Genomic DNA, 41,834 nt, shown 5'->3' on the forward strand with positions numbered 1-41,834 from the left:
GACTTAACAAGACACCTCTACTTTAGCATAAAGAAAAAGTAGTGAGTACTCTCTCCCGTCGGAGATTTCCTCACTACTAATCTTAGTATGTTTTTGTATGTTTTATACCCATTTTCTTTCTCTGATATTTTTCAACGATATTTAAAAATCGAATTGGATTATTTTGAAATATAATGATGTAAGCTAGTGCAGGAACAATTCCTAGTAAGCTAAGCATAATTATTTCACTTTTGATTGCTTTACCAATCATTGTTTTTTGGATAATAAAAATTAATGCTACAGTCGTGAATGAAGAAAATATAAGTACTATCTGTAATAGCAGCATAGCTATCTTTTTAGAAAAAGTAACTCGTTTATCTGAAAAATTGTTCCAAAAGAGATTGCTATAAGCTGCTTGTCTAAATTGATCTTTTGTTCCTGGAACCGCATATTTTACATTTTGATACAGAGCTCTTTCTAATAAGGAAACTATTACAATAAATTCAATAATCCAAGCAAATATCAACAAATAACAAGTTAGTTGACTATACTTACCAATGATAAAATTGACTCCAACTCCAGTTCCTAAAGCTATTAATATACAAATCAGTAATGGAATATATCTATTATGAGCCTGAGATTTTTCTGTATCTAAAAACCGACATTTTGGAGATATTAATATAAGGTTGTCTTTGGTATCAAAATACACTGCACTATTATCAACCTCTCCAATATATATTTTTTTCCTCAACATTATTTCTTTTTACTAGTTTTCCTTATTTTCTTTCAAATTTGAATCTCAGTCCGAGTTGCTTGAATGTAGACTTCACGATCAAAAAGTATTCTAGTTACTTTCCTTATAATACTTCAAGAACTCTTCAATCGAACTAACCGTGTGAGTTTCTCCATCTATTGAGTAGTCAGGTAAAATGGGTAGTTCTTGTAGTTCGTCAGTTAAGTCCACATTATTCCAATACTTTGAACTGATATATGAAACAAAATTATCAGAAATTCTATAATCGGATGAAAGATTTTCCATTGCCTGAACTCCTATATCAAATTCTTTCAATTCTTCTAAACTCATATCTTCAAAATGTAGCTGACTATTCTTTCCTAACAGATAGTTTTTTATGGATTGACTAATATCCACTGCCTCTATTGCATTCTCAAAATCTTCTACACTAAATTCACCATTAATGTCACTTGAGTTAATATAACCCGTTACTCCTTGTGTGTCTAGCTCATACTCTCTTAATAAAACCCTATAATCATCAGCAGCATAATATTGAACAGCTATCTCAACAGGGTCATATTGACGTGAATAACCTAAGTACACTGACTTGATTTTTGCAACCTGCTGAATCTGAGCCTCTTTGACCTCTTCTTGTTTCTTTACGTAATTTATAACACTAAAGCACGCAATGATAATTACGCTAATCACTAGTACAATTATTATCTTTCTTTTTTTCATAATTCACTCCTCAGAGTTATGCTATTCATGCCACTTGGAAATTGACTTGTAGACCTTTTTCTATGAAAAATTAACTAGGCTTCATACCTTTTAAATTTTTTCCCATACCATTCTTCTTCTGTCTTTCCTTCAAAGTTTCGATAATCCTCAGAATATTTGAATTTGTAAAAAAGTAGCAACAAATAAGGCAATAAACAATAAACTATTGCTAAAATACTAAATAAATTGACAATCTCTAACATCCCAACCATATAGATTAATCCCATAATGTCCACCTGAGGATTAGAAATCTCAGGGAATAAGCGTTTTACAAAAATCCAAATTAAGATAAAGATAAAGAAATATTTTATAAGCTTCATTAAACTCGCTTCAAACTTACTTGGTGTCGACTTATCATTAAATAGATTTTGCAATAATGCTTTGTATTTATTGCTAATTGTCAAAAAAATAACTAATAAATTAAGTAAATTCAAGCAGATAAAAGTGAGGATTCCCGCTTCATTAGCAAAGAACATTGCAAAAAATAGATTTATAAAGAGTAACATCCCAAAAATATAAAGTGTCACAGTAAGAATGGAAAACTCTACTTCTAAAGCTGTGTATCTTTTAAATAATGACCAAATCACAATCACAATCCAAATGATAGCGCAACTATAAAATAACCATTGAGGAAGTAAGTTAATATGGAGGGGATTGACAGCCATTTTTCCTCCTTCTCCCATACTCACTTTATTGGTTAAAAATGCTAAACCATATAAAAATAAAATTCCCATGATTGAAAAAAATAATTTTACAAAACGATTTTTATAAGCTTTTCTAGGCGATAAATCATCAACCATGTATTTTATAAACGTATCATCTAACAAATTCAAACTTTCCTCAAAGTTTGCTTGAAATAGTCGCTTCATCATGTCCTCCTGAGTTCTGGATAGTTTGTAAAGATTAGTGTGCTATTCTGAAGTTGACTTTGTTAAATTAAAAAACACTCTTCTTCCCATACCATTCTTCTTTTGTCTTTCCTTCAAAGTTTCGATAATCCTCAGAATATTTGAATTTGTAATATGCTAATAAAAAGTAGGGTAGCATTAAATAAAATTGAACAAAAACTACTAGACAGTTAAAGAATCCCCACATTCCGATAATAAATATCAATTCAATTAAATTCCCATTTTGACCATGTATAAAGGAAAAAATAGAATTCAAGATAATAACAAATGGCATGAGGATAGTAAGTATTTTTGTCAATATCTTCAATTTCTTATCAAAATTTGATTCGCTATCATTAGTTGAGTAAAGTACTTTCAAAAATCTTTCTTTACTTCTACGATAAGCTATTATAGTCACTAATATAATAAAACAAGTAAAAATTACTAATAAAATCGGACCCAATAATTTTCCAAATAAAAAAGTAAAAAATAAATTTACTGTAAGTATTAAACATATTAAATAGTTATTAGTAGTAATCGAACCAAATTCTATTTGAAGAATCCTGATCCGCTTGAATTTTGTCCATACCCAAATTATGATGATGATGCTAATACTCAGGTAGAAAAGCCACATTGGTAAAATATTAATAGCCAAGGGTTGAACAGACATCTCATTAGTTCCATTGGTAAAAGTTGAATTCGTTAAATAATACATTACAAATATTAATAGAACACCAATAATAAATAGGATATACGACAAAATAGTCTTGAAGGGTGTCATTGTTCCTGCTTTATCCTTCTGAATATACTGTAAAAATTCATCATCTAACAAATTCAAACTTTCTTCAAAGTCTGCTTGAAATAGTCGTTTCATCCCTCTCTCCCCATTTCCTATTTGTAGTAACATGACCTTATATAATTATCTTTTTTCCCTATTCACTTGTCTGCGTGTTCTTCCAAGCAATATAATCCGAGTAACTCTTAATAGAAACACTACTGTCGCCCGTCAAAGTTGTGCTATCCGTACTACTTGGAAATTGCCTTGTATGCCTTGTTTTCTTTGATTTGCAAAAGATTTTACCTTTTCTTATCAGTTTTTTCAATGATTTCAAATTGATTGGCTGACTCCTCTGGTCTCACATATAATCCCATAAAGATAAACCACCAAAAAAGACATCCAGCAAGTGCAAATAACCTTAATTCTACAAAGATGGAAAGAATAAATATAGGACTTAGTACCCAAAAAACCATAAAATAATAAGTCAATTTTTTCATTTTACCAGTACTGCCTTCCATTTGGTGCTATACGATAAGGTGTTAGAGGTCTTATCTTGCCAACATAGACTAAATTGAAACCTTTCTGAGACAAGAATCTTTTCATATGAAAAAATCTCAGGAAAGCTGTTAATGCTAAAAATAATGCAATAACTATCGCTACTATGCTGATATTACGAAGCGCAGTAAAGAAATCAACTGGAATATTTCCTTTTCCAAAAATAAATGAATTCATTCCTAGACTTCTAATTATCGGTCCACTCACTACTGCTATTAGTATGGCTAGTTTGCGCGCTCCCTTACTTTGTTTCTGATACTGCTTATCTAAAATGCGACATTCACTCAGTGATAAATCGGTCTGATATATGCTCCTGTGAAAACGGGAAGATAGTGACAGATTTCGAAACATTAAATACTCACTACCATCTTCTGCAACAATCAAATTCCAACCTCTAACCCTTGATTTTTGATTCAAGGTCAAATTGTAAATATCACCAAAAACTTCTCGCTTTGCCATTTATATTTCCTTATTCTACTTATGTTAAAATTTCAAAGGTTTTGATTCTGTCTTCAGGATTAATGGTTTGACCCAGAAAACATAACCCCCAAACTGCTAATAAAACTATCAAAGACATCAGTCTATATTCCACGAATATTGCAGGTACTATTACTAGAGCAAGTAGTATGAAACTCGTCAAATAAAAAGGGAAAACTCCCAAAAATGATGCTCTTTTCCCATGAGGAGTATAGGCTAATTTTCCAGTCATCTTGATTAATCCAATTGATTTAAGCTCTGCATTTTTCTGATTTAAGAGACTTAACAATCGTCTTTTTCTATAATAAGAAATGCTAACTAGAAATACGAATACAAGAAGTAACAATAAAAGGATATTTCGGCTAGCTATCAAAGGATTAACTGGGAGGTTGCTGTCACCAAGAAAAAAAGTAAATGGAATAAGGTCACGAATAAAACTTCCAAAAATAATAGCAATAAAAATTCCGAAACTTAAGGATCCATTCTTTCGAATGGCTTCCTCATACATTTTGTCTGTATAGCTTAATGATGATAATGAAGCCTGCACTTGAAAACACTGACATGCCTTTCTAGGCAAAAAGGTCCAGTTGTTTTTAAAAACATATTCCTGCCCATCTTCCGATACAAACAGATACCATCCCCTCAAAATACGCTGACCATCTCGAGTTAAATTATACAAATTTCCAGTCATTTTATCTTTCTTATTCACAAAACCTCCTCTAAGAAACTATTTCTTTTTATCAAAAAACTCAAAGGGTATCAAACCTTCATTTGGCTTAATATAAATACCTTGAAAAGTGATAAGCCACCACAGCAATCCGTCATAAATAGCTCATCAAAGTATCACATTTATCGGATGTCTATCTAACGCCAACCATAATATCTGTATAGACTGTTTCATCATTAACGGTAAGCTGATAAAATGCTGGCGTGACTTCTTTAAAGCGATTCTTTCTGATATATTTAGCTAAGTTTCCAACTCCGGTATTTATTTCTCTTTCTGTGACACCCGTAACACGTGTAGCTACCAAATTAAGAACTTGAAAATAGGAATGGTATAAAAATTCTTCAGGTAAGTTTCCTTGATTCTCTTCATCAACTGGTAGAAAACACTCAATTATAATGGTACCGTCGGCTCTCAAATCTGAATTTATAGAATAAAATAACTGACCTGACTGTGTATAGTTCAATGAGTTAAGCTGAGTTAAAAATTCAACTAAAATGTTATCAATATCCTGTAAGCTTGCAACATAGTATTTTGAAATGACTCTCTCTAAATGTATCTGTTGATTTTCAGAAATTGTTGACTCAAACATGACTTTACTCTCCTTCAAACGGAAGCATAATATCTACAAAATAGTCCTTATAAACAGGAAACATAACCAGATAAATTTTATCACCTTTTTGTTTTAAACCATCTTCCTCTAAGGCTTCTGATAAATGATTAAGAGAATCTCGGAAATTTTCATCAAATGGTACCCTATTAGCATAGATATTGTTCAAAACTAAATGTTTGACGTAAGTAAAATCTTCATTAGCATCTACTTGGGCATTTACTGGAACATAAAACTTATAATCATACGTTCCTTGTTGACCAAATGTAGATAAATTAGTTTCAATTACTGTTGGTCCATTTTTATACAAACCATCTTCAAAAACCTGTCGCTCGATTGACAGTAATGTTTTAAAAAACTCTTTTGTATCTATTCGAGTTTCTGCACACGCTAAGTTATGAAATTCAACATTAATTGCCTTCATTTTCTTCCTCTTTTTCTTTATTTTCTTTTAATAAACTGATGACTTCGTCATAACGTTTTATATCATTTTTACTTGACCCTCCCAGGTCTTTCCGTAAAGCACCAATATACCCCTGATAAAGCAATTCCCAATAAGAAACAATTAGCACAACGACTCCGTACACATAAAGGTCTCCATTTATATATCTATCTAAGAATGCTAATATAAAAACTAGAGCATACATAAACCCATCAAGAAAATAGAGTCTATTCAAAACAGTCTTTCTACTCTTTCCCATACTGATTCTAGTGATTACTAATCTATACCCTGTATTAATGAGATAAAATGTCGGCATAATCATCCATACTATATATATTTTTGATTTATCTATTAGGAATTGAATAACGAACTCCAAAAATTCTACTTGAGAAACGAACAATATTACAAGTGCAAAAAGTTTTGTAAAAGTATTTTTCATTCCATTTCTAAACCAAAGCCATACAATAAGCGTAATGAGAATAGTGACAATCATTACTATAATAAAGAAGTCGAAGAAATCATCTTTAAATGGACCAACTAGCAATTTACCAATTAAAGCAAAAACTAGCAACATTACTTCAACAAACATTGGAATAAAATAATGCCTATCACTTATTACAATTATAGGTGGTGAAACATAGTCACCTAAAGCTTTAAATGCTTCCTTTATTTTTTTCAAATTTATCTATCCTTTCACGAAATCAGTCCACAAATTTTTAAGTAGATAACAATTCAGAAAACGCTAACATCCAATATTGGAATTTCTAAAAGTTACTTCTATTACTCAATTCTCATTTACTTATACTGTTCCTTCAACTCTGGATGTTTGATAAGATCAATGATACAAAACAGCGCTCCAACAGTGCCTCCTGGCATCAAGCCTGCACCTAAAATAGCACCGATGATTCCTGCGATATTTTCAGATAAGGCAGAGCTAGTATGCCGACCTAGAATTGTGGCGCAAGCAATAATCCCTAGACTAAGCGGATATGATAGCGCTTTGCCCTTATTCAGTTTCAAAACAACCATCTTTTGATGATAAACTGTAAATGAAATAAGACTAATGATAAATAATCCTACTACTGGAGTTACATAAGTCCAAACTCTATTTGGGGTAAAATCATTTGTACTAACAACTCCATCAGATAAGTAAAGCCACATCCCACTGAATGTCATCCACAAAGTAGAAACCATTGTACACAATAAAACGAGAAAATAAGTCAATATTTGATATTTCTTCATGATCCCTTTAAAAAATGAGACAACTAAACTTAATATAGTAATGATTAAGGCAACTAGAAATGGAAAACTAATAATAAAGTCTGCTTGACTTCTTAAAACAATGTACATAACCAGTACGAAAAAAATATTTAACCAAGCTAGTAGGCTTAAATGTTCTGGATGGATTCCATATTTTATAGATGGATAAAGTTTGTCTGGGTCGATAGTTAATTCTTTTTTATGTTTTTTTGTCATATGATAATTTTAAATTTATGCCTTTGTATTCGGGATGTTTCTTAGGTGGCATTGTCCAATGTATATAAGTATTTTGGCAAAGTAACTATTCCGTTGATTACTAAGAGCGGTTCTTCTGACCCATTTATCGAAAACTTGATGAGGTCAGATTGTATTCTTTATCCCCTAACACCTATGTAAATATCTGTAAAAGTCAAATCGTCTTCAGTTACATACACCTTATAAAAAGTTGGAGTTTTTATTGTTAAGTCTTGTTCAATAATTTCACTTATTAATTCTTCTATAGCTTTAGAAAATTCATACTCACTGTCACCTTTAGCTCTGATACACAAAAGATCTGTTAATTGAAAATAAGTTCTAAATGTAAATCTATCATCTAAGAAACTAGTATCCTCTTCGACCGAGATAAATAGTTCGACAATCATATTTGTCTTTTGCCTTAAATCACTATTGATAGAATAAAATAATTGACCTGCAAATGTATGTCCAGAGTTAGTAATCTCCTCGATAAAATCTACTATCGCTTCGTTCAAATTATCCAAATCAACTTGATAGAGACATGATATAACATTTTTTTCATGAATTTCTTGGTTATAACCAATCATACATCAAGTCCCCCATCTACTGGAATCAAAATACCCACCCAGTATTCTCCATATACATTTATAAAAGCAAGTAGTAACTTATTGCTGTGCTTAAGCTCATTTTCTTTCATATACTCATTAAGTCGTTCTAATACTATAGAAACATCGTTAAAAAATGGAACTCGCTTTCTCAAAACTTCCTTAAAAGATAGATGATCTACCCAAGTATACTTATCACCATCTTGAACTTGACTATTCACTGGTAGGTAAACAACAACCTCTTGTTTTTCAGCTTGCAATTGATTTAATGGAAGTTCTACAATAGTTGGCCCATTTTTATATAATCCATCTTCAAAAATTTGATTTTCGTAAAGCTCAACAACCTCACCAATTTCTTCAAAAGATAGACTACCTTGTGTTTTTACTAAACTACTACATTGTAGTGTGATAATATCCATATTATTTAACTCCTTTTTTCTTATGATTTGTTTGTTTTACTTTCTTCAAAGCTTCTAAAGAACCGTCGTAACGTGATTTTTCTCGAATTGGTTGCCAGTAGGTAGATGTTCCTGTAAATCCAAACGAAACAGCTGTAGTACATAAACTCATTGATGTTCCTGCTGCATAGCCAAAAAAGGCTACTCCCTTTATTTGCATCATATCAGTTAAAATAAATAGCGCAATAAATAAAATAGTGGGGATTGCAATTACATAAACGAGAACTACTCTTAGTGGATCCTTTTTAGGAGACCTATCTTTATATTTTTCAAAGAAAATATAGCGAAAAAGTAATAGAAAAATTGGTACAACAATAGGATAGTATATTAGAAAATTTCTTGCTTCATCAGGAAGTGGAAATAAATTTCCAATATTCAGAATGAAATATCCCCAAATTGTTAGTACTGTGAAGATAGAAGTAATATAGGGAACATAGAGCCAATTAAATCTTGTTTTAGTATCTAGTTTGTATTGTCCGATATGATTCAGTAAACTAAATAATAGACAACCTAGCACTGAGATAATACCAAATATTAATTTTAGATCACGATTTTCTTCATATGGTTCTAAATATAACAAGCCAATAAGTATCAAATCTAAGAACAAAAGATATTTCGATGCAAATTGAAAACTTGCTATTGTGTAGAGTGGTCTATTGTAGTACACTCTTGTCATTTCTATAAATCTATTCATCCAAACTTTCTCTCCTCATTTTCTTAATTTTCTTTCATTTTACCATAACCAGAAAAAGCAAACAAGTTGACTTGAATGCTTTGATTTCTTTGATTTGCAAAAGATTTTTACATTTTATTACTAGCTTTCTAAAAATTGCTTAGCTTCACGTACATAAAATAATTCTGAATTTTGCTGAGCAATTTCTTGAAAATAGGTTTTGGCTTGGTCGATATTTCCTTGATTAACTTGATTGAGACCTCGATAATATGTAATTGCAATTTTACTTAATTTGTTTGATTGTGGTATCGTTTCAATCTCGGAATCTGAGTTGCCTTGCAAAATATTCGTTACTGCATTAAATAGTTTTCTAGTTTCACCATCCAAATATGTTAGGTCTTCTGTTGTAACCTCTCTGTTTAGGTAGAGTTTACTCAATTCTGAATAGTAGACCTTATATTGAGTATAAAATCGTCTATGAGATGGCGATATTTTCGTAAAATCAATCTTGTCTAAAACTTCCAAACTTTCACTAAATTTTCCTTGTAAGAAAGAAACTTGAGCATAACCTAGTTTCTGTATTTGGAGGTACTCCTTCTTTGCCCTTCTATTTTTCTCACCGTTATACAATTCATCTAGTGCTGCCAGATACTTGGATAAATCAATCAATTCATTTAAGATATAATCCATTATTGGTTTCTGCACTTTTCTAAAAAAGAATAAAATTAAGAGCGAAGCTATTGCGAGAAACATCATTAACAGCAAAAGAAACTTTGCTAATTCGTTCTCTAAAACTGCATTAATCCACAAAGTAAGAACTAGTATAATAATAGCTGTCAGAACTGCAAAATACTGCCCTCTCCTAAGTGTTTTCACTATTTCTTTTCCATATTTTGAACTTATGTTACTAATAAATTTATTCATTTCATCTAAAACTCCGTTCTTTCTGATTTTGAGAGAGTCTACTCATATTTTTCCTTCAACTCTGGATGTTTGATAAGATCAATGATACAAAACGCTGCACCAACAACACCTCCAGGCATTAATCCCGCTCCAATAATAACGAAAATGATACTGGCAATACTTTGTGATATCGGAGAAGAAATATGTCTTCCCAATACAGTTGCACTAGCGATAACTCCTAGACTGAGTGGATAAGTTAAAGCTTTACCTTTATTAAGCTTTAACACTGTGTTCTTTTGATGATAAATTACAAAAGTAATAATACTAAGGATAAATAATCCCATCACTGGAGTTAAATAAGTCCAAACTTTAGTTGGAATAAAATCATCTGCACCAACAACTCCATCTGATACGTACAGCACCAGTCCCCCAAAGATCATCCACAAAATCGTAGCCATTGTACACAATAAAACAAGAAAATAAGTCAATATTTGGTATTTCCTCATGATTCCTTTGAAACATGAGATGACTAAACTTAATATAGTAATAATCAAGGCAACTAGAAAAGGAAAACTAATAATAAAGTCTGCTTCACTACTTAAAACAATGTACATAACCAGTACGAAAAAAATATTTAACCAAGCTAGTAGACTTAAATGTTCTGGATGAATTCCATATTTTATAGATGGATAAAGTTTGTTCGGATCGATAGTTAATTCTTTTTTACGTTTTTTTGTCATATGATAATTTAAAATTTATGTCTTTGTATTCGAGATGTTTATGTAGAAAAACTGCTGAAAACAATGCACCAAGACTGATTCCTGGAAATGTAAGATTTAAGAGTACTTCTAATTGTAACTGAATCCCAATATCTAATTTATTTCTTCAAATTTCTCAACTACAAGAGCTCCGTTTTTATAAGAAGAACTAATAGGTGACATTGTCCAAGTATATAAGTATAGTGGCAAAGTAATAATTCCGTTGATAACTAAGAGCGCCCCTTCGTATCCATTGTTAAGATATAGAAAGAATAACAAACATATTAAGTTCAAAAGTAAAATGATATAAGCACCTAAGTCTCTTTTACCATTTGTCTTAAATGTCATCATGTACTTCCTACTGTTTCTAGGTAAACGCTCCGCAGCTTTCTGATGAGCTACCCTTAAGGAATTCCAAATGATAAAGTAAGGAATAATCATCGAAATCACAAATAGAAATAATTTCAACATAACTTGCTGACTAACATCATAATTGATAAAAAATCTTTTTAACATATCATAACCAATTTTTACAAACGGTTGGACGATTATCGCAACGACTGACGTACTCATTCCCACTGACGAAGTAATGGAAAATTGGTTATTATTTTCCGCAAGTTCAATCATTTCTACTGTAACAGTTTCAGCCACTTTACCTCGATAATAAGATTTTGGAGTCACAGTACTTGTATCCATAAGATATCTCTTGCCGTCATCCCCGACTTCTACTATTTGATAACATCCTATATTGGAATTCCTAAAAGTTAATTCCATTATTTAACTCCTCATTTTCTGTTTTTTTTGTAATTTCTTCAATGTTTCCAAAGCATTATCATAACGTAATTTATCTTTAGTAGGTTGCCAGTAGGTCGACGTACCTGTAAATCCAAACGGAACAGCTGTAGTACATAAACTTAACATCGTTCCTGCTGCATACCCAAAAAAGGCTACTCCCTTTATTTGTAACATATCAGTTAAAATGAATAGCGCGATAAGTGAAACAGCTGGGATTCCAATTACATAAGCGGGAACTACTCTTAGTGGATCCTTTTTGGGAGACCTATCTTTATATTTTTCAAAGAAAACATAGCGAAAGAGTAATAGAAGAATTGGAAAAATAATAGGATAGTATATAAGAAAATTTCTAGCTTCCCGAGGAAGTGGAAATAATTCTCCAATATTTAGAATAAAACATCCCCAAATTGTTAGCAATGAAAAGATAGACGTAATATAGGGAACATAGAGCCAATTAAACCGTGCATTAGTGTCTAGTTTGTATTGTCCGATATAATTCAGTAAACTAAATAATAGACAACCTATCACTGAGATAATACCAAATACCAACTTTAGATCTCGATTTTCCTCAAATGGTTCTGAATATAAACCGCAAAAAAATAAAAAAACTAACAACAAAAGAGACTTCGATGCAAATTGAAAACTATCTTTTGTATAGAGTGGTCTACTGTAGTACACTCTTGTCATTTCTATAAATCTATTCATCCAAACTTTCTCTCCTCATTTTCTTAATATTCTTTCATTTTACCATAACCAAAAAAAGCAAACAAGTTGACTTGTCTGCTTTATATCTTATGCTAACAACCCTAATTTTTCAAAGGCATTGTAGAGTCCATCTTTTTCGACATCGTCTGTTATCATATCTGCCATGGCTAGAATTTCTGGGCCACCATTTCCCATAGAAACGCCAACTTGACAGTAGTCTAACATAGGGATATCAATCTTGGCATCACCAAATGCAATGGTTTGGCTACGATCAATTTTGAGGTGGTCAAGGAGGACATCGATAGCGTGAGCCTTATTGATATCTTTGACACCGAGATCGCCAAAGAGTGCTGTTTCCCCACGACCACCCCAAGTATGAGCCTCTAGATTTGGAAACTCTTGGATAGAATCCAAATGATCCTGGTAGGATGACAGGATAAAGCTGACCTTGTTAAGGTCGTCACGATAGAGTTCTCCATCAAAAACCATACCGTGCATGAGGTCTTCGACATCCAAGTTTTCCACTACTTCATCGCTCATTCCTTTTTGGCGAGCGTATTGTCTCAAAACTGGTCGAGCTTTTTCTCTGAAGTTTTCTGAGGCAAATAGCCCATTATTTGACTCCAGATAAAATTCCAAGCCACGCGCGTGGCACCAGTCCACAATATGTTTGGTATCTTCTTTCGAAATCAACTGGTGCATGAGAACTTGCTCTTGATACTCAACATAAGAGCCATTACCTCCAATCATGCCATCAATACCAATCTCCCAAATCTCTGATTGCATCTCTGCACGACTACGACCAGTACAAACAAAGACCAGATGACCATTTTCTCTGGCTTTGCGGATAGCAGTCACCGCAGATTCAGGAATGCGATTATGGTAGTCTACCAAGGTTCCGTCCACATCTAAAAAAATTACTTGTTTTGTCATAAAATCACCTTTTTCTCAAGATTTCTTAGCTCTAGTTTAAGCTATTTAGACCCAAACAGATACTACTTTACTAGGGATTTCTGATACTATCCCACGAAAGTTCAGGAGCTTTGCTATTTCCCCACAAAAAGGATATGATAGAAAGATGAAAAACTTGATGAACCACCTACCCTATAAAATCGCTTATTACGATGCTCAAGGTCATGCTCTTTTTGACAATGGCGGAGCTGATGGCAGCTTTCTGCGTGATGATGTCAAGCAGGATTTGCCCTCTTGGATCCGTGAGGAGCTGCTGCTCTCAGACAGCAAGAGTTTGCAGATGCAGATTCCAACTGACGCATTTGATAAGATTCTCTTCGCTCACTATCAAGCATCACTTGATGACCAAGGTCAGCTTTTAGGCTTTTCCGAAACCGTCTATGATTTTCGTCAAGCTCTGACCAGCTACCTCAATGAAACGGGACAAGCTATCGTCGGCTGGTCTGACGTCACATCTGGTCCTTCTATCAAGAACGATCTCTATGATGACCTAGAGAATTAAATAGCACAGTTGTCAAATTAAATAGATACTTTAGAGGCTAAAAAAATTTTTGCCTCTTTTCTAGTCTCTAAAAACGGGCTGTGGTCCAAATGTTTGTGATACAGGCATAATCTCAATACGATTGATGTTGAGATGTTCTGGCTGACTGGCAATCCATGATACTGTATTAGCAATATCTACCGCTTGAATGGCATGAGCGCCAGCATAGGTTTGGGCAACTCTTTCTTCATCACCTTTAAAACGGACTGTCGAAAATTCTGTTCCCTCACAAAGACCAGGCTCAATATTGGTCACACGGATCTTAGTTCCAGCCAAATCAGCACGCAGATTGAGTGAAAATTGCTTCACAAAGGCTTTTGTTGAACCGTAAACATTTGCTCCTGGGTAAGGAACAGTACCTGCGGTTGATCCCATATTGATAATGAGACCTGAGTTTCTCTCTACCATACTAGGCAAAAGCTGACGCGTTAGATAAGTCAGACCGATAATATTAGTTTCAATCATGGTCAGCCAGTCCCTAAAATCAGCCTGATTAGCCTTATCAAGTCCAAGTGCAAGACCAGCATTATTAACCAGTAGATCAATCTGATTCTCTCTACCTTCAAGGCTAGCCAGTGCTTGGTCAATTGATTGAGTTGACCTCATATCCATCTGAACTGGGATGAAATTATCTCCCAGTTCTTTTTGTAAGCTCTGCAATTTTTCCAAACGGCGAGCTGCACCGATAACTTGGTAACCATCAGCAAGCAGCTGGCGACAGATTGCCTCTCCAAATCCTGCGGAAGCTCCTGTTACAAGGGCACGTTTTATCATTATTTTTCTCCTCTATCGAAAAAAGGTTGGGTAGACTCCAACCTTTTAAATATTTTATTTATTATCTAGTGCTTGCGCTGCTGTAATGATAGCGAGTTTGTAAACATCATCTGCAGAACAGCCACGTGACAAGTCGTTAACTGGCATGTTAAGACCTTGAAGAACTGGTCCGATAGCATCAAACATACCAAGACGTTGAGCAATCTTGTAACCGATGTTACCTGATTGAAGGTCTGGGAAGATGAATGTGTTTGCTTGACCAGCTACAGAGCTTCCTGGTGCCTTGATAGCTGCAGTTGATTCTACAAAGGCAGCGTCAAATTGAAGTTCACCGTCAAGTGCCAACTCAGGTGCCATTTCTTGAGCCAACTTAGTTGCTTCTTGAACTTTTTCAACCTGAGGAGCTTTAGCAGAACCTTTTGTTGAGAAGCTGAGCATAGCAATTTTTGGATCAATGTCAAAGATTTTAGCTGTATCAGCTGTGTTTACAGCAATTTCAGCCAATTCTTGTGCGTTTGGATCAATATTGATGGCACAGTCAGCAAACAAGAGACGTTCGCCAGTATTTTCACGGTTCATAAGGAAGACACCTGATGTACGTGAGATACCTGGTTTTGTCTTGATGATTTGGAGGGCTGGACGAACAGTATCAGCTGTTGAGTGGCTAGCACCTGAAACCATACCATCTGCCAAACCTTGTTTAACCAACATAACACCAAAATAGTTAACATCACGCAAAAGTTTGTCAGCATCTTCGAGGGTTGCTTTACCCTTACGAAGTTCAACAAATTCTGCCTTCATGTTTTCAAAATCAGCGTAGTCGTTTGGATCAATAATTGTCAAATCAGGGTTTGAGAAACCAAATTGTTCCAAAAGAGCTTTGACTTCTTCTGGATTCCCAAGAATAACTGGTTCCAAAAGACCTTCAAATTTCAAACGAGCAGCTGCACGAACAACACGCTCATCATCACCTTCTGGGAAAACGATTTTCACGTTTTGCCCAACAATTTTTTCTCTCAAACTACCGAATAAAGAACGAACTCCCATTATGTAACCTTCTATCTATTTTTTTGTAAATCTATGATAACGCTCTCAAAGTCATCTGTCAAGCCATTTTCAAAAATCATCTCATTTTTCGTGTAAGGATTTGTAAAATGTAAGTAATGGCAATGCAAAGCCTGTCGCTCAATACCGCAATCCATACGCCCTCCATAGAGGTCGTCACCGAGTAGAGGGAAACCAATATGAGAAAAATGGACACGAATCTGATGAGTACGTCCAGTATGCAGGCGAATATCAACCAAATGGACATCTCCGAATGACTCAACAATCTCATAGCTAGTATGAGCATACTTGCCAGACTTGTGAACACGGCGTGTAATCATGCTGTCTTCATCACGAGCAATCGGTGCAATAATCTCACCTTTGGGCTCAAGATGACCCGTACCAGAAACAAGAGCGAAATACCGCTTCTCGATAGCTTTAGCCTGCAACTGCTTATCCAGTCTAGCATGGGCATAGCCGTGCTTAGCAAAGAGCATGAGTCCACTGGTATCTCTGTCCAATCTGGTTACGATATGAACCTGCTTATTGGGATAATTATTAGCAAGATAGTAATGCTTGACAAAATTGGCAATGGTATTGGAATGAAGGACACTCGGAATACTTGCAAAACCAAAAGGTTTATTGATGACCATGAAATTATCATCTTCATAGACAATATCCAAATCCTGAGCAACTGGTTGTAGCGTTTCATGCGATTCTTCATCTGGAATATCAATGGAAACGACATCACCAACATCTAGCAGATAGATGGCATTCTGTTCAACACCATTGACCCAGATATTACCACCTTTGAACTTGACCTTGGCAAGGAGAGCCTTAGACACATCGTGTCCCTTAAGGAAGGTCTTGACTTTACATCTTCTATCGACAACAAACTCAAATCTCATGAATCAAACTCCCCGATAAAAGCGTCCTTAACTCGCTCCCAAAAGCTTGTATGGAAAGGCGTTGCAACAAAGCTGATTTTCTTACTGTCCAGACTGTATTCAACCTTGGCAACATTCTTATGTGAAAAGGTCTTATTATCCACCGAAAGTGTATAGGTTCCAAGACGTTTAGGGACAATCTCAATATGCTCATGCTTAGGAATAATCACCGAAGAACCCAGAGTGCGATAGACACGATTATTAAGGCTTGAGATTTCGGTCAATTGCAGAGCTTCAATGGTTGGATGCAGAATGGCTCCGCCCAAAGATTTATTATAGGCTGTCGAACCTGTCGGCGTTGACACAGAGATACCATCTCCGCGGAAACGTTCAAATTTAACACCGTTAATCAAGACATCTGCTACCATGGTTTTTTCGATACGTTTGATCGTTGCTTCGTTCAGAGCTCTGCTCTCAATAATACGACCATCTTGAAGAGTCAGTTTGACATGCAAGACAGGATAGGAGATCTTCTCTCCCTTATCCTTACGCAGATCCTCCAAGAGCTTATCAACCTCAAAATCACGATAGTCTGTGTAAAAACCCAAATGTCCTGTGTGAATACCAACAAAACGCACACGATCCAAGTCCTTTTCATACATGTGAAAGGCTGACAAGAGCATGCCATCACCACCGATTGAAATCACGATATCTGGATTATGCTTGCTTAAATAAAAGTCTTTATCGTCTCGTAATGCCGCAAAAAGCTTTGAGACAACGCGTTTGCTCTGGTATTTACCATTTGCAATAATGGCGACGCGCTGCACCTTACCTGAATAATTCGTCTGTGTCATCACTATTTCCTACACCATCGTTTAATGTTCTGCTTACAGGGTCAAATAAAAGCTGAGCTTCCTGTATGTCTTCCTTGATTTTACGCATTTCTTCATCCAGTTCAAGGGCAATCTTTGCTGTCGTCTCAAGGCGTTTCTTAATCTCGTCTGGGAACTCACCCTTATACTTGTAATTTAAGGAGTGTTCAATGGTTGCCCAGAAATTCATAGCCAATGTCCTAATCTGAATCTCAGCTAGAACTGTTTTTTGTCCGTCAATGGTATCCACAGGATACTCGATAACAACATGATAAGAGCGGTAGCCGCTAGCTTTCATATTGCGAATGTAGTCACGTTCATAGACGATTTTCATGTCGTGACGGTGGCGCAGCAATTCTAAGACATCATCGACGTCATCCACGAACTGCACCATGATGCGCAAGCCTGCGATATCTTGTAAATCCTGGGCGATATTTTCTTCCTTGATACCTCTAAGGGCCATCTTTTCAAGAATACTCTCCGAAGATTTGACTCTACCAGTCACAAATTCAATGGGAGAGTGGCGATTTTGCTTACGAAATTGTTTTCGAATGCCTCGCAACTTTATCTTCAACTCGCCAACGGTTTGAATATAGGGATCTAAAAATTCTTCCCAATCTATTGCCACAAGGACTCCTTTTCTATTTGCTCTGCTATTTTGCATAGGACTAGGGCTAACCCTTGTCAAATAGTAGAGTTTTTTATAAAATTAACTTTAAAAATAATTATATCATATTCGAGACCACAAAGGAAAATAAATATGAACCACTTAGAAATTGAGTATAAAACCATGCTGACCAAGGCTGAGTTTAACCATCTTCAGTCTTTGCTCATGCATGTGCCAGCTATTACTCAAACCAACTACTACTTCGATACAGAAACCAACGAAATGCGAAATAAGCGCCTTTCACTGCGTATCCGTACTTTCGACAAGGCTGCAGAGATGACCTTGAAAATTCCTAAAACGGTAGGTACGCTTGAACATAATCTACCACTCAGCCGTGAGGAGGCACGTCAAATCATTGAAACGGGAAACTTCCCTGATAATGCTATCACGCAACTAATCCATCAGCACGGTGTTGACCTAACTGCTCTCAAAACACTGGGACATCTGACAACTGTCCGCCGTGAATGTCAAACTGCTATCGGTCTCATGGCACTTGACCGCAACCAGTACGCTGGACGCATCGACTATGAATTAGAACTGGAAGTTCAAGACGCTGAACAAGGTAAAGAAGACTTTGCCAAATACCTTGAAGACAACAACGTCAGCTTTAAGTATGCTAAAAGTAAGGTTGCTCGCTTCTGCTCAACCTTAAAAAGAGAAGATTAATAAGTAAAAGAGCTTGGATATGTCCGAGCTCTTTGACTTTTCTGAGACTAGTTGTAGCATTCAATTTCTGTCTACAGGTTGGTATTTTCTGGATTCTTTTCATATTTTCAGAGAAAGTCTCATCAAATGCTGAATTATTCTCATTTTTTTGGTAAAATAGGAATAACTTAGAAAAAAGGAGCCATCATTTAAAAATGGTAAATCATTCTGCAAACCCACAACTTAAACTGTTTTCATTGACATCAAACACTGCTATTGCTGAAAAAATCGCTAAAGCAGCTGGTGTGCCACTCGGAAAATTGTCATCACGTCAATTCTCAGATGGTGAAATCATGATCAACATTGAAGAGAGTGTTCGTGGGGACGATATTTACATTGTTCAATCAACAAGCAACCCTGTTAATGACCACCTTTGGGAACTTCTTATCATGGTTGATGCCTGCAAACGTGCTAGCGCCAACTCAGTAAACGTTGTCATCCCTTACTTTGGTTACTCTCGTCAGGACCGTATCGCTGCGTCACGTGAGCCAATCACTGCTAAACTTGTAGCCAACATGCTTGTTAAGGCTGGTGTTGACCGTGTGCTTGTTCTCGACTTGCACGCTGTTCAAGTACAAGGCTTCTTTGATATTCCAGTTGATAACCTCTTCACAATGCCACTCTTTGCCAAACACTATATTGACAAAGGTTTGACTGGTTCAGATGTTGTTGTTGTCAGCCCTAAAAACTCAGGCGTTAAACGTGCTCGTAGTCTTGCTGAGTACCTTGATGCACCTATCGCTATCATCGACTATTCAGAAGATGACTCCCACCGTGAGGAAGGCTACATCATCGGTGATGTCAAAGGCAAAAAAGCAATCCTTGTTGATGATATCCTTAACACTGGTAAAACTTTTGCTGAAGCTGCTAAGATTGTTGAACGTGATGGCGCTACTGAAATTTATGCCGTTGCAAGTCACGGTCTCTTTGCTGGTGGTGCTGCTGAAGTCCTCAAAATGGCTCCAATCAAGGAAATCTTGGTTACAGACTCTGTTTGCACAGACGAACCAAAACCTGAAAACGTTGAGTACCTTACTGCAAGCGAGTTGATTGCGGAAGCTATTGTTCGTATCTACGAACGTCAACCACTTAGCCCACTCTTTACTTACACAGAAGACGAGGATTAATGCTGTGATCTATCTCGATAACGCAGCAACAAGTCCTTTGACCCAAAAGGCAATGGACGCCATGACACAAGTCATGACGTCCAATTTGGCTAATCCCTCAAGTATTCATGCTTATGGGCGAAAAGCTAGTCAAGCGCTGCGTTTGGATCGCCAACTTGTTGCTAACTATTTTCAAACCAATCCAAGAAATATTGTCTTTACATCTGGTGGCAGCGAGAGTAATAACACTGCTATCAAGGGCTATGCTCTTCGTAATCAAGATAAGGGTAAACACCTCATCACCAGTCAAATCGAGCACCATGCTGTTCTTCATGTAATGGAATACTTGGAAAATCGCTTTGGCTTTGAAGTGACTTATCTTGAACCTATCAATGGTTCTATCACACCAGATCAAGTTAAGGATGCCCTACGTGAAGATACGATTCTGGTATCTCTTATGTATGCCAATAATGAGACTGGAGCACTTCTCCCAATTGCAGAAATTGGACAGAATTTGGCGCAACATCAGGCTGTTTTTCATGTCGATGCTGTGCAGGCAGTTGGTAAATTGGCTATTCATCCTGAAGAATTGGGCATTGACCTTCTTTCTGCCTCTGCCCACAAGTTCCACGGTCCAAAGGGAGTTGGAATTCTCTATCAGGCACCACACATTCTATTGGATAATCTGCTTCATGGTGGCGAACAAGAGGAAAAACGCAGAGCTAGCACAGAAAACTTGATTGGTATTGCTGGAATGGCTGCCGCTCTGGATGAAGCTAGTCAGCACTTGCAAGCCAATTATGACTATATTAGTCAGTTGAGAGAGCATTTTCTCAAGGAGCTAGAGGGGCTTGACTACTATCTCAACAGTCCTGAAGATTCTCTGCCTCATGTTATTAATCTTGGTTTTCCTGCTGCCAATAATGGTGCCCTACTAACAAGACTGGATCTTCTTGGCATTGCAGTCTCAACTGGTTCTGCTTGTACAGCTGGGACAGTTGATCCAAGTCATGTACTAGCTGCTATGTATGGTAAGACTTCTGCTCGTTTACAAGAATCAATTCGTGTCAGTCTGTCTGAACTCAATACTAAAGAAGAACTCAGCCAGCTGGCACAAGCATTACATCAGATTTTAGGAGATTAAAATGGCTTTTGAAAAAATTGTTTCCCTTACAGATTGTGATTTTAGCTATGCTATTAGCCCAAAAATCAAAAAATACACCCTCAGAGATAATACTTTCTTCCAAACCAAGGTTGGTAACTATGAGTTGACTCGCCTTTTGGAATGGGTACCAAATTCAGGTGATGGTTTTAGTCTTAAAATCGTCATCAACAAAGATCTGACTGGTTTTAAACTCAATATCACTGATAAATCTGGTCTTCGTCTGGTTAATATCTTCAAGTCAGAAGATAATAAAATCCTTCAAGACAAGTTCTACTTCCTTATGGATAGTCTTGTTGAACGTGATATTTTTGAAAAAATTGCAAAATAAGCCCGAGAAGTTTGTTATAGAAAATATCTATCTCTTGATAGGTATTTTTTATCAGGTCTTTTGGCACTTTTGTTGCAAAATTCACAAAGTTTATTTACAATAATACTATGAAAATTTTTAAGGAGACGGTATATGACTATCGATAAATCCATTCCAAATGCGACAGCCAAACGACTGTCATTATACTATCGTATCTTCAAACGATTTAATGCAGATAATATTGAAAAAGCGAGTTCTAAGCAAATCGCTGACGCTATTGGAGTTGATTCCGCTACTGTTCGCCGTGACTTTTCTTACTTTGGTGAGTTGGGACGTCGCGGCTTTGGTTATGATGTTAAAAAATTGATGAATTTCTTTGCGGATATTCTCAATGACCATTCTATTACGAATGTTTTGCTTGTTGGTGCGGGGAATTTGGGGCGTGCCCTTCTCAACTATCGCTTCCACGATCGTAACAAGATGCAGCTTGCCATGGCATTTGATACAGATGATAATGAATTGGTTGGTACGAAAACTGCTGACGGTATTCCTATCTACGCTATTTCTAGTATCAAGGAACGCTTGAAGGATACCGATATTGAAACAGCTATTCTAACTGTACCAAGTACCAAGGCACAAGAGGTTGCGGATATCTTGGTTGGGGCTGGAATTAAGGGAATTTTGTCCTTCTCTCCTGTTCATCTGACAGTACCAAAGGGTGTTGTTGTTCAGTATGTTGACTTGACGAGTGAGCTTCAAACTCTTCTTTACTTTATGAATCAAGAATAAGGAGCCTATATGTCCAAACCAATTATTGGTATCACAGCAAATCAACGACCGAATCCAACCATTGATGACATTATGTGGTCTTATGCTCCTACTGGTTTCATTGACGGCGTTAAGCATGCAGGTGGTATTCCACTACTGCTACCTATCGGTGATGCTGAAGATGCAAAAACCTACGTTTCGATGGTAGACAAGGTCATTCTCATCGGTGGTCAAAATGTTGATCCTCAATATTACGGTGAGGAAAATCAAGCTAGTGAGGATGATTTCTTCAAGGAACGTGATGTCTATGAGCTAGCTATTATCGCAGAGGCTGTTAAGCAGAAAAAACCTATTTTTTCAGTCTGTCGTGGTACCCAACTCATGAATGTTGCCCTTGGTGGTAGTCTTCATCAGGATATCGAGAATCACTGGCAAGACCATCCATCTGATTATCTGGCTCATGAAATGGTAGTTGATCCTGATAGTAGCCTCGCTAACATTTATGGAACACGAACAGCGGTTAACTCTTTCCACCACCAGAGTATCAATCACTTGGCTAGTGATTTAAAAATCATTGCCCGTGATCCCGAAGATGGCACTGTTGAAGCCGTAGAATCAACAAATCCAAATATGCGCTTCCTAGGTGTCCAATGGCACCCTGAGCTCCTACACGAGTCTCGCAAGGAAGACCTTGACCTCTTCAAATATGTTGTAAACGATTTATAAAAGATTGGTTTCCTCACGGAAGCTGTAATAATCTTTTTTACCAACGATGATGTGATCAAGGCAGACAATGCCGATGTCTTCACATGATCGTTTTATTTTTTGAGTAAATTGAAGATCATTCTCACTAGGGCTGACACTGCCTGATGGATGATTATGGACAATAATCAAGGAAGTTGCCATATTGCGACAGGCAAAGTGCAAAATCTCTCTAGGCTCTGCTATTGACCGCCTAACCGTGCCAATAAAAATGGTCCGCTGTTCAATAATGCGGTTCTGAGTATCAAGATAGATCGCTACTAGGTGCTCCTGCTGCTTATCCCCAAGTTCGAACATCATCTTTCTAGCAATACGTTCGCTGGATAGGATCCGTTCAGAATTAAGGTAGTCCGACTCACTGATTCGCCTTGCAAACTCCAACATGGCCTTGATTTCAATCGACTTGACCTTCCCAATGCCCGAGATAGTCTGTAATTCTTGCAGAGAAAGTTTTCTAAAATCGGCAAGGCTATCTAAATCATTGAGAATCTTGGTCGATAGATTGAGAACTGAGTCTTGTCTAGTTCCTGTTCTGAGGAGAATGGCAAGGAGCTCTTGGTTACTGAGCTGCTCTGCACCCTTGTCCATCAAACGCTCTCGAGGTCTCAGAGCCTCTTCTTTAAATTCAATCGTGTACATTCACTTACCTCCATACTTATTATTCGAATAAAATGATAGAAAGGAACTCTAATGCCTACTGGAATTATCATTAACACACTTGCTATTGCTATCGGTGGCGTTTTAGGAACGCTCTTTGGTAGTAAACTTTCTGAGGAATTTAAGGCCCAGCTTAATATGATTTTTGGCTTGGCCTCCATGGGAATGGGGATTTCATCCATGATTGACATGGCTTATATGCCAGCAGTCATCTTCTCAGTCGTTATCGGGACTGCTATCGGCCTTGCTACCAACTTTGGTAAATTTATCGAGCGTGGTGCTGGGACCATGTCAAAAGTCTTTCAAAATCAGTTAAGTAGTCTTTCTGAAAAGGAATTTATGGTTGCCCTTATCACAGTCATTGTTCTCTTCTGTGCTAGCGGGACGGGTATCTACGGAAGTTTGGTAAACGGGATGACCGGTGATAGCTCTATTTTGATTTCAAAATCGATTTTGGACCTCTTTACTGCTGCCATCTTTGCTTGTAGCCTTGGTTTTGTAGTCTCTGCAATTGCCATTCCACAGTTTATCATCTTCATGGCCCTCTTCCTACTGGCTAAAATCATCATGCCTTACACAACACCTGATATGATTAATGATTTTCGTGCCTGCGGTGGGCTCCTCATGATTGCAACTGGTTTCCGTATTCTCGGTGTGAAAATGTTTCCTACGGCTGATATGATTCCTGCTATGATTATTGTCATGCCAATCAGCTGGATTTGGGCTAATCTTATCCTGCCCTTACTTTAATGATTTGATAAATCAAAATGAGTCCGATTTTCATCGAACTCATTTTTTATTCTTCTATTGATAATTGCTGACGCTTCTTAATATTATCTTTGATGATTTGGTAGATGGTTGCTGAGAGGGGAACTGCAACTAGCATACCTAGAATTCCATAGAGGGCTCCACCGACAGTGATGGCAAGAAGAACCCACATACCAGGAAGTCCAATTGAGCCTCCGACAACACGAGGATAGATTAAGTTTCCTTCAAATTGCTGAAGTACAACCATAAAGACCACAAACCAGCAAGCTGTTGTAATCGATTGAGTTGCGACTAGAATGAAACCGACTGTTGTTCCAATATAAGCCCCAACAACTGGAATCAAGGCAGTAAAGGCAACTAGCACTCCAACCGTTGCAGCGTATGGGAAATGGAAAATTGTCATCCCGATAGCTGTCAGCGTTCCTAGAATGATAGCCTCCAGCGTCTGACCAACAAAGAAACCGTGGAAACGTTTATGCATAATTCCCACAACGTAATGAATAGTCTTAGCAAAACGTCCTGTGTAGGTATCAATCAACAAACCTGCTTGTCTGACAAGAGTTTTCTTGTTTCCCAAGACATAGATTGAGAAAATCAAGCTGATAACAACATTCAGTAGGGTTGAGGCAATCGATGTCACTGAGGTCAAAAGATTGGTCAAGACTGAGACAACCTGTGACAAGATTTGTTGGCTGTAACTTGAAAGCGTGCTTGCAATATCAGAACTCATGCCGAAATAATTCAGAACCTTTGAAACCGTCTCGTTATTGCTAAGCTCATTGATCCATTTGGTAACCACAGAGGTGTCAATATGTGAGAGCGACGAGATACTTGCAATCAGGTCAGGCAGGACGATTGAAAAGACCCAGACTATAACTGCAACAAAGGTAACATAGGCTAGTATGAGAGATGCTGCGCCTTTTATTTTCAAAAGAAATGGTAGCTGTTTGCCCATCCAGTCAAAAAGTGCCTCATAGGAACTCATGACGATATTGATGATATAGGCAATAGCTGCGCCGATTAGGAAGGGTTGGCAGGCAGACCAGAAGGTTGTCAAATAGCCGGCACCTGTTGACCAGAGACTCATGACCAGGTAGCACAGACTAAAGGCAATGACAATCGAATAAACCTGTCTTTTATCGAATTTCATGGGAACTCCTTTTTTAGATATATTGCCATTATACACTATTTGGCTTATAAAATGTAGTCAGAGCTTGGAGGATTGAAAAAAGAAGCTGACTTATTCAGCTTCTTCTACTTTATGAGATTGTTTCTGTCTTAGGCTAGCTGCTTTTTCAAGGAGTTTGACCAAACCAAAGGCTGCTAATGGTAGGATCAAGAAGATGTATGGATAAACATATTGACTCTTGGTCTCCCAAACTAGATGGAAGAGAAAACCACCTGTCAGATAAACTGGTGCAATCAGGTTTTCGAGTCTTAAAGCCATAGGTGACTTGATGAGGAAAATAAGACCTGAGAAGACACCTAGATACAGCAAAATTAAGATCATATGAGCTAGACTATAACTGATACGGTAGCCTGTTTTTCCTTCATAGATAGACTTAGCAAAGCTAGCATTAACAGTCTGTCCGAGCTTTTTAATGGGTCCTGACCAGATAGATTGGAAAAGACCATCAGTCCATGTTGATAGAAACTTATTCTTAAAGAAGGTAAAGGCATAGGCTGGATGGCTGGTCATATAGGAGATACGATCAGCTAAATCTTCTTGACTCTGCTCTGCTATTTTACTAAAATCACCGTCATTTTCACTATAAACTGTCTCTACGTAGGCATCATACCAACCTGCGACTCGGTTATAGATAGGTCGATCATTTAGCCCCATGGTTACCCAGGCAATTTTTGGCTCACCTGAGAGGTCTGTTTTACTGAGAGACTCATAATGCCAGGTGAGAGCTCGGTTGGCACCAAAGCTGAGCATAAAAGTCAGAAGAACCAAGATTAAGGTTTTGAAACGCTTCTGATACATGGCGTCAAGCAAGGCAATAATAGCAAAGCTGAGCGTCAGAATAATATAATTATTTCTGATGATATAGGCCAAAATCATGGCAATCAGGAAAACAAGTCCATCTACTGCTCTGCCATTTCTCATAAAAGCGATAAAGCTATAAAAGGCAAGGAGGGAGAAAAAGAGTCCCGGCACCAAACCATAGGCAAAGAGAATGAAGAAAAACTGCGGTAGAAAGAAAAAGGATAGGATGATGACAAGGTTCGTGACGGCTGCTTTTTTGAAAAAGAGTTCCGTCAACTTCCAAGTCAGGAAGTTACTGGCTAGAACCATGAGTAGATTAAGTCCAAACAGGAACTTGGCTGAACTAGTATGGGCTAAAGCAAAGAGAATCCGCTCATAGGTCACCAAGCCTAGCTGGTGTGGGTAGCGATAGAGATAGCCTCCCTCAAGCAAGGAGCCATAGTCTCCCTTGTTAATGGCTAGCGCTGAATCATAGACTGCTCGAGCGTCATCTCGAAGGACATCAGGCACCTGACCAATTAGGACGCTGGCTAAAATCAGATAGATGAGAGAACCAGCCAGAAAAAGCCAAATAGGTTTGATTTTAGGCAAATCTCTGAGTAGACAATAAATGACAAACAAGATAAATGCGGCACCTATCCAAATCAAGGGCGAGGTTGCTACCATCTTAGCCATCTCACTACCATCCATTGGTAGACTAGTCTGAACAAGTAGGCTTGATATTAAGAGAAGTCCAAACAGAACTAGCGACCATATCTGCGCCAATCTGCTTAAGATAAGACTTGATTTTTTAACTAACATAAAAACCCCTTAAAGATATTCTCTTTTATTGTAACCTACTTGACCAGACTTGTAAACTAAAGCTAATCTCGAATCATTCCCGTTGTTTGAGTTTTTGTTTTTTCGATATTCTCCTCAAGTGGTGGGGGTAAAACAATCCAGTGGATTGTTTTAGGTCGGCAACCAAAAATTCAGACTTGCCGAAAGTTCATCGGACTGTTTGAGGATGACAACAGGAAACAAAGAATTATCGTAAGGCATCGTCAAGTCGGTTGTTCTCATCAGATACAACCTAGACGATGCACTAACTCCGTAGCGATTTATTATCGAAATCGCTACGGAGTGTCGCAAACCTTCGGTTTCATTACTAAAGGAAAAGCCTAGGGTCATTTCCTTTCCCCCGAGCGACTTTGTCGCTCTTAGCACCACGGCGGAGACTATCGGAGGCGGCGTACTTCGTACGCCTAAAGCTCCGCTTCGAAAATTAACCTCCCATCCTATATGATAAAATTCTTAATTTCTCGTGGCGATTTAATTTTTTGCGATTCAGCAAAGCCTTGTCAAGATTAGGTTAAACAACAACGGGAATAGTTCAATCTCTTCTTGCCGATATAGAAAAAACAGAGCCCATAGACTCTGTTTACTTATTATTGACCAAAGCCGCCACCAGGGCCTCCGCCATTTCCACCAGGACCACCTTGCATACCACTTCCTTCTGTGGTTGTTGAGGCAGTTGCTGTTGTTGAATCGCTACCATTTACCGTAATTGTATAGGTTTCGCCATCTTTGATATCAGCTGAACTGATAAGGATGTTACCGTAGCTTCTGCTTGCTGTGTAAGAAAGAACTTCATTACCAGACGAATCAGTCACTACAATCTTATCACCACTTGATCCTGAGACATTTGCCATAATAGAGGCTTGACTTGAATCACCGTTCATGCCTTGGGCCATACCGCTACTTCCGATAGCAACCAGAGTTCCTCCTGTGATTGTTGCTGTACCACTATAGTCGAAGGCTGCATTACCACTATCTGTTGGTCCATTGACATAAGTCGTACCACCACTGATATTGATATCGCCATTTGAATCAAGACCATCACCATCAGCCGTTACAGTCAAGCTACCTCCTGTGATATTGAGGGCAACACCATCCTGTGACTGCATATCTCCTGAGGTTGATGCCCAGTCTGTCGCATTGACACCATCGTCTGAAGAGGTAACTGAAGTTTGACCATCATTGATGGTAATAACCTTACCTTCAAGACCTTCAACACTTGATTGAACATCTATTGTACCACCGTCGATAACAAGATTATTTGAAGCATGGATACCATCATCACCAGCATTGATGGTGATATTTCCTGATTGAATATAAATATTCCCTAGTGAGGTATCTTCATCATTGTCAGAATGAATAGCATCTTCTGCTGATGTCAAGGTCATATCACTATTAACGATATTAAGAGCATCATTTGCTGAGAGGGCATGTTTGACTGTTGAGGTGATGTTGTAGGTACCACCTGTGAACTTGAGGTCATCCTTACTCTTGATAGCATTCTCAGAGTTTCCTTCGACCGTCAGACTACCTGAGCCATTAAAGGTCAAATCGCTAGCGCTGTAAATGGTTGCATTTTCATCATCAGATGAATGCGTTGAGTCTGTCAATTTATTGGTTGAGCCGTCAGCAAGTGTGATAACTGTCTTATCGGCTGATTCAACCGCAATCAAGGCTTTTGAACCAGTCATGGTCACGCCATTAAGAACCAATTGTACCTTGTCGCTATCAGCAGCTGCGATACGAATTTGAACATCGCTACTTGTTCCTGAGATGACATAAGTTCCGCCACTGGTAATAGTAACCGTTGAGCCGTCAACCGAAACACCATCACCACTTACAGTAGCTGATGAGCCTGAAAGACTAATCGTAGCTGCAGTTGATGCATCATAGCTAGAATCTAAATCAGTATCACTGAAATAATCGCTGTTTTGACTCGTTGTTGAGCTTGATGTTGTTTGACTGCTTGATGTACTAGTGCTACTGCTTGAACTTGTACTTGTTTGACAAGCAGCTAGGGAGACACAAAGCAGTACCGTGGGCACTAAAAGTGCTAATTTCTTATATTTTTTCATAGACGCCTCTTTTCTCTTGTTTTTCTATGCCCTGCATTCTAGCAAGCATTCCTAAAATAAATCTTATAGTGAAAGAAAAAAAGCAAATTTGGAAAAAATTTCCAAACCTGCTTTCCATTTTAGTCTAAGTTTTTCCCGTTACTTGCAATAACTTGCTTGTACCAGTCGAATGATTTTTTCTTAGAACGTTTGAGGGTTCCATTACCATCATTATCACGGTCAACGTAGATAAAGCCATAGCGTTTTTTCATTTCACCAGTTCCTGCTGACACAAGGTCAATACAGCCCCAAGTGGTGTAACCAAGCAATTCCACGCCATCTTCATTGATAGCTTGATTCATGGTTTTAACGTGTTCACGTAGGTAATCGATGCGATAATCATCTTCAACGTAACCATTTTCATCTGGTGTATCAACAGCACCAAGACCATTTTCAACGATGAACATTGGTTTTTGGTAGCGGTCCCAGATTGTATTTAGGGTAATGCGGAGCCCTAGTGGATCAATTTGCCAGCCCCATTCTGAAGCGTCAAGGTATGGGTTTTTGAGCGAAGCAAAGATATTTCCAGCAGTCTTGTCAGTCAAGCTAGGGTCAGCTGATGACACACGGCTTGAATAATATGAGAAGGATACGAAGTCAACCGTATTTTCCTTAAGAAGTTCGAGGTCTTCTGCTGTCATCTCGATGTTGAGTCCCAATTTCTCAAATTTCTTCTTAGCATAGTTTGGATACTGACCACGCGCCTGAACATCGATGAAGAAATAGTTTTCACGGTCATCATTCATGGCTTGCCAGTAGTCAGCTGGGTTGCAGGTGTTAGGGTAATATTGCCCAGCTGCCAACATACAACCGACCTTATTTTCAGGATCAATCTCGTGAGCAATCTTAGTTGCCAAGGCTGACGCTACCAATTCGTGGTGGGCTGCCTGATATTTAACCTGCTCAACATTTTCACCTTCTTCAAAATAGAGCCCTGCTCCCATGAATGGTGCATGCAAAATCATGTTAATTTCATTGAAGGTCAACCAGTATTTAACCAAACCTTTGAAGCGTGTGAAGAGTGTACGTACCAAGCGCTCATAGAAGTCAATTAATTGACGATTGCGCCAGCCACCATAGTGCTCAATCAAGTACATTGGGCAGTCAAAGTGGGTAATGGTCACCAATGGCTCGATATCGTATTTACGGCATTCTTTAAAGACATCTTCGTAGAATTGAAGACCTGCTTCATTTGGCTCAAGCTCGTCCCCTTTAGGGAAGATACGTGTCCAACCGATTGACATACGGTAAGTTTTGAAGCCCATCTCTGCAAAAAGCGCAATGTCTTCCTTATAATGATGGTAGAAATCGATAGACTCTTTGGCTGGATAGAAATAGCCATCTTCGAAGTCGAACATCTTCTTCTGACCAGCGATAATTGGAAAACGATCTTTACCGATTGGCACCACATCAACGTTGGCTAGACCACGTCCATCAACATCATAAGCGCCTTCACATTGATTGGCAGCTGTTGCACCACCCCACAAAAATCCTTCTGGAAATGCTTTGTATTCAGTCATTTGGAAACCTCTTTCAAATTCGTTAATCATAGTATATCAAAGTTTTAAGAAGAAAACTGGTAATATCTTAGGAAATAGTGATACTATACTACTCTCATTTTCCATAGACCTTTTGATTAACAGGATCGATGATTTCGACAAGATCAAACTGACTGTCTTCTACTTCATAGTGGAAAATACAGCAGTTAGAGAAATGTAGCTCAGGATAATCTGCTAGTTCAAGACTGATAAAGAAACTCATAATAGCTCCCGCATGACTAACCGTGAGAACGGTGTCATCTGCATCAGCTTGATTCATTAGTTCAGTGATAGTTTTATTAAGCCTTGCTTGGACCTGATCTGCACTTTCCCCATCATATTTAAGATAGAAATCCTCGTGGGTCAACTGGTCAGGACGACGATTGGGATGCAAAAATTCTGGCTGACCTTCCATCCGTCCAAAGTTAAACTCTTTGAGACCCTTGACACGTGTGTAGTCTGTTCGACCTGAAGCTAGCTCGCAGGTGTCGCAGCAACGCTCAGATGTTGAGGAATAGATCTTATCAAAAGAAATGTTTTGACTACTGAAATAATTATAAGCTGTCTTTGCTTGAGCAATGCCATCCGCTGTCAAAGGAGAGTCGCACCAGCCTTGGATGAGATTGAGTTGATTGAAAAGCGTCTGTCCATGACGCATGAGATAAAGACTAGTCATTACTTTCTGCCTCCTTTACTTTGTTACTCCAATCCACAGGATCAATCACTTCGAGGAGTTTAAATTTGCCTTCTTGATAAGACAGTTTCAAAATACAGCAGTTGCTTGGTCTAAAACCACTTTGAAACTGTTTAGTAACAAATTGATAGAAACTAATCAGAGTACCTGCATGAGCCGTCATCAAAATAGTTTTCTGATTCTGATTGGAAGCCATAATCTCTTGGATTGTCCCAATAACCCTATCTGAAAAGGCTGTCTGACTCTCCCCACCGAATTGAACATAGTAGTCAGCGAAGTCTCCTTCAACATTGGTTTCAGGATGCAAAAATTCTGGCTGACCTTCCATCCGTCCAAAGTTGAACTCTTTGAGACCCTTGACACGTGTGTAGTCTGTTCGACCTGAAGCGAGCTCGCAAGTGTCGCAGCTACGCTCAGATGTTGAGGAATAAATCTTATCAAAAGTAATGTTTTGACTACTGAAATAGTCGTAAGCTGTCTTTGCTTGAGCAATTCCATCAGCTGTCAAGGGAGAGTCACACCAGCCCTGAATGAGATTGAGTTGATTGAAAAGCGTCTGTCCATGACGCATGAGATAAAGAGTAGCCATCCTTATTCCTCCTCAAAAAGACTTTCACTTGTGACTGGATTAAAGCCTGAGAGGACCTCGAATTTGCCATCAGCGTAAGCGATTTTCAAAATACAACAGTTGGTAAAACGAGATTTTCTCTTGAGCTGATTATGGGCAACATTGGCATTAAACTGCCCAATAGCTGCGCCGTGGCTGACGACTAGGACCGTGTCATCAGAAGTCGCCTCTTCCATGATAGCCGTCAGGGTCTCCTCCATACGCTTATAGACCGACACATTGTCCTCACCACCATAAGCCACAAAATAATCACGATAGCCTGAGCCGTCCAAGAAAAGATGAGGATTGAGGTACTCCTGATGCCCTTCAAAAGCCCCAAAATCCTGTTCCTTCAGACCCTTCAGCCTAATATAGTCACTACGACCAGAAGCGATTTCAGCCGTATCACAGGCACGCTCCTGTGTTGAGGCATAAACCTTTGAAAAGATGATTTGATTTTCTTGAAAATAAGCTTGCGCTGCTTGAGCTTGTTGGATACCTAAGTCTGTCAGAGGAGAATCCGATGCTCCCTGAATGCGCCCTTGCTCATTAAAACGTGTCTGACCATGTCTCATCAGATAAAATACTTTTGTCATAGCAACCTCCTATAAAGTAAGCACTTGAAAGTCTTGACTCGGCAGAATGACCTGAGACAAGCGCAGCTCATTACCAGAAATATCAAACTCGCAAATGGCACAGTTAGAAAAATGAAAACCCGCTGGAAAAGTCACATCCAGCTGCAAACAGAGTCCCCACATAGCCGCACCATGACTGACCATGAGAATCCTATCCGACTGATCTTGACTCAACGTTTCTTGAATGGTCTTTAGGACACGCTGACCGACCTCAACAATATCCTCGCCACCGTAAGGAACCAAGAGGTCCTCAAAGGAATTTGAACCTGGTCGAAACTTGGGTAGGAGATATTCGGGTTGAGCCTCAAAAGAACCAAAATTCATTTCCTTGATGCCCTTTAATTGCGTCACATTTGACTGATTTGAGACCAATTTTGCAGTGTCAGTTGCTCTCTCTTGCGTTGAAGCGTAGACGGCATCAAAAGTGATGTTCTCTCTATCAAAATATAACTTTGCTAACAATGCCTGCGCTCTGCCATTTTCCGTCAAAGGGGAATCACAAGCCCCCTGCACGCGCTTTTGGGTGTTGAAGAGCGTCTCACCATGACGCATGAGATAAAGTTTTCGAGTCATATAGCCTCCTCTGGACTTAGTCCAAACTATTTTAATAGTCCCCTTAAGTGGTGAGGCTCCAACAGTCTGGGAGACTGTTGGAGGTAGTAAATAAAACTTACGAAGTTAGTGACAAAACAATTCAGCGGATTGTTTGAGGTCAGCAACAAGAAACTAAGACTTGGCGTAAGGCATCGTCAATACGGTTGTTCCTATCAGACACAACCTAGACGCTGCACTAACTCAGTAGCAATTCATTATCGAAATTGCTACTGAGTGTCGCAAACCTTTGGTTTCATTACTAAAGGAAAAGCCGATATCTTTTCCTTTCCCTCGATTGTTAGCGATAAGCTAACAATCTTTTCACCACAGCGGAGACTATTGAGCTGGCGTACTCCGTACGCCTAAAGTCTGCACCTCTATTTTAAAATTCTGATAATTAAGTAATAAAAATAACAATCGGAATAGTTTAAACTGATTAGCACCAATAAAAATGAATACTTAATTTCAGAACAATTCAAATATCAAAGTAGAGTTGAAGCTATCCTCCAACTCTAATCGTTTATTTCAAAATATTACTTGCATTTGATGCGATGACATCCTTGTACCAGAAGAAGGAATCTTTACGAGAGCGATCAAAGCTTCCGTTTCCTTGGTCATCAGCGTCAACGTAGACAAAACCGTAACGTTTAGACATTTCAGAAGTCGACGCTGAAACTAGGTCGATACAACCCCAGGGTGTGTAACCCATAAGCTCGACGCCATCTTCGATAGCTTCATACATTTGTTGGATGTGTTTTTCAAGGTAATCAATGCGGTAGCTATCATGGATAGAGCCATCTTCTTCCACCTTATCAAGAGCACCTAGACCATTTTCAACAATCATCAAAGGTACTTGGTAGCGGTCATAGAGCTTGTTAAGGGTCACACGAAGACCAACTGGGTCAATCTGCCAGCCCCAATCTGAAGCTTCCAAGTAAGGATTTGCTTCGCCTAGAATCAGGTTACCAGCGGTAGCTTTTTGCTCCTCAGTCTGATTCTTCGGACTGCGAGTTACTGATGACATGTAGTATGAAAAACTCATGAAATCAACTGGATATTGTTTCAAGATAGCTTCATCACCAGGCTCAAAGACGACCTCAATACCATTTTCCTTAAAGAAACGATTCATATAGCTAGGGTATTTCCCACGGACCTGAACATCAGAGTAAAAGAGATTGCTGTGGTCCTTGTGGATAGCCTCCATAACATCGTCTGGATGACAAGTCGCCGCATAAGACTCCATACGTGCCAGCATCATACCGACCTTATTTTCTGGGTCAATGGCATGCGCTGCCTTGGTCGCAAGACTAGATGCGATGAATTGGTGGTGAACAGCCTGATACATCTCTTGAAGATTGAGCTTGCCATCTTCAAATAAGAGCCCCCCTGACAGATAGCCAGTCATTCCAAGAATATTGATTTCATTGAAGGTCAACCAATACTTAACCTTGCCTTTGTAGCGTTTAAGAACAGTCTCAGCATAACGCACGAAGAAATCGATAACCTGACGATTTTTCCAACCACCGTACTCAGTCGCAAGGTGCAAGGGGAATTCGTAGTGAGATAGAGTCACCAAAGGCTCTATACCATACTTATTCAACTCATCAAAGACCTTGTCATAGAAAGCCAGCCCTGCTTCATTTGGCTCCAATTCGTCCCCTTTAGGGAAGATACGTGACCAAGCGATAGAGAGACGGAAAGTCTTAAAGCCCATCTCAGCCATGAGAGCGATATCTTCCTTGTAACGATGGTAGAAATCAGAACCCCAACGCTTAGGATAGAGACCTTCAGTATCTTCAAGGGCAAACTTGACCTTCTCAAGAGTCATTGGAGTCGTAAATTCCCCCTCCATCGTCTTACGCTTTTCAGGATCAACTGCGCGTGAGGTATCTGAAGTCGCTGGACCACGTCCATCTAGATCCCAAGCACCCTCGTACTGATTGGCTGCTGTTGCACCACCCCACAAAAATCCCTCTGGAAACTGTTTAACCATGCTTTCATACCCTGATAGAGACTTAGCCTGTTAAGCCTTATCAGCCTTTCTTTGAACTTAATAGCTATAGTTTACCTCTTTTTGAAAGCCTTTTCTTATAAAATGATATGGAAAAGTGATACTATGGTATGAAAAAAGAATAGAGAGGACCTATTCTTTTAAGCATTAAATTCAATTAGAAAAGCAAATCACTGACACCACATCCATGTTAGATAAAGTAATTGTCCCTAACTCATATTCACTTGGTATTTTTTCTTTCTGTCCAGCGCTTTTTTAATATTAACGTGTCCAAAATCTGAGATAGCCTAAAGATGTCTGTCTTAATAAAAGACATCTTTAGGGTCCACCTTATTAATTTCTTCAGAGTGATTTGCTATCCAGTTCTCATAGTCTAAATAACTCTCAATCTGTGTCCTCTCCCCAGTTGAAGTATCTTCTGCGTAAGCATCTATGAAATTCTGTCCTTCTGTCGCGAACCAATAACCAACGGTATTAAACCATGAACCAAAATCTTCTGTCAACGGTCTTACATAAATTTTTCCGCCATTTTCTAAAGTTTTTGCAATCTCCGGTTGAACCAACGGTAGGTTCACTTTACCTAAATTTACCGCCTTACCATCAATAACTGTCAACTCAAATGAATTTACAAATAAATTATATTTCCGAACTAAAGTATTAACATTAGTTAACTCAAATGCATTAGAAAATACCGAAGTCATATAAAAGCTATTTTTCTCTAAAGTTATATTCACTGTAAACTGCTCCGAATCAATTTCAAATAAATGGGTACTTGAATCAACATCTCCTGTTTTCAATTTTATATAAAGATAATCTTTCCCAGAATATGTAATTGCATTAACATCAGTTATCATACCATCTAAGTTAGCTTTCTGAATAATAGCAAGCAAATCAAGTTCCTTAACTTTAGCTCCCTCACTATTTAAACCATAAAGTGTCACCTTAACTGACTCACCAGTATCAATCTGATACTCATTAGATTGCTCGTCATCTCTCTGCTTATAGATAACCCTAGCCACATAATTTTGAGAAACACTAATATTAGAAGTTCCTTGCTCTGGATTTTTAAAATCAATAGCAACATATTGTTTTTGTTCACCAAATAAGCTAATTTTTTCTATTTCTGAACTTTGATTTTCCTCATAATGTATCTCAATCGTCGGATTAGTAGTCTTGTAGCCTTTATATGAGATATAAACCAAAGTGCATATTAGTAATCCTAGAAATAGGGCGTAGATATTGTATTTACTGGTCTTTTTCATAATCCTTTTTCCATTTAATAATAATTACTTCCTCTTGGATCTGTTCTCTTTAATTCATCAGGATGCAGTGCAATCCAATTTTCATAGTCTGAATAACTCTTAATCTGTGTTTTCTCACCTGTCGTTGTATCTTCAGCATATGTATCTATAAAGCTCTGCCCCTTTGGCGCAAACCAATAACCGACCGTGTTAAACCAATCCCCAAAATTCTCTGAAAGGGGTCTCATATATATTTCGATATTACTTTCCGAAAGAGTCTCAAGATTTGGATTTTCTACAAAAAAATTGGTGTCTTTCAATAAACTGATTTTCTCCTGAGGTATTGATAACCTGATCGCATAAAGCATGATATCATAGGAGTTAGATAAGTTCATCATCATTCCTGATAATTTAAATGCACTCGAAGCAGATAAATTATGGACATATTTGTTCAAATTAGGGTTATTTTTTCTATTTTCCGGAAATAGAATGTCTGGAGAGTCTACCAAGACTTTTGAATCTATTTCATAGAGTTTTCTTACTTGTTTTTGATCAGAAGTATCATCATGAGTGATAATCATTATTAGATAATCTTTTCCTTCGTAGGTTATTAGAGATACCGAACCCAAATAGCCATTTAGATTATTATTTTTCATAACATCAAGCAAGTCAATTGTTGTAGAAGTCAGTGATTCATTATTCAAATCATATAAAGTAACTTCTACTGACTCGCCAGTGTCAATCTGATATTCTTGAGACTGTTCATCATCCCTCTGTTTGTAAACAACCCTTGCCACATAATTTTGGGAGACACTGATGTTAGTTGAACCTTTTTGATCATTACCTAAATCAATCGCAACAAACTGCTTATTATCCCCAAATAGGCTTATAGAATTTATTTTGGGAGTTTGATAATTTTCATAATGAATACTTGTAGAAGACGTAGTAGAAGATGATTTAGAAAAATAATAAATAAAGAAAGCAAATCCTAAAGCAATAACAACACTTAATAATATTAAAAATCTCGTTTTTGAACTCTTCATTCATACCTCCTAATCATTTCCCACCAAGGTATTGAAATAGTCTCTATTCGTATGTAACCGATACTTCTAAAGATCGACTTCAGATACCCCACTTTTCAGCTTTTTTATAAAATATAATAAATTTATTATATCACAATTAAATCTTGTCATTATTGCCACATTTACAAAAAGGGAGAAATAAAAGAAGCTAAGGATACTTCCCAGCTTCTTTAAGAATCACTTACTATTCATAAAATTGAAAACTTCTTCTTGGATAATTGATTCTAATTCTTCTATCTTTGCTTGATTCCATTCTCCTTCTGTGGTTTCTTTTGCCATCCACTGTAATTTGAGACTCTGTCTATCAAAAATTCCCTTCCATTCATTGGCTTTTGATTTTGGGGATAGGTTGCTAAACTTAGAATTTTGACTATCTGTGATAAGGGCAAGATTCCCGATAGAATGGAGGTAGCTGTCGTCCAGTCTTTCTTTTTCTAATTGCTCACTTGGATTTTGAGGGAACCAATGCTCGATTGAACGGCGATAGGTAAATCTAAAGTTCTCAGAATCATAAAATTTATCCTTAAACTCCCCACGATTTTTCCAAAGGACATAATCAATAAAGTTAAAGGCATAAACAGGCACATCTTCTTGATAGGTCTTGATTTTAAAGTTATCATCACTAAAAATACGACTCTTAGCATACCTAATTGCCATCTGTTCTAGCTTATCATAAAATTTTTCAGCAAAGCTATCCTCATGAAGCTCATCAATTTGCTGATAAAGGAATCCCATAATCTCATATAACCAACGGCTAGCACGGTTTGAAGTAAAGGTCACTGCAAACATGGACTGAAGCATGAGGATTTTTTTATTCCATTCCTGTGTGAATGTATTATTAGTGAATCTTTCTTCAACAAAAAAGTCAGTTCCCTTTTTATTGTTTCTTTGATACTCATAATATGTTCCCTTTTGCAAAAACCAAGCATCTTTTGTTCGGCTAGAAGTATCTTCATTGGCATTTCTAACGATAAAATTATCAAAGATATGACGCATTTGTAGGAGTAAAACAGAAAAATCAAGAATCCATTCACTGGTCATTTCACCGGTTATTGGAATTGCTTCATACAGTTTCAAAAGTTTCTTATCATCAAGTGAAACTTCCTCCTGATTTTGCCTTTCCTTTAATCCTAAACAATAAAGAAGTAATGTATTGAAATCAATAATCGTGTTATAGTTTCCTGCTGAGCTGGTTTGATAACTTTCATCTTTTGAAAACTCTTGACTACTCTTTAGTCTATCGACTATGGACTGCTTTGAAATATCTACGACCTCGATATTAAGGATAGGATTATTCAGTTTATAATTCTGGAAATGCCAACCAAAGATATTTTCACGCTCTTGATGATTCTCTTTTCTCTTATTCCTCATTTTAAAAGCAGTCACAACTGGTCTGTCGAAGTCAGAACAAGCGTCCCAGATTTTTGCGAATTTTTGAGCCTCATCTTCTGATAATTTAGCCATCATCTGTGCTTTAATAACCTCATGAGCTTCTAGCTGCTCACCTCTGGAATTAAAACGCTCAAAGTATAGATTAAGGTCTAAGTTTTCTGGTAAAATCGCCTGAAAAATCACAACTTGATTGAGAAGGTAGTTTGTAAAAGCATCTACCTCGTCTAGACCTACTAATTCATTTAAAACTTGGCAGGCATTTTTGTAACCTCTACTGATTTCATTCAATTCTATCTCTTCTGAGACTTCATTTAATAGCAGTGCTGATAAGGTATCGTTTGATACTTGTCGTGCTGGAAAATCAATAGGCAATTTATTAATAATCGTTTGTTCAAACTCATTTTGGAGGGCAAGAGCAATCAAAGTCAAAGCGGTGCTTCTTTGTTGACCATCGATGATATTTGACTGAGTATCGGTGACTAGCGTTCCGATATAATACCTGTCTTTTTCTTCTTTCATAGAATCCATAACATCTTGAATCAATTGCTTAATTTCATCGTAAGTCCAAGCGAAATTACGTTGGTAAAGCGGAATGTGGTATGAACCATTCAAGAGTTCTTTTACAGTTAGCTTTTGATGTGTCTCTGTCATTTTTCAATCTCCTCTAACAGATCTTTTAAATTCCAATTGTCAAACTTATCTCTATCAACTCGCATCAGAAAATCATTGGGACTCAAGGATTGATTCATCACCTGAAGGAGTTTTTGAACGTCGTTATTTTGAAAGCGACCGCCTGCAGCATAATTTGCCAAAGTTGAATCAAGAATTCGACTCGCTTTTATTCTTGGATAATAAGACCAGATGAGCAAGACTTCTATAATTTCCTGCGTCAAGGCTTCTTGACCAAAACGATCTACAAAGAGTGCCACAGCATTATCAAAGAGATTGCGGGTTCGCTGGAATTTACTTTCCTTTCGATTGATGATTTTAGCGACTTCTTCTGTTTCAAGCTCTTTCAAAATCCTTTCTAATCGAACAAGTGAATCATGTGACTCTTTGATATAATCAAAGAATGCTCTGCCATTTATCATAGGCATGGTCAGGTTGATAGGAAAGGCAATATTATTGTCACTTAAGTCCTTGTAAATTTTCAAGTAAGGATAGTTTTCCTCGGTAAGATTAACTCCCTTAAAGTCATCGATAAAATCCTCAGTGAAGCGTAAATAAGAACCATAACGTTTTTTAGTCAATCCAGTCTCACCATTTGCCCAACGTCGGATCCTAAAGAGATGCTTATCGAAAAGGTCTTTCAGATTAAGTTGGTTATGTGACACAATCCTCTCCCAATCGATAATCGTTTCTTCATTTTGTTCTTTGTTAGGAATACTTCTAAGGTGGTAGGCTTTCAGAAGGTCGTGAGGTTCCAAGGATTTCCCTCGATTGTTTTGTGAATCAAATAATTGAAAAGCCTCAGCAAGTTTATCAGACGGCAATTCAATCACTGACAAATAGCAGTTTGTCAGCATAAAATTACAAACTTCTTCTTTTGCCTTTCCGACAAGCTCAATTAGGTTCTGCCATTCTTGATGGTTTTCCTGAGCATGTTCAAGACTGATATTAGAAAATTCCTGATTTAATAACTTGCTAGCGCCAGCATATTCTTCAAAATGTCCTAAAGCATGAAGAAAAAGTGAGATAGAAATCAGCCTTTGCTGCCCATCAACAATAGCACACTGACCGTCTTCCTGTCGATGTAGAATTAAGGAGCCAATCTGATATTTGGATGTCTCATCCTGCTCCAAACTGTTTTTTAAATCATAAAATAAATGACGAATCTGTTTGCGGCCCCATTTGTAGGGACGTTGATAGGAAGGAATATGTAAATTTTCCTCTCTCAATAAGTCACCAATTGTTTTTTGTGTAAACCTTACATCCATCTCTTTTTCCTCTAACCTTAACATTTATGGTAAATCAAATTTTCTCTGAACACTGGTATATGGTATATTCTTTGAATATTCTTCAGCATCTTGCTTATTATAGAAGACCAAGCCACCAATTTCATTACCAAACTGATCAACAACAACCCATTTTTCCATATTTTCCTCTTTTTCTATATTGTAACAAATTGAATTTTGTAATCCAATAATTTTCTGTATTTTTAATATTATGTTGTATCTTATAGTGATACAGTCATTCCACTAGTCAAGGCAGTCTCTAGATCAATACCGATTGGGAGTTGGCTAGGCTCAACTTGTGCTGTCACAATGACTTGTTTTCCAGGAGCATTTATCAATTCAATTAATGCTTGCTCATTTTCAGTATCAAAAGTCAGCTGATCTAAATCTGTCAAAATAAGGTAATCTAATGCAGAGCTAACTATTTCTGATATTTTTTCAATCGTTAGAACATATGCAGAACATAAGGCAACTTGGACACCTTTTTGAAGCCCTAACTTCTCATAGGTCGCTTGAACTAACTCATTTTTCATTGACTCCTCTTCACCATATAGGTACAAAGGGTTATATATGCCTTTCTCTTCACAAACCATTTTTAGACCTGCCAAAGCCAAAGCATTTTTATCATCTCTTACAATATCGTCTAAAGTTTTAGTCATTTCTTGTCTCCTAATCATCTATTGATGATTCAATTATAGATAAAAGAGGCTGGGCAAAAACTAGCTTCAGAATAGAAAAAAACGAGCACTTCCGCAGTCGGAGATGCTCGTTTTCCAATGTCATGGTTTATAATTAT

General features: G+C 37.6%; 47 protein-coding genes. 8 read left to right on the forward strand and 39 right to left on the reverse strand.

All coding sequences use genetic code 11. The features are described 5' to 3' along the window. Positions 1-82: 82 nt before the first annotated feature. The 18 genes from JOC28_RS05265 to JOC28_RS05350 form a co-directional block, all read right to left on the reverse strand. On the reverse strand, positions 83-733 hold the full coding sequence (locus tag JOC28_RS05265; protein ID WP_205009600.1) for a hypothetical protein: 651 nt from the start codon (positions 731-733) through the stop codon (positions 83-85). 90 nt (positions 734-823) lie between these two features. Next, on the reverse strand, positions 824-1,450 hold the full coding sequence (locus JOC28_RS05270; RefSeq protein ID WP_205009601.1) for a hypothetical protein: 627 nt from the start codon (positions 1,448-1,450) through the stop codon (positions 824-826). A gap of 74 nt (positions 1,451-1,524) precedes the next feature. Next, the gene (locus JOC28_RS05275) at positions 1,525-2,361 is read right to left on the reverse strand and encodes a hypothetical protein (RefSeq protein ID WP_205009602.1); all 837 of its coding nucleotides are present in this window, start codon (positions 2,359-2,361) and stop codon (positions 1,525-1,527) included. A 64-nt stretch (positions 2,362-2,425) separates the two neighbouring features. After that, a complete protein-coding gene (locus tag JOC28_RS05280; protein ID WP_205009603.1) occupies positions 2,426-3,250 on the reverse strand; it encodes a hypothetical protein in 825 nt (274 codons plus the stop codon). 402 nt (positions 3,251-3,652) lie between these two features. Then, the gene (locus tag JOC28_RS05285) at positions 3,653-4,168 is read right to left on the reverse strand and encodes a hypothetical protein (RefSeq protein ID WP_205009604.1); all 516 of its coding nucleotides are present in this window, start codon (positions 4,166-4,168) and stop codon (positions 3,653-3,655) included. 19 nt (positions 4,169-4,187) lie between these two features. Continuing rightward, complete coding sequence (locus JOC28_RS05290; RefSeq protein ID WP_205009605.1) at positions 4,188-4,895, reverse strand: hypothetical protein; 708 nt, start codon at positions 4,893-4,895, stop codon at positions 4,188-4,190. A gap of 151 nt (positions 4,896-5,046) precedes the next feature. Continuing rightward, a complete protein-coding gene (locus JOC28_RS05295) occupies positions 5,047-5,502 on the reverse strand; it encodes a DUF5085 family protein (protein WP_205009606.1) in 456 nt (151 codons plus the stop codon). 4 nt (positions 5,503-5,506) lie between these two features. Then, positions 5,507-5,944, reverse strand: coding sequence for a hypothetical protein (locus JOC28_RS05300; RefSeq protein WP_205009607.1), 438 nt, complete (start codon positions 5,942-5,944; stop codon positions 5,507-5,509). Further along, a complete protein-coding gene (locus tag JOC28_RS05305) occupies positions 5,931-6,641 on the reverse strand; it encodes a hypothetical protein (protein ID WP_205009608.1) in 711 nt (236 codons plus the stop codon). Before JOC28_RS05305 ends, JOC28_RS05300 begins: the two co-directional genes overlap by 14 nt. Positions 6,642-6,757: 116 nt before the next feature. Continuing rightward, positions 6,758-7,438 (reverse strand): hypothetical protein, encoded by a 681-nt coding sequence (locus tag JOC28_RS05310; RefSeq protein WP_205009609.1) that lies wholly within the window; start codon positions 7,436-7,438, stop codon positions 6,758-6,760. A gap of 158 nt (positions 7,439-7,596) precedes the next feature. Next, positions 7,597-8,043, reverse strand: a complete 447-nt coding sequence (locus tag JOC28_RS05315) for a DUF5085 family protein (protein ID WP_205009610.1) — start codon at positions 8,041-8,043, stop codon at positions 7,597-7,599. After that, positions 8,040-8,480 (reverse strand): hypothetical protein, encoded by a 441-nt coding sequence (locus JOC28_RS05320; RefSeq protein ID WP_205009611.1) that lies wholly within the window; start codon positions 8,478-8,480, stop codon positions 8,040-8,042. The genes JOC28_RS05315 and JOC28_RS05320 overlap by 4 nt, the downstream gene beginning before the upstream one ends. A 1-nt stretch (position 8,481) precedes the next feature. Next, positions 8,482-9,213: a hypothetical protein gene (locus JOC28_RS05325; protein WP_205009612.1), complete on the reverse strand. Its 732-nt coding sequence runs from the start codon at positions 9,211-9,213 to the stop codon at positions 8,482-8,484. A 120-nt stretch (positions 9,214-9,333) separates the two neighbouring features. Continuing rightward, positions 9,334-10,116 (reverse strand): hypothetical protein, encoded by a 783-nt coding sequence (locus tag JOC28_RS05330; RefSeq protein ID WP_205009613.1) that lies wholly within the window; start codon positions 10,114-10,116, stop codon positions 9,334-9,336. A 38-nt stretch (positions 10,117-10,154) separates the two neighbouring features. Further along, a complete protein-coding gene (locus JOC28_RS05335; RefSeq protein WP_205009614.1) occupies positions 10,155-10,835 on the reverse strand; it encodes a hypothetical protein in 681 nt (226 codons plus the stop codon). Between the two features lie 132 nt (positions 10,836-10,967). Beyond that, positions 10,968-11,627, reverse strand: a complete 660-nt coding sequence (locus JOC28_RS05340; protein ID WP_205009615.1) for a DUF443 domain-containing protein — start codon at positions 11,625-11,627, stop codon at positions 10,968-10,970. Positions 11,628-11,630: 3 nt separating this feature from the next. Further along, on the reverse strand, positions 11,631-12,353 hold the full coding sequence (locus JOC28_RS05345) for a hypothetical protein (protein WP_205009616.1): 723 nt from the start codon (positions 12,351-12,353) through the stop codon (positions 11,631-11,633). An 87-nt stretch (positions 12,354-12,440) separates the two neighbouring features. After that, positions 12,441-13,286 carry an HAD family hydrolase gene (locus JOC28_RS05350; protein ID WP_205009617.1) on the reverse strand — a complete coding sequence of 282 codons (846 nt, stop codon included), beginning with the start codon at positions 13,284-13,286 and terminating at the stop codon, positions 12,441-12,443. Between the two features lie 145 nt (positions 13,287-13,431). Here JOC28_RS05350 and JOC28_RS05355 point away from each other — a divergent pair, with 145 nt between their 5' ends. Then, the gene (locus tag JOC28_RS05355; RefSeq protein ID WP_205009618.1) at positions 13,432-13,827 is read left to right on the forward strand and encodes a sodium transporter; all 396 of its coding nucleotides are present in this window, start codon (positions 13,432-13,434) and stop codon (positions 13,825-13,827) included. Positions 13,828-13,887: 60 nt separating this feature from the next. Here the strand turns inward: JOC28_RS05355 and JOC28_RS05360 are convergent, their stop codons facing one another. Genes JOC28_RS05360 through yjbM form a run of 5 tightly spaced genes read right to left on the reverse strand, consistent with a single transcriptional unit; the run spans position 13,888 to position 18,071 of the window. Then, positions 13,888-14,640, reverse strand: a complete 753-nt coding sequence (locus JOC28_RS05360) for an SDR family NAD(P)-dependent oxidoreductase (protein ID WP_205009619.1) — start codon at positions 14,638-14,640, stop codon at positions 13,888-13,890. Between the two features lie 54 nt (positions 14,641-14,694). Next, entirely contained in the window at positions 14,695-15,687 is a 993-nt protein-coding gene (gene pta, locus JOC28_RS05365; protein ID WP_205009620.1) for a phosphate acetyltransferase, read from the reverse strand. 11 nt (positions 15,688-15,698) lie between these two features. Beyond that, positions 15,699-16,592: an RluA family pseudouridine synthase gene (locus JOC28_RS05370; RefSeq protein ID WP_205009621.1), complete on the reverse strand. Its 894-nt coding sequence runs from the start codon at positions 16,590-16,592 to the stop codon at positions 15,699-15,701. Further along, positions 16,589-17,425 (reverse strand): NAD kinase, encoded by an 837-nt coding sequence (locus JOC28_RS05375; protein WP_205009622.1) that lies wholly within the window; start codon positions 17,423-17,425, stop codon positions 16,589-16,591. Before JOC28_RS05375 ends, JOC28_RS05370 begins: the two co-directional genes overlap by 4 nt. Next, positions 17,400-18,071, reverse strand: coding sequence for a GTP diphosphokinase (yjbM, locus tag JOC28_RS05380; protein WP_205009623.1), 672 nt, complete (start codon positions 18,069-18,071; stop codon positions 17,400-17,402). The genes JOC28_RS05375 and yjbM overlap by 26 nt, the downstream gene beginning before the upstream one ends. Before the next feature lie 132 nt (positions 18,072-18,203). Between yjbM and JOC28_RS05385 the strand changes: the two genes are divergently transcribed. The 6 genes from JOC28_RS05385 to JOC28_RS05410 all read left to right on the forward strand — a co-directional run bounded on the left by JOC28_RS05385 (position 18,204) and on the right by JOC28_RS05410 (position 22,887). Further along, positions 18,204-18,776: a CYTH domain-containing protein gene (locus JOC28_RS05385; protein ID WP_205009624.1), complete on the forward strand. Its 573-nt coding sequence runs from the start codon at positions 18,204-18,206 to the stop codon at positions 18,774-18,776. 194 nt (positions 18,777-18,970) lie between these two features. Next, a complete protein-coding gene (locus JOC28_RS05390; RefSeq protein WP_205009625.1) occupies positions 18,971-19,942 on the forward strand; it encodes a ribose-phosphate diphosphokinase in 972 nt (323 codons plus the stop codon). Positions 19,943-19,946: 4 nt separating this feature from the next. After that, positions 19,947-21,065: an aminotransferase class V-fold PLP-dependent enzyme gene (locus tag JOC28_RS05395; RefSeq protein ID WP_205009626.1), complete on the forward strand. Its 1,119-nt coding sequence runs from the start codon at positions 19,947-19,949 to the stop codon at positions 21,063-21,065. A 1-nt stretch (position 21,066) separates the two neighbouring features. After that, positions 21,067-21,414, forward strand: a complete 348-nt coding sequence (locus tag JOC28_RS05400) for a DUF1831 domain-containing protein (RefSeq protein ID WP_205009627.1) — start codon at positions 21,067-21,069, stop codon at positions 21,412-21,414. A 132-nt stretch (positions 21,415-21,546) separates the two neighbouring features. Beyond that, on the forward strand, positions 21,547-22,182 hold the full coding sequence (locus JOC28_RS05405; RefSeq protein WP_205009628.1) for a redox-sensing transcriptional repressor Rex: 636 nt from the start codon (positions 21,547-21,549) through the stop codon (positions 22,180-22,182). A 9-nt stretch (positions 22,183-22,191) separates the two neighbouring features. After that, positions 22,192-22,887 (forward strand): gamma-glutamyl-gamma-aminobutyrate hydrolase family protein, encoded by a 696-nt coding sequence (locus tag JOC28_RS05410; protein ID WP_205009629.1) that lies wholly within the window; start codon positions 22,192-22,194, stop codon positions 22,885-22,887. Here JOC28_RS05410 and radC read toward each other — a convergent pair. Then, a complete protein-coding gene (gene radC, locus JOC28_RS05415; RefSeq protein WP_205009630.1) occupies positions 22,882-23,562 on the reverse strand; it encodes a RadC family protein in 681 nt (226 codons plus the stop codon). The genes JOC28_RS05410 and radC overlap by 6 nt on opposite strands. A gap of 51 nt (positions 23,563-23,613) precedes the next feature. Here radC and JOC28_RS05420 point away from each other — a divergent pair, with 51 nt between their 5' ends. Further along, the gene (locus tag JOC28_RS05420; RefSeq protein ID WP_205009631.1) at positions 23,614-24,330 is read left to right on the forward strand and encodes a DUF554 domain-containing protein; all 717 of its coding nucleotides are present in this window, start codon (positions 23,614-23,616) and stop codon (positions 24,328-24,330) included. Between the two features lie 46 nt (positions 24,331-24,376). Here JOC28_RS05420 and JOC28_RS05425 read toward each other — a convergent pair whose 3' ends face one another. The 15 genes from JOC28_RS05425 to JOC28_RS05490 form a co-directional block, all read right to left on the reverse strand. Beyond that, positions 24,377-25,498, reverse strand: coding sequence for an AI-2E family transporter (locus JOC28_RS05425; RefSeq protein WP_205009632.1), 1,122 nt, complete (start codon positions 25,496-25,498; stop codon positions 24,377-24,379). Positions 25,499-25,588: 90 nt separating this feature from the next. Further along, positions 25,589-27,139: a hypothetical protein gene (locus tag JOC28_RS05430; RefSeq protein ID WP_205009633.1), complete on the reverse strand. Its 1,551-nt coding sequence runs from the start codon at positions 27,137-27,139 to the stop codon at positions 25,589-25,591. Positions 27,140-27,765: 626 nt separating this feature from the next. Continuing rightward, positions 27,766-29,250: a carbohydrate-binding domain-containing protein gene (locus tag JOC28_RS05435; protein WP_205009634.1), complete on the reverse strand. Its 1,485-nt coding sequence runs from the start codon at positions 29,248-29,250 to the stop codon at positions 27,766-27,768. 119 nt (positions 29,251-29,369) lie between these two features. Next, complete coding sequence (locus tag JOC28_RS05440) at positions 29,370-30,809, reverse strand: 6-phospho-beta-glucosidase (RefSeq protein WP_205009635.1); 1,440 nt, start codon at positions 30,807-30,809, stop codon at positions 29,370-29,372. A gap of 94 nt (positions 30,810-30,903) precedes the next feature. Further along, complete coding sequence (locus JOC28_RS05445; RefSeq protein WP_205009636.1) at positions 30,904-31,503, reverse strand: histidine phosphatase family protein; 600 nt, start codon at positions 31,501-31,503, stop codon at positions 30,904-30,906. Further along, positions 31,496-32,110, reverse strand: a complete 615-nt coding sequence (locus JOC28_RS05450; protein WP_205009637.1) for a histidine phosphatase family protein — start codon at positions 32,108-32,110, stop codon at positions 31,496-31,498. The genes JOC28_RS05445 and JOC28_RS05450 overlap by 8 nt, the downstream gene beginning before the upstream one ends. A gap of 2 nt (positions 32,111-32,112) precedes the next feature. Further along, entirely contained in the window at positions 32,113-32,724 is a 612-nt protein-coding gene (locus JOC28_RS05455) for a histidine phosphatase family protein (RefSeq protein WP_205009638.1), read from the reverse strand. Between the two features lie 9 nt (positions 32,725-32,733). Next, entirely contained in the window at positions 32,734-33,336 is a 603-nt protein-coding gene (locus JOC28_RS05460) for a histidine phosphatase family protein (protein WP_205009639.1), read from the reverse strand. Positions 33,337-33,877: 541 nt separating this feature from the next. Beyond that, positions 33,878-35,350 (reverse strand): glycoside hydrolase family 1 protein, encoded by a 1,473-nt coding sequence (locus JOC28_RS05465; RefSeq protein WP_205009640.1) that lies wholly within the window; start codon positions 35,348-35,350, stop codon positions 33,878-33,880. Between the two features lie 320 nt (positions 35,351-35,670). Beyond that, positions 35,671-36,630 (reverse strand): hypothetical protein, encoded by a 960-nt coding sequence (locus tag JOC28_RS05470; protein ID WP_205009641.1) that lies wholly within the window; start codon positions 36,628-36,630, stop codon positions 35,671-35,673. Between the two features lie 14 nt (positions 36,631-36,644). Further along, a complete protein-coding gene (locus JOC28_RS05475) occupies positions 36,645-37,652 on the reverse strand; it encodes a hypothetical protein (RefSeq protein WP_205009642.1) in 1,008 nt (335 codons plus the stop codon). Positions 37,653-37,868: 216 nt separating this feature from the next. Continuing rightward, positions 37,869-39,734 (reverse strand): DUF262 domain-containing protein, encoded by a 1,866-nt coding sequence (locus JOC28_RS05480; RefSeq protein ID WP_205009643.1) that lies wholly within the window; start codon positions 39,732-39,734, stop codon positions 37,869-37,871. After that, positions 39,731-41,020, reverse strand: a complete 1,290-nt coding sequence (locus JOC28_RS05485; protein WP_239548884.1) for a DUF262 domain-containing protein — start codon at positions 41,018-41,020, stop codon at positions 39,731-39,733. The genes JOC28_RS05480 and JOC28_RS05485 overlap by 4 nt, the downstream gene beginning before the upstream one ends. Positions 41,021-41,044: 24 nt before the next feature. Continuing rightward, positions 41,045-41,179, reverse strand: a complete 135-nt coding sequence (locus tag JOC28_RS10815) for a hypothetical protein (protein ID WP_275582240.1) — start codon at positions 41,177-41,179, stop codon at positions 41,045-41,047. Between the two features lie 80 nt (positions 41,180-41,259). After that, positions 41,260-41,697, reverse strand: coding sequence for a DnaA ATPase domain-containing protein (locus tag JOC28_RS05490; protein ID WP_205009645.1), 438 nt, complete (start codon positions 41,695-41,697; stop codon positions 41,260-41,262). Positions 41,698-41,834: the final 137 nt, after the last annotated feature.

It is taken from the genome of Streptococcus loxodontisalivarius, assembly GCF_016908645.1.
Taxonomy (GTDB): Bacteria; Bacillota; Bacilli; order Lactobacillales; family Streptococcaceae; genus Streptococcus; species Streptococcus loxodontisalivarius.

What these genes read in the sequence shown, in the direction of transcription:
- JOC28_RS05265 (WP_205009600.1), bottom strand. Translation starts at nt 733, where the DNA reads ATGTTGAGGAAAAAAATATATATTGGAGAGGTTGATAATAGTGCAGTG.
- JOC28_RS05270 (WP_205009601.1), bottom strand. Translation starts at nt 1,450, where the DNA reads ATGAAAAAAAGAAAGATAATAATTGTACTAGTGATTAGCGTAATTATC.
- JOC28_RS05275 (WP_205009602.1), bottom strand. Translation starts at nt 2,361, where the DNA reads ATGATGAAGCGACTATTTCAAGCAAACTTTGAGGAAAGTTTGAATTTG.
- JOC28_RS05280 (WP_205009603.1), bottom strand. Translation starts at nt 3,250, where the DNA reads ATGAAACGACTATTTCAAGCAGACTTTGAAGAAAGTTTGAATTTGTTA.
- JOC28_RS05285 (WP_205009604.1), bottom strand. Translation starts at nt 4,168, where the DNA reads ATGGCAAAGCGAGAAGTTTTTGGTGATATTTACAATTTGACCTTGAAT.
- JOC28_RS05295 (WP_205009606.1), bottom strand. Translation starts at nt 5,502, where the DNA reads ATGTTTGAGTCAACAATTTCTGAAAATCAACAGATACATTTAGAGAGA.
- JOC28_RS05300 (WP_205009607.1), bottom strand. Translation starts at nt 5,944, where the DNA reads ATGAAGGCAATTAATGTTGAATTTCATAACTTAGCGTGTGCAGAAACT.
- JOC28_RS05310 (WP_205009609.1), bottom strand. Translation starts at nt 7,438, where the DNA reads ATGACAAAAAAACATAAAAAAGAATTAACTATCGACCCAGACAAACTT.
- JOC28_RS05315 (WP_205009610.1), bottom strand. Translation starts at nt 8,043, where the DNA reads ATGATTGGTTATAACCAAGAAATTCATGAAAAAAATGTTATATCATGT.
- JOC28_RS05320 (WP_205009611.1), bottom strand. Translation starts at nt 8,480, where the DNA reads ATGGATATTATCACACTACAATGTAGTAGTTTAGTAAAAACACAAGGT.
- JOC28_RS05325 (WP_205009612.1), bottom strand. Translation starts at nt 9,213, where the DNA reads ATGAATAGATTTATAGAAATGACAAGAGTGTACTACAATAGACCACTC.
- JOC28_RS05330 (WP_205009613.1), bottom strand. Translation starts at nt 10,116, where the DNA reads ATGAATAAATTTATTAGTAACATAAGTTCAAAATATGGAAAAGAAATA.
- JOC28_RS05335 (WP_205009614.1), bottom strand. Translation starts at nt 10,835, where the DNA reads ATGACAAAAAAACGTAAAAAAGAATTAACTATCGATCCGAACAAACTT.
- JOC28_RS05340 (WP_205009615.1), bottom strand. Translation starts at nt 11,627, where the DNA reads ATGGAATTAACTTTTAGGAATTCCAATATAGGATGTTATCAAATAGTA.
- JOC28_RS05345 (WP_205009616.1), bottom strand. Translation starts at nt 12,353, where the DNA reads ATGAATAGATTTATAGAAATGACAAGAGTGTACTACAGTAGACCACTC.
- JOC28_RS05350 (WP_205009617.1), bottom strand. Translation starts at nt 13,286, where the DNA reads ATGACAAAACAAGTAATTTTTTTAGATGTGGACGGAACCTTGGTAGAC.
- JOC28_RS05355 (WP_205009618.1), top strand. Translation starts at nt 13,432, where the DNA reads ATGAAAAACTTGATGAACCACCTACCCTATAAAATCGCTTATTACGAT.
- JOC28_RS05360 (WP_205009619.1), bottom strand. Translation starts at nt 14,640, where the DNA reads ATGATAAAACGTGCCCTTGTAACAGGAGCTTCCGCAGGATTTGGAGAG.
- pta (WP_205009620.1), bottom strand. Translation starts at nt 15,687, where the DNA reads ATGGGAGTTCGTTCTTTATTCGGTAGTTTGAGAGAAAAAATTGTTGGG.
- JOC28_RS05370 (WP_205009621.1), bottom strand. Translation starts at nt 16,592, where the DNA reads ATGAGATTTGAGTTTGTTGTCGATAGAAGATGTAAAGTCAAGACCTTC.
- JOC28_RS05375 (WP_205009622.1), bottom strand. Translation starts at nt 17,425, where the DNA reads ATGACACAGACGAATTATTCAGGTAAGGTGCAGCGCGTCGCCATTATT.
- JOC28_RS05385 (WP_205009624.1), top strand. Translation starts at nt 18,204, where the DNA reads ATGAACCACTTAGAAATTGAGTATAAAACCATGCTGACCAAGGCTGAG.
- JOC28_RS05390 (WP_205009625.1), top strand. Translation starts at nt 18,971, where the DNA reads ATGGTAAATCATTCTGCAAACCCACAACTTAAACTGTTTTCATTGACA.
- JOC28_RS05400 (WP_205009627.1), top strand. Translation starts at nt 21,067, where the DNA reads ATGGCTTTTGAAAAAATTGTTTCCCTTACAGATTGTGATTTTAGCTAT.
- JOC28_RS05405 (WP_205009628.1), top strand. Translation starts at nt 21,547, where the DNA reads ATGACTATCGATAAATCCATTCCAAATGCGACAGCCAAACGACTGTCA.
- JOC28_RS05410 (WP_205009629.1), top strand. Translation starts at nt 22,192, where the DNA reads ATGTCCAAACCAATTATTGGTATCACAGCAAATCAACGACCGAATCCA.
- radC (WP_205009630.1), bottom strand. Translation starts at nt 23,562, where the DNA reads ATGTACACGATTGAATTTAAAGAAGAGGCTCTGAGACCTCGAGAGCGT.
- JOC28_RS05420 (WP_205009631.1), top strand. Translation starts at nt 23,614, where the DNA reads ATGCCTACTGGAATTATCATTAACACACTTGCTATTGCTATCGGTGGC.
- JOC28_RS05425 (WP_205009632.1), bottom strand. Translation starts at nt 25,498, where the DNA reads ATGAAATTCGATAAAAGACAGGTTTATTCGATTGTCATTGCCTTTAGT.
- JOC28_RS05430 (WP_205009633.1), bottom strand. Translation starts at nt 27,139, where the DNA reads ATGTTAGTTAAAAAATCAAGTCTTATCTTAAGCAGATTGGCGCAGATA.
- JOC28_RS05435 (WP_205009634.1), bottom strand. Translation starts at nt 29,250, where the DNA reads ATGAAAAAATATAAGAAATTAGCACTTTTAGTGCCCACGGTACTGCTT.
- JOC28_RS05440 (WP_205009635.1), bottom strand. Translation starts at nt 30,809, where the DNA reads ATGACTGAATACAAAGCATTTCCAGAAGGATTTTTGTGGGGTGGTGCA.
- JOC28_RS05445 (WP_205009636.1), bottom strand. Translation starts at nt 31,503, where the DNA reads ATGACTAGTCTTTATCTCATGCGTCATGGACAGACGCTTTTCAATCAA.
- JOC28_RS05450 (WP_205009637.1), bottom strand. Translation starts at nt 32,110, where the DNA reads ATGGCTACTCTTTATCTCATGCGTCATGGACAGACGCTTTTCAATCAA.
- JOC28_RS05455 (WP_205009638.1), bottom strand. Translation starts at nt 32,724, where the DNA reads ATGACAAAAGTATTTTATCTGATGAGACATGGTCAGACACGTTTTAAT.
- JOC28_RS05460 (WP_205009639.1), bottom strand. Translation starts at nt 33,336, where the DNA reads ATGACTCGAAAACTTTATCTCATGCGTCATGGTGAGACGCTCTTCAAC.
- JOC28_RS05465 (WP_205009640.1), bottom strand. Translation starts at nt 35,350, where the DNA reads ATGGTTAAACAGTTTCCAGAGGGATTTTTGTGGGGTGGTGCAACAGCA.
- JOC28_RS05470 (WP_205009641.1), bottom strand. Translation starts at nt 36,630, where the DNA reads ATGAAAAAGACCAGTAAATACAATATCTACGCCCTATTTCTAGGATTA.
- JOC28_RS05475 (WP_205009642.1), bottom strand. Translation starts at nt 37,652, where the DNA reads ATGAAGAGTTCAAAAACGAGATTTTTAATATTATTAAGTGTTGTTATT.
- JOC28_RS05480 (WP_205009643.1), bottom strand. Translation starts at nt 39,734, where the DNA reads ATGACAGAGACACATCAAAAGCTAACTGTAAAAGAACTCTTGAATGGT.
- JOC28_RS05485 (WP_239548884.1), bottom strand. Translation starts at nt 41,020, where the DNA reads ATGGATGTAAGGTTTACACAAAAAACAATTGGTGACTTATTGAGAGAG.
- JOC28_RS10815 (WP_275582240.1), bottom strand. Translation starts at nt 41,179, where the DNA reads ATGGAAAAATGGGTTGTTGTTGATCAGTTTGGTAATGAAATTGGTGGC.
- JOC28_RS05490 (WP_205009645.1), bottom strand. Translation starts at nt 41,697, where the DNA reads ATGACTAAAACTTTAGACGATATTGTAAGAGATGATAAAAATGCTTTG.